Origin of the sequence: Pseudomonas sp. A-RE-22 (genome assembly GCF_019956035.1) — a bacterium.
GTDB lineage: Bacteria > Pseudomonadota > Gammaproteobacteria > Pseudomonadales > Pseudomonadaceae > Aquipseudomonas > Aquipseudomonas brassicacearum.
On record NZ_JAHBCZ010000019.1, the window covers coordinates 1 to 56836 of the forward strand.

Here is a 56836-nt window from a genome sequence, read left to right on the forward strand (position 1 = left end):
AGTGGAGAGGTGAGTGGCAGCATGGGCTCCCACACGTGCTTTAAGCACTTCGGGCGTTCAGCTTGCCGCCCACCGCTCTCACCTTCAGTCTAATCGCAGCGCAAGACACAAGCGGGCTTGCTCGCGAAGAGGCCAGCACATCCAACATATTCATTGACTGTGACACCGCTTTCGCGAGCAACCCCACCCCCAGATAAAAAACGGCACTCCTCCAAAAAACGAAAGGCGCCGTTTTCCTCAAGCCAACCTCAAATCCTATTCAGCCTTGAAGCAATACACCGCCAGCTTGTTCCCATCCAGATCCCGAGCATAAGCCGCATAGGCATTGTCCGCCCAGCCACGCGGGCCTGGCAGGCCTTCACATACGCCACCGTTCGCCAATGCAGCCGTATGGAACGCCAGAACCGCAGCACGGTTCGGTGCCTCGAAGCTCACCGTAACACCGTTACCAATGGTCGCCGGACTGCCATTGGCCGGGTTGAGTACAAAGAACGAAGGCTTATCGACGCCCCAGATGGAACCGGCCTCGTTGAGATCGGCAACACGCTTGAGGCCGATCTCTTTCAAGGTGGCATCATAAAACGCACGTGCTTTTGCCAGGTTGTTGGTGCCGACGGTGACATGGGTAAAAACAGACATCTTGGTTTCCTTTCTATGGGTAGTTGGACGATCGACCGGCGCTCAGAAATGAATGACGGTGCGAATGCTTTGCCCGCTGAGCATCAACTCGAAGGCGTCGTTGATCTTGTCCAGGGGCATGTTGTGGGTGATGAAGGTTTCCAGCGGGATTTCCCCGCGGCTGGCCTTCTCTACATAACTGGGGAGCTCGGTGCGGCCCTTCACGCCGCCGAAGGCGCTGCCGCGCCATACGCGACCGGTGACAAGCTGGAACGGGCGGGTGCTGATTTCCTGGCCGGCACCGGCCACACCGATGATGATCGACTCGCCCCAACCCTTGTGGCAGCACTCCAGCGCCGCGCGCATCAGTTGCACATTGCCGACGCATTCGAAGGAGTAATCCACGCCACCGTCGGTGAGTTCGACGATGACGTCCTGGATGGGGCGGTCATCGTCCTTGGGGTTGATGAAGTCCGTTGCGCCCAATGACAGGGCAACGTCGCGCTTGGCTGGGTTGATATCGATGGCCAGGATGCGTCCGGCATTGGCCATTTTTGCGCCGATGATCGCGGCCAGGCCGATACCGCCCAACCCGAAGATCGCCACGCTGGCACCCGCTTCGACATTTGCCGTGTTGAGTACCGCGCCAATCCCCGTGGTCACCCCGCAGCCGAGCAGGCAAACCTGATCCAGCGGCGCGTCTTTTGAAATCTTCGCCAGGGAAATTTCCGGCAGCACCGTGTATTCGGAAAAAGTCGAGCAGCCCATGTAATGGAACAGCGGTTGGCCTTCATAGGAAAAACGCGAGGTGCCATCGGGCATCAAGCCTTTGCCCTGGGTGGCCCTGACGGCCTGGCAGAGGTTGGTCTTGCCGGATAGGCAGAATTTGCACTGCCGACATTCAGCGGTGTAGAGCGGGATCACATGGTCGCCGACTTGCAGCGACGTCACGCCTTCGCCGATGGACTCGACGACACCACCACCTTCATGCCCCAGCACCGTGGGGAAAATGCCTTCGGGATCGCTGCCCGAAAGGGTGAAAGCGTCGGTATGGCAAACGCCAGTGGCGATGATGCGAACCCGGACTTCACCGGCCTTGGGCGGCGCTACATCAATGGTGACCAACCGCAACGGTTCATTGGGCGCGAATGCGACCGCAGCCCTTGATTTCAAGGTCTGTGCTGACATGGAAGAGCCTCGTGTCGAATAGGAAAAATGGCCCCTGATCCAGGATCAGGGGCATGACTTCAGATGTCCTTGACCAGCCGCAGCGCATCGTAGATGGCCGCGTGGGTATTGCGCGCCGACACCGCGTCGCCGATCCGGAACAACTGGAAACGGCCCTGCGGGTTGGTCACGATATTCTGGGTTTTACCGGCGATCAGATCGTGTTGTTCCACCGCGCCGTTATTGCTCGAATGTGAGCGCAGTTCGAAGTACAAATCGTCCAGGGGCAGGGTGCCGTGGTTGACCACCACCTGATCGACCACGCGCTGCTTGTGCACCTGGCCGTAATCGCTGCCGAAGTTGGCCACCAACTGACCGTCGCGCTTCTCCACGGAGTCGACCCGATAGGTGACCGTGAAGGTGACGTTCAGGTCTTGCAGGCTGCGCATGTAAGGCACCAGGTTCATCGCCATCACCTCCGGCGCAAACGACCGGTCCGGCGTGACGATCTCCAGTTTTGCACCGCTGTTGGCGATGACCTCGGCCGCCTGCAACGCCGCATGGTCGCCGGCGTCGTCGAAGATCAGCACGTTCTGGCCGGGCTTGACGTCGCCGGAAATGATGTCCCAGGTCGACACCACCAGTTCATTGCCGTGCTTGAGCACCTCGGTATGGGGCAAACCGCCGGTGGCGACGATCACCACGTCCGGCGCCTCGGCCATGACGGTCTCGGCTTCGGCCCAGGTGTTGAAATGGAACTTCACGCCCAGCCGTTCGCATTGCGCCATGCGCCAGTCGATGATGCTGATCATTTCGCGGCGACGCTCGCTCTGGGCAGTCAGGCGGATCTGCCCACCGGGCTGATCCGCCACTTCGAACACCGTGACGTCGTGGCCACGTTCGCCGGCCACCCGTGCCGCCTCCAGGCCCGCCGGGCCGGTGCCGATCACCACCACCTTGCGCTTGACAGCCGCCTTGGGGATTTCGTGGGGCATGGTGGTTTCGCGGCCAGTGGCGGCGTTGTGGATGCAATACGCAGCTCCGCCCTGATAGATGCGGTCCAGGCAATAGTTGGCGCCGACGCAGGGACGGATTTCTTCTTCACGCTTTTCGATGATCTTGCGCACGATGTGCGGGTCGGTCATGTGCGCGCGTGTCATGCCGATCATGTCCACCTTGCCGGAGGCGATGGCGTGTCGCGCCGTGGCGACGTCCGGGATCTTGGCAGCATGGAACGTCGGGAAACCGGTGGCCGAACGAATCTCGCCGGCGAAATCCAGGTGCGGCGAGTTGCGCATGCCCTGGATCGGAATCACGTCGGTGAGGCCGGCATCGGTATCGATGTGTCCGCGAACGACGTTGAGGAAGTCCACCAGCCCACTGTCCTTGAGCATGTGGGAGATCTGCAGGCCATCGCTGGCACCGAAGCCGCCGGGCAGGTCTTCATCGCCGGTGTAGCGCACCCCGAGCAGGAAATCCTCGCCACAACGCTGGCGAATGCCGCGTAACACATCAAAAGTGAAGCGCATCCGGTTTTCCAGCGAACCACCGTAGGGCCCGTCGAGATCGTTGGTCAGTGGCGACCAGAACTGATCCATGAGGTGCCCGTAGGCCTGCAATTCCAACCCATCGAGACCGGCGGCCTTCATGCGCTCGGCGGCGTCCACGTAATCCTTGATGATCCGGTCGATGTCCCATTCTTCCATCTTTTTCGGGAAGGCCCGGTGGGACGCTTCGCGACGATGGGAAGGCGAGACGACCGGGAGCCAGTCGGCCTTGTCCCAGCGTGTGCGCCGTCCCAGGTGGGTCAGCTGGATCATCACCGCCGCGCCGTGTTCGTGGCATTCGTCGGTCAGGTCCTTCATCCATTTGACCACTTCATCCTTGTACGCCAGCACGTTGTTGAACACCGGCGGGCTGTCCCGGGAAACGGCGGCGGAGCCCGCCGTCATGGTCAGCGCCACACCAGCCTTGGCACGTTCAACGTGGTAGGCGCGGTACAGATCCTTCGGCATGCCGTCGACAGGATAAGCGGGCTCATGGGAGGTGGTCATGATCCGGTTCTTGAGGGTCAGGTGTTTGATCTTATAGGGCTGCAGCAGAGGATCGCTGGACATGGTGTTGCGCTCCGGGAACAGAACATCAGGCTTGGTTTGACATAACGGTATGTCGAATGTTCATGTGTGTCAACGATTGAGACACAGGTGTACATTTTTCTTGCGTGGTGGAAAAACCAGGATTACCATCCAGTCGAAACAGGGGGGATCCGGCGTATCCGGTCGGTCATCCCGCATCGATCCAGAGTGCAAGGGGGCTATGCAAAGAACTATGAAAGTGCTCGTTGCGGTAAAACGCGCCATCGATCCGAATGTGAAAGTCCGGGTGAAAGCCGACGGTTCAGCCGTCGAGCTCAATGGCGTGAAGATGGCCTTGAATCCGTTCTGCGAAATCGCGGTGGAAGAGGCGATTCGCCTCAAGGAGAAGGGGCTGGTATCCGAAGTGGTGGTGGTCTCGGTGGGCACTTCGGCCGCCCAGGAGCAACTGCGCACGGCATTGGCACTCGGCGCGGACCGGGCGCTGCTGGTCGAGACGAGTGAGCTGCTCGAGCCGCTCAACGTCGCCAAGTACCTGAGCAAAGTGATCGATCAGGAAAAGCCGCAACTGATCCTGTTCGGCAAACAGGCGATCGACCAGGAGAACAACCAGGTCGGGCAAATGGTCGCGCAGCTGATTGGCAGCGGTCAGGCCACTTACGCCTCGGCAATCAATCACGACGACGGGCAATGGGTGGTCGAGCGTGAGGTCGACGGTGGCAGCCAGGTGCTCGCCCTCGCCATGCCGGCCGTGGTGACCTGTGATTTGCGCCTGAACCAACCGCGCTACGCCTCGTTGCCGAACATCATGAAAGCCAAGAAAAAACCGCTTGAAATCATTGCTGCTGACACCTTGGGCGCGAGCGTGAAGGAACACGCTCGATTGTTAGGGGTTGTCCCGCCTGCGGTGCGCAAAGCGGGCATCAACGTCGGTTCGGTGGCCGAGCTGGTGGATAAACTGAAAAACGTTGCGGGGGTGATTTGATGCGCACATTGGTGATCGCCGAGCACAGTGCAGGTGAGCTGACGGCGGGTACGTGGAGTGCCGTGACCGCCGCCATGGCGCTGGGTGCCGAGACGGATTTGCTGGTGATGGGCGGGACGGACGCGTCGGCAGTGGCGCAACAGGCAGCACTGACCCAGGGCCTGGGCCGGGTGCTGCTCGCACAAGGTGCGATGTTCGAAAACGCCCTGGCTGAAAATGCCCAACCGCTGATCACTTCACTGGTGGCCGAGGGGTATACGCACGTCGTTGCCGACGCCAGCAGCATGGGCCGCAATGTGTTGCCGCGGGTCGCGGCCAGCCTGGATGTCGGCATGCTCTCCGACGTCACCCACATCGTTTCGGCGGACACCTTCCAGCGTCCCATTTATGCCGGCAATGCCATCGCCACGGTGCAGTCCCTTGACCCGATCAAGTTGCTGACCGTTCGTGCCTCGGCGTTCACCCAGGCCTTGTCCCATGAACATCGTTGCGAAGTGGTGGCGGTGGAGGGCGGGCAAAGCGCAAGCAACGTGCGTTTCGTGAGCGAACAACTGACGGCCAGTGAAAGGCCCGATTTGTCGAGTGCCCGCGTCGTTGTTTCCGGTGGCCGCGGCATGCAATCCAAGGAACATTTCGCCTTGATCGAGCGTGTGGCCGACAAGCTCGGTGGTGCCGTAGGGGCCTCGCGTGCCGCGGTGGACTCGGGTTTTGCCCCCAATGATTTGCAGGTCGGGCAGACGGGGAAAATCGTCGCGCCAGAGCTATACATCGCTGCGGGTATCAGCGGCGCCATTCAACATTTGGCGGGCATGAGTGGCTCGAAGGTCATTGTTGCGATCAACCAGGACGCCGAGGCGCCGATTGCCCAGGTGGCGGATTACATGTGGGTGGCGGACTTGTTCGAGGCCTTGCCGGCGCTCGAAAAAGCATTGTGAGTGCTTACATTTATAAGTTCCGCCAAAGGGCGGAGGAGGGCCGAGCCACCGGAATACATGAAGGGTTTCCCCATAACTAGAATTTATCCATGCACAACATAAGATCCCTCGAGGGTGTAATGGCTCTGCTTTGATGAGGGAACGTTAATTCTTCTGCTGCCCTGCCAATAACTATTAATACAGTATGCGGAGATGCACCATGATTACGTTATCCAGTAAAACTTGTATCGGCTGGCTTGCTGGCCTGGCGATGGCCGCCGGTAGCCTGACGGTTCACGCCGAGGAACCCACGCCTATCCGTATTGGATGGGTGAATTGGTCGGATACGGAAATCGCTGTAAAGCTGGCAGATACGGCATTGCGTGACCACTTGAAGCAACCGGTCAAATTGGTACTCGCCGATATCGGCATTCAGTTCCAGGCCCTGGCTAACGGCAATATCGACCTGATTCCGATGGTCTGGCTGCCGAGCACTCACAAGGCGTTCTACGACAAATATCAGGACAAGCTCGAAGACCTCGGCGTGCTGTATGAAGGTCGGATCGGCATGGCCGTGCCAACGTCCATTCCGACCAGCGAGATCGCCAGTGTCGAAGACCTCAACAAGCCTGAAGTACGGGAAAAACTGGGCGGCAAGATCCTGACGTCGGAAGTGGGCAATGGTCAGTACAAGCTGACGGAAAAGGCCATCAAGGAATATAAGCTCGATGGTTACAAGATGGTCGCCTCTTCAGAGTCTGGAATGCTGAGCGAGCTGGATCGCAACATCAAGCGTGACAAATGGTCGTTGATCAACGCCTGGAGTCCCCACTGGATGTTCGCCAAGTGGCCGCTGCGCTACCTGGATGATCCGAAGCAGATTTTCGGTGGTGCTGAGCAAATCCATGCGGTTGCCCGCAAAGGCTTCAGCGCCGAGCATCCTGATGTCGCCCGGTTCTTCGCCAACTTCAAGATCCCCAAGGCTGACCTTGAGAAGTTGATGTCCACCGCCCGTGACAGTTCGGCAGACAAGGTCGTTGCAGAGTACTACGCCGCCAACAAGCCTCGCTTCGAGGCGATGTTCGGCAGTCAGACCGCCTCCGTCACACCGTCCCAGTGATGGCTGCTGCTATTCAATAGTTGAGTTGCAGTCCGATGTCCTGCGTGAAGGGCATCGGATGCATCGAACGAACATTCAGGCGATACCCTTGAAAACCACAGCCTATCGTCGCTTTACCCTGGATGAGGCGGTCGACTGGGTGAAGCATCTCTGTGAATCGAAGGGCTGCTCACCCGCGGTTGCCCTCTCATTGGCTCACGCCACCGTGGCTGCGCAAGCGCGCGGTAACCAGGCCGTGGGGTTTCGCCACCTCGCCGATTACTTGCCGGGCTTTTCTTCCGGACGAATCAATCCACGTGCCGAACCACGCATCTCCCGCGCTGGCGCGATTATCTTCAAGTCCGATGCCCAAGGCGGAATTGCCCAACTGGGTGTCGATCGCTGTTTCGATTCGCTGTGCCATGCCGCGCACGCCAATGGTATGGCAACGCTGAGCCAGTGCAACAGTTTCACCAGCGGTGAACTGGGTGACTACACGTTGCGGTTTGCCCAGGCCGGGCTGATTGCATTGGCGGTCGCAAACGGGCCGGCCCTGGTCGCCGTTCCTGGTGCCAAGGGCAAGACCTACTCGACCAATCCGCTTTCATTTTCCGCGCCCTCAGCCGACGGCATCCCGCTGATGTTCGACCAGGCGTGCAGTGCCGCGGCATTCGTGAATATCGCCCACGCCGCTTCGACGGGCAGCGACATCCCTGACGGTTGGGCGGTGGACCAACAGGGCAACGGCACACGTAATGCCTTGGCGGCGTTGAGCGGTGCGCTGCTGCCTTTTGGCGGACATCGTGGGGCCAATCTGATGCTCATGGTCGAGGTTTTATCGGCGGGGCTCACGGGGGCCAATTGGTCGTTGGATGCGCCGGATTTCAACCAGGGAAACCAGACGCCTGGCTGTGGCCTGTTGATCCTGCTCCTGGCGCCGGAATTCTTTTCAACGGGATTCGAGCAGCGGCTCTCAAGCCAACTGGCCCGCCTGACGCAGATGGGCGTCCACAGGCCGGGATGGGAACGGCAACACTCAACGCTCACCGCACAGAATGATGGGATCAGTGTTCCCGTAGACCTGTTGGAACAGCTGAGCCGTCTATAAGCCAATGGGATCGAAAACGATGATGAACAGCACTGAAGACCCATCGTGGGACCAGGACATTATCAGCAGCGGCGACGTGCTCAGGCGTTCGCTTCAGGACGTCCTGTCAGGCAATGCCAGCGATAAGGCGCAAGCACATATCGCATCTCTTGCTACGGCCCTATGGACGATCAGGAAGACGGCGGAAACTTCAAATGCGCTGCCGGGTTTCCTGGAGGGGCATTTATCCGAGGCGCTCGGCGCTGCGCCAAGCGCCAACGAGCACTTAGTGTCGATACGCGACGCATTAGGCGCGCTCCTGCCCCATGTCACCTGGATAAACCGCCAAGCCCGGGCCGACCAGGACGGCGCGTTCGTGGAGCGTCATCGCCACGGGATGATCGCCGGCCCGGGTGGATTATTTGAATGTACTACCTTGACCTTGGGGTTGGCGCTCATGATGCCCGAGACCTGCTACCCCTATCACCAACACCCGCCCGCCGAGTTCTATCTCGTTCTGTCGCCAGGGGAGTGGTATCGGGAGGATGTGGGATGGTGGAGTCCCGGGGCAGGGGGCCTTGTATTCAATCCGCCATCCTGTGTCCATGCAATGAAGTCGACGGATGTTCCACTTCTGGCACTGTGGGGCTTGATGCATGAGTGACTCGTTACAAGAATCAATGAGCTCGCCATTCGGAGGAGGCAAGATGAAGGTCACCACGCAAGGCGTAAAGTTGAACGAAGAAACGCGGGCGAGGCTGAAGTCGGCGTCAGCCAAATTGGACCGCACCTCCCACTGGTTCATGAAAAAGGCCATTCTGACGTTTATTGAGAAGGTTGAGGCCGGGGCGGGTATCGAAGAGTTTGTAGCGGTCGAACTGTTGGACAAAGACACGAAACGCCACAGTATCACGCGACGGCTTTGCAAAGATTGCGGTAGCAACGGTGTGTCTTGATAGGCGCGAGACAGGAGAAACGTTTCCAGGAAAATACCCGGCGCCTTGTCAGCAGACGCTATATTTCGTAACGACTTTCCTTTGAAGGCGGACAGCCGAAGAGGGTGCTGTAGCACTTGCTGAAGTGCGGGGTAGAAACGAAGCCGCAGGCGATGGCGACATCAGTGACGCTCAACCTGGAGTTCTGTAGCAGGCGTCGTGCCTCGGTCAGTCGTAGCTCCAGATAATACCGTTGGGGAGACATATTGATTTGTTTTCGAAACAGACGTTGGATCTGGCGCTTGGAAAGTTGAACGCATTGGGCGAGCAGATCCAGGCCTAATGGTTCTTCAAGATTGCACTCCATCAATGCAATGACTTCTCGCAAGGATGCACTGACTTTGCGGTCCAGCACCTTTGCCGAGGTACGGAATCGAGATTCATGATCCAACAGTTCAAACACGGCATCCGCGAGGTTCTGATCGAGCGCGGCGTAAAGCCACTTCATCATGATTTGAAACGCGCCGGCAGGGTTTGACGCGGTGAGCCGGTCCCTGTCGAACACCACCGTGTCCAACGTCACCGTTGTCTTGGGTGCACACTCTGACAATGCCATACGTTGTTCGGCATGAATGGCGCATCGATAACCATCCAGCAGTCCTGCCTTGCCCAGGTACCAGGCGCCGTTCCATAAACCACCGAGCGCAATGGGCATGTTCGCAAGCTTGGTCAGAAGCGTTATCAGCCCGTTGGGGAGTACCCTGGGCGTGCGTAGCCCGCCGCAGACAACCATCAAGTCCAGTGCCGCGATTCTGATATCGGTCAACGGTGTGTCTGGCCTGATAGGGATTGCCAAATCGCTGATCACTTCAGAGTCGTTTCGACTGAAAGTATGGACTTTTATCGATCCGGGCTGGATGAGGTTGGCGGTTACCAGCACGTCCAGGCATTGGGTGAAACAGGTCAGGGAAAAGTTATCGAGCAACAGGAATCCCACGCTCGATATTTTCTGGGGCTCAATCATCTGGTTCATGAGGTGTGCTTCGTATCCCGCAGGAAACTGTCATCGAAAGGGTAGCGGGTGAGTAATTCATAGCCGGTTTCAGTGACCAGTAATTGGTTCTCCAACTTGATGCCATCGCGGCCGCCCACTTCACCCACGTACGCTTCGACACACAGGACCATGCCTGCTTGCAGCTCGCCCTCGTATCCGTAGGATTCCAGGTCCTCGGGGTAGCGGATACTGGGGTACTCGTCGCACAGGCCGACACCATGGAACAGCACGCCGTACCGCTGGGCGCGGCAGGGCTCGGGTAGCCGATGCGCCTTGGCGGTCAGTTCCGTGAAGCGCACACCAGGTTTGATCAGTTCGGTGTTGTGGGTGATATGGTCATGGGCAATTCGATACAGGCGTTTCTGTTCGGCCGTGGGCTCCAGCCCTCCGCAAATCCAACTGCGGGACATGTCCACGCACATGCCGTAGGTGCCGATCAGATCCGTGTCGAACGACAGCAGGTCGCCGTCGCTCAACACTCGTGGGCCTGACTCCTGGAACCAGGGGTTGGTGCGAGGACCGGAACTGAGGATCCGGGTCTCGATCCATTCGCCACCACGGCGGATATTGCCGGCGTGCAGGGCGGCCCAGACATCGTTCTCGGTCACGCCAGCGCGCATTGCCTGGTGCATTTCAGCCACTGAAGCTTCGCACGAAGCCACCGCGCAGCGCATCGCCTTGATTTCCTCCGGTCCCTTGATCATGCGCGCGAACTCGGTCACTTCCTGGCCGCTGCAAATCTCGATCGCCAGGGCATCCAATGCGCGCACGCCGACGACTTCGATTCGATCGACCGCAAGCCGGCGGTTGGCTCCGGCGTGTTGGCGCAGTAACTCGTCAATCTGTGCGGCGAAATGCCTGGCGTGTCGATCCGTGTGCTCGCCGGTCTCGAAAAAGAAAAAAGATGCGCCGCTGCGCAATTCTGTAACTAGCGGCAAGTGGGCGGAAAGGTGATCGCAGCCATGGAAATCCCACAAAACAACATGCCCGCTGGCGGCGACGAAGCATGCCCGTGCGGGGTTATGGGTCGTCCATAACTGCATGTTGGTGGTATCGGTCGCGTAGCGGATATTCAGTGGATCGAATAACAGAATCCCCCCCAAGTCGCGGGCGACCAACTGATCCACGATCCGTTGCAATCGGTACGTACGCAGGGTGGGCAAATGGGGCGGCTCCAGGCCCAAACGCTCCCACTCCGCGAACGCCAGGGGAGTGGGGCCTATTTCGACGCGGTCGTTGTCATTGACCGAGCCATCTTTTTTTAATGCAGTTGCACGCTGCCTGGCCGGGTCGATGCGCCGAGCATTGGCTGGAATCGAAAAAGGTGAAGTTGTCATGATGGGATCCATACGCTTGAACACCTAATCCGATCACCGCTTGCGTGGAGCGGTGACCGGTGTGCTGAACGCTGTCAGTACAGCCCGTGCTCGATCAGGTTACGAAGCATCGATCCAGATGGTCTTCAGCTCGGTGTACTGATCATGAGCCCAGACGGATTTGTCGCGACCACCAAAGCCAGACTCCTTGTAGCCGCCGAACGGCGTGGAGGCGTCGCCTTCACCGAAACAGTTGACCGTGACCACGCCCGCACGAATCTCCCGCGACAGGCGCAAAGCGTTACGCAGGCTGCCGGTGTAGGCGGATGCCGCCAGGCCGTAGACCGTGTCGTTGGCAAGCTCGATGGCTTGGTCGAGGGTACTGAAACTGGTCACGCTCAATACCGGCCCGAAGATCTCCTCGATAAACAGGCGACTGTCACGTTCGACGCCGTCGATGATCGTCGGCTGCACGAACACACCGGACTCGGTCTCGCCCCCTTGCATCACATTGAGTTTGTGCTCGGCTGCGTATTCCAGATAAGAACGAACCTTGTCGAAATGGGTTTTGCTGATCATGGCGCCGAGGCGATTTTCAGGATCCAGTGGGTCACCCATTTTCCAGTCGCGCAGATGTTTGCTGATCAATTGCAACAATTGATCCTTGACGTCTTTATGGACAATCAGCCGTGAGGAGGCCGAGCAGTTCTCGCCCATGTTCCAGAAAGCCCCGGCCGTCACGTACTGGGCGACTTGATCGAGGTCTTCGCAGTCATTCATCACCACGGCGGGGTTTTTACCCCCCAGTTCCAGCACCACGCGCTTGAGGTTCGACTCGGACGCGTACTTGAGGAACAACCGGCCCGTGTCGGTCGAACCGGTGAAGCTGACCATCGCCACATCCATGTGCCGACCGATTGCCTCGCCAGCCTCCCGGCCACCGCCAGGGGTAATATTGAATACGCCTGCCGGAATGCCGGCCTGATGGGCCAGCTCGGCAACACGCAGCGCGGTCAGGGTGGTTTCCTTGGCCGGCTTGACCACGATGGAACAGCCGGCCGCCAAGGACGGGCCAATCTTCCAGGCCAGCATCAACAAGGGGAAGTTCCACGGCAGGACCAGACCAACGACACCGATCGCTTCGCGCACCACCATAGTTACCGCACCGTGGCCGGTCGGCGCGGTGCTGTCGTACACCTTGTCGATCAACTCCGCATGCCAGCGCAGGGTATGGATGGTGTCGGGCACATCGACGTTCTGGCATTCGCTGACTGGCTTGCCACTGTCCAGGCTTTCCAGCACGGCGAGCTCGTGGGCGTTGTCTTCCAGCAATTGGGCGAAACGCAGGAGCACCTGCTTACGTGCGCCGGGTGACAGCTTATGCCAGCGACCATCCTCGAACGCTTGTTTGGCGGCAGCCACGGCTACGTCGACGTCACGGGTATCGCACGCCGCTATCTCTGCAAGCTGTTCACCCGTGGCAGGGTTCGTCGTGATGAAGGTTTTTCCAGAGAGTGCGTCACGGAACTCGCCGTTGATGAATGCCTGGGTAGGGAATTTCAACTGGGCGGCGATGGCCGCGTACTGTTCCTTGGTCAGTAAATCAGCCATTTCAGGCACCTCCAGTGATCTGCGCGATGTTGCGCTTGAGTTCGGTGACGACGCCTTGCAGCGCCTGCTTTTCCTCAGGGTCCAGGCCGTGCAGAGGGGCGCGCAGGCCACCGGTGCTCAAACCGTTCAGTTCACAGCCGTACTTGATGGACTGGACAAATTTCCCGCCTTCCAGAAAGTCCATCAGCGGCATCATCGCTGCCATGATGCGACGGCCTTTGTCGAAGTCTTTCTCGACAACGCAGGCCTCGTATAGCGCGACATGCTCGCGGGGAATGAAGTTGGAACCGGCACACACCCAACTGCGGGCGCCCCAGGCGAAAAACTCCAGGGCTTGATCGTCCCAACCGCAAGACAGGGCAATGTGCGGGTATTTGCAGGCCAAACGGTGCATCTGGGCCATGTCACCGGAGCTTTCCTTGATGGCGACGATGTTTTTCACATCGCGGACCTCATCAAAGAACGCCTCGCCCATGCTCACACCCATGCGGCCTGGATAGTTGTAAAGCATGATGGGGAGACCGGCGGAGCGGTCCACCGCCTTGACATGCAGGGCGATCTCTTTTTGCGTAGGCAGTGCATAGGGTGGCGAGCCCACCAACAACGCATCGGCCTTGATGGCCTTCGCCGCTTCGGCGTAGGCGACCGAGTCTTCAGTGCGGATGGCGCCGGTACCCACGATCAGCGGCAGACGGCCGCGCAGCACGTCCTTGGCCTGGGCGGCCAGGTCGAAACGCTCCTGAGCGGTGTGGGCATAATATTCGCCGGTTGAGCCGCCGATAATGATGCCGTGTACCTTGGAGTCCACCAGATACTCCAGGACGTCGGCGAAGGCGGTCTTATCGATACTGCCGTCAGAGGTCAGGGGCGTAACGGCCGGTGTGTAAATGCCTTCAAATTTCATCAATCTCGCTCCAGTTAGTGTCACTGCCTATCAAGCGGCGCTAGCTCGATAGAGTCAGCGCAGCCAATCTTTAAACCAAGGGAGGCCGCTTGTTGAAAGTCAAATGAACGACTTCAACTTCTTCAAATTGTCGGACCGGATCAACTTTCTTTACCCGCTCGGTACTGTCCCCAGCGCAAACTTATATTGACGCCTGCTGAAACCAGCGGCGCGGGTGGGTTAGGGCAGGGGCCGGGTGATTTCAAGACGAAAGCAATGAGCTCGGATTGTTCACCGGCCAGCCAATCAGCCAAGAGTTTGCCGGTCGCCGTCCCGCGGGTAACACCTAATCCGTTGCAGCACAGTGCCCCGTAGACGTTAGGTGAAAGTTCGCCGAAATAACCCATATGGTTACGTGAAAGAGCCAGTGCGCCGCCCCAGGTATAGTCGAACTTCATCTCAGGCAACATGGGAAAGCGTTGTTCGAAAGAGGCCTGATGCCGGGCGACAAAGCGTTTCAAATACTTTGCATCGCTGCGGCCGTCCGGGTTAAAGCTGAAACTGTTACGGATCAAAAGACGGTTATCCGGTGTGCGACGTACCGTGGTACCGAATGGATCCGCAGGAATGACACCCCAATAAGGCCTGCCACCGAGACGAGCCTGTTCTTGCTCGGTCATGGGGCGGGTCAGACTGGCGTAGGTGAACACCGGCAGCATTCGGCCCTTAAGGAAGCCAAAACTCATGCCAAAGGCATTATTGGTCAGGATCAGCTTGTCGGCGGTGATTGAACCCGCGGCGTGCTTGAGCACGGTCTTGGTGCCGTACTCCACATGAGTGATCGCAGTGTTTTCATACAGCGTCACGTTACTGGGGAGGCTGTCAGCCAAGCCTTTTACAAGCGCTGAAGGCTGGAGCAAAGAAGTCCCCGGCGTAAATAATGCTTTGCGGTAGAAGTGCGTGCCGATGTGTTCGGGCAGTTCGCTGGCCTCGATCATCTGATAGGGCTGATCCAGTTTATCGAGTCCGCGACGATAGGCCTCCAGAACGGCGATGCCTCTTGGTTCAACGGCGGCCTGATATTTGCCGCAATGTTTCATTTGGCAATCGATGCCATGGCGTTCAACCAACTCTTTTAAATAGCCCAGGCCACTCAGGTTCAGCTTTAGCGTTGTTTTGGCCGTGGCGATGTCGCCTATGTAATCCTCGGCGGCGATGTCATGGGGCAAGTCGATCGCGAACCCGGCATTGCGACCGGAAGTACCAAAGCCCACTTCCTGGGCGTCAACCAACACGATCTGATCGTCGGGGAAATGAGTTGCGAGCTGACGGGCGGCGGCAAGCCCTGTGAAGCCGGCACCGACAATGACCCAACGGGCGCAGCTATGGCCTTGATGGACGGGCTTGATCTGGCGCCCCTTGCTCAAGTGATACCACCCGCAAGTTTGATCATCGGCAGGTAACGAAGAGACTTTCAACATTTCAAGATCCTGTTCATTCAACCGATCCGATGCCAGTCATGCAAAAAAGTGTTTGGTAACTTCACGTGAACTGAGTGTTTAGCGGTCGTCACGGTTAAGTTTTTTGCAGTTTTAATTGGCTGTAGGGCTGGGGCCAAATTTATTCTGGTGATTACTTAATATCCAACAACATTTAATGGAGAAAACAGATAACCCTCCGTTATAAGTAATCGAAACGGGTCTTTCGGTTGGTTTTCACTCGTTAAATTCTACGTGGAACGGAATGTCATTAAAGGGGCGGGCCAGTCATCGACTCGTCCCGCCTCTTATTCGTATTAATTTTCAGCTTGTGTCGCAGCAGCGCGAGCGGTTTGCAACCATGCATCAAATTGCTGGCGATGGGCGGCTACCCACTCCTTGGCGTGACGACGGATATCAGCCGGTTTTTTCTCGCCCTGTTGCATTTTCAAATTCTGGGCACTTTCGTCGGCCGTGGTAATTTGCATGATCGAAAGGAACTTCAAGGCCGCCGGATTTTTCTCGGCGAAGTCTTTGTTCAATACGGCCTGGACTTTGTCTACTGCAAAGCCGAGATTCTTGCCCTTGTACATCGTGTCGACATCATTGTTGCCATCAGGCAAGTCGGTTTTCGGTACTTCCAGCCATACCACGTCCTTGTCTTCGACCAAGACAGTGGCGATCCACTGGGGGACCCAGGTGAAGTAGAGAATCGGCTGCCCTTCCTTATAACGAGTGATGGTGTCCGCCATCAGTGCGAAATAAGAACCCTGGTTGACGGTGACCGTTTTTTCGAGGCCGTAGGCCTTCATGTGGTGCGCGATGACCAGCTCGCAGCCCCAGCCAGGATTGCATCCCGTCAGGTCTGCTTTCCCGTCGCCGTTGGTGTCGAACAGTTTGGCGATTTCCGGTTTTTTCAGGTCGGTGATGTATTTGATGCCATGGGCGTCAGCAGTCTTTTTGTCGATCAAATAACCTTGGAGTACGCCGGGCATGATGTCGCCCGCCTTGACCATGGTCTTATCGCCCCCGGCCTGCTGGTAGAACTTATCGTGCAATTTGTCCCACAAGTGCACCGTAAAGTCCGCATCACCACTCCCCAGGGCCATCATCATGACGCCGTACTCGGTCTCCTTGGGGTCCTCCACTTTGTAACCCAGCTCTCGAAGACCTTCCATGGCCACTTCGCCACGGAATCGTTCTTCAGCAATAGAGGGGAAGATGGGGGTGACCTTTACCCCGTCTCCCGGTTGGTTCGCCGAGGCGTTGGCGCACAGGGACATGGCTGCTATGGCAAGGGCTGTAGCGCAATTGAGAATGCTGCGGGAAAGCTTTAATTCAGACATTGTCGCGTACCTTTTTTGGGTTTTTATCTTCAAGAGCGGCAGATTCGAATAGGAAGGTTTAAGCGGTCTTGCTTCGCCCCGCAGGCTGTTTCGCGCCGAACAGGCGCAGCAGAAGACCTACGGGACCGGTGTGATACCAGCGCAGGCTCGGGTCGGCTCCGGTGCGCGCGCCCATGGCTTGGGTCAAACGGTCAAGGAAGATGGCGAGCAGCACCAAGCCTGTCCCGCCGACTGTGGCCAAGCCCATGTCCAGGCGGCCAATGCCGCGCAGGACCATTTGGCCAAGGCCGCCCACCGAGATCATCGAAGCGATCACCACCATCGACAGCGACAGCATCAGGGTCTGATTGAGTCCAGCCATAATGGTTGGCGTGGCGAGTGGTAACTGAACGCGGGTCAGCATCTGCCGCGGTGTGCAGCCAAAAGCCCGGGCCGCTTCTATTTTGTCCTCCGGTACCTGGCGGATGCCCAGGTTCGTCAGGCGCACCAGAGGGGGAAGGGCGAAGACAATGGTCACAAGGATGCCCGGCACGTTGCCTATGCCGAACAGCATGACGACAGGCACGAGATAAACGAACGCCGGCAATGTCTGCATGGCATCGAGTACGGGCCGCAGGACCTTTTCCAAATTGTCACTGCGGGCGCAGAGAATACCCAGGGGTATACCCAGCAGGGCGCAAAAGAACACCGACGTCAGTACGAGCGCCAGGGTGGTCATCGATTCGGACCAGACACCGATAAGGCCCAGCAGCGTGAGCGTCACAAAGCACAGCAACGCCATGCGTTTACCGGCTAGCTGCCATCCCAGCAATGAAGACAGGAGGATCCCGATGCTGGGTGGAATGCTTTGCAGAGTGTATTCGACGCCGTTCAGTACCTGGTCAATCGGCCAGCGGATGGCGCGGAACACATCGCGAAAGTTGTGCACCAGAAAATTGAGGCTGCTTTCCACCCAGTCACCCAATGGGATGGTGGCGACTTGAAACGGGTCGAGAAAACTGAAATCGGACATCAGGGCTTACCTCTTCATCATCACCGCAGCGGCGTTATGAAGGCCGCAGGTACTTCAGGTCAGGGACGCGCCAGCGTAGAGGGGCGCGCCTGTATTAATGGCGGCTCAGCGTTTGCAGTAACTCGCTCTTTGACAGGGTCCCGGTGAGTGCGCCCGAACGGTCGAGTACAGGGACCGGGTAGGGCAGGTTGGCTGCGATTTCCAGTACTTCGTGCAGGGGGGTATCGGTAAATACGGGATGCTGTTGGTGCTGGGTGTAATGCGTGCTGCTACCCGCGCCGCTGGTATCGATATCCACCACCCCGAGCAGTTGCCCGCCTTCATCGATCAAGTAACCAAACGGTAGGCCGGCCTTGAACTGTGGCGCTTGGCCGTTCAGCTTGCGAACCCATTCAGGATCGAGCCTGGCCACGTCGCCTGCCTTGAGAATCCGCGAGCTGTCGAAGCCTTTGAAGAAGGTGCGTACATAGTCGTTGGCCGGTTGACTGATCAGCTCTTGAGGCGTGCCGATCTGTACCACCTGGCCGCCCTCCATGATCGCGATGCGGTGACCGATACGAACAGCTTCCTCAATATCGTGGGAAATGAAGATGATGGTTCGCTTCTGCTCGGCCTGCAGGCGAATGAGCTCTCCCTGCATCTCGCTGCGGATAAGCGGATCCAGGGCGGAAAAGGCTTCGTCCATCAGGAGGATGGTCGGGTCGTTGGCAAGCGCACGGGCCAGGCCCACCCGTTGCTGCATGCCGCCGGAAAGTTGATGCGGATAACTGTGCTCCTGACCGGCCAGACCGACTTGGGCGAGGGCTTCCCTGGCGCGGCTATGTCGTTCCTTTTCACTGATGCCGGAAATCTCCAGGCCAAAGGCGGTGTTTTCCAGAACGCTCATGTGCGGCATCAAGGCAAAGGATTGGAACACCATGCCCATCTCTTTGCGGCGGACATCAAGAAGGGCTTTATCAGCCAGCCCGGTAATTTCGCGACCGTTCAGATAAATACTGCCTGACGTGGGCTCGATAAGGCGGTTGAACAATCGCACCATCGTCGACTTCCCAGAACCCGAGAGCCCCATGATCACAAAGATTTCGCCACGCTTGACCGCGAAGCTGGCGTCGAAAACACCAATGACCTGGCCTGTTTTCTCAAAGACTTCTTTTTTGCTTGCCCCGGCGGCGAGCATTCTCATCGCCGTTTCAGGCTCTGCGCCAAATATTTTAAAAACGTTCTTAACAGAAATGATTTCGTCTGGACTAGTCATCGCGTCCCTCCTTTGCGTGTAACGCTACAAGCGCGCGAAATCGAATCGAGCTCGAGCGTTGGTAATTTAGGCGGGCAGTAATAAAAGATAGATTTGCGCATGACGTGTACCTGTTTTTTATTGTTTGCCCTTGGGCTCGGGCTTTTTTTCAATCTATAAGTATCCCGATCTTAAATCCAACAACATTTACAGGGCTTTATGGATAACCTAACGTTATCGAGGCCCGCCGAAACGACCGTCTTGGCGCAATCACGACGCTTTTGTATGGCCTGGGCTAGGCTATTGGGTTACGCTCCGCCGCTTTCGCGGATGATAGGAGTATGAGGGCTTACCATGCTCAGCAGACACGTTGACCCCGATACATTACTGCTTAGAATGCCTTCCCTTCGGGCTGTCCGAGCATTCGTCGCCGCCGCTAAATATGAAAGCTTCACTCGGGCGGCGGAGGCACTGTGTGTATCGCAAGCAGCGATCAGTCGGCAGATTCGAGAGCTTGAGGAGTCGTTGGGCGCTCAGTTGTTTATGCGTGCCGGGCGCACGGTAGAACTAACCGCCGAAGGAAAAATCTTTTTTGAAGCTGCGCAACTATCGTTCGTTAATATTGCCCAGGCGGCCGAAAGGATTCGTACCGCTCCGACGCAGAAACATATCCTGACCGTTTGTTGTTCGCCCGCCTTCTCTGCATTATGGCTGTCCGAACATCTTCCAGAGTTTCGGGCGACTAACCCGGATATTGAGTTCAACCTGATCACCACTCAAAACTTTGTGAATATGGAGCCTGGCATAGAACCGGACATCATCATCTCAAAGATTAGCAAGGTGGGGGATGGGTATAAGAGTTATCAGTTGTGCCACGATATTATCTACCCGGTGTGCTCGCCAACGTTTTTGGATATGCATCCCGAATTGACCTCGCTTGAAGGGGTGCGCGATTCTTCGCTACTCAATCTAAGTCCCTATGGACGGTCGGGCGTGGCTGAGCATGTGGACTGGGGGGTGTGGCTGGCGTTTCTGAACGTTGATATCGATGAGCGTCCTGCCGACTGTCCGCCCATTTTTCATGCCAATGATTACAACCTGATCATGAACATGGTCTTGACCCATCAAGGCGTCGCACTGGGCTGGAACCAGCTTGTCGGTGCCATGGTCGAGAGAGGGCAGCTCGTTCGCCCCGTCGAACATCAGGTGACGCTTCGAAACAGTCTTCATTATGTGGCCTGTAATGAAAGGACTGAATACGAAGATGCCTGTCGGAGAGTGCGGGACTGGATTCTTTCAAAGTTTTCCAGGTGGAGCGTATGAGTATTTAAGTCTTCTCGGTCGGTGGTGATGGTAAGCAAAATATTGTCTGGATTCAGTCGGTCATAACGCTAAGTTATCAGTTGAGCGACGAAAATGTAGTTTTGTCGACTGGATAGGCTGTCGTACCCTTTGTGTTAAACATGGCTAAAACATGCGTATTCAGCGGTTGCGTTGGACGGTTTTCCGCGCAGGATTCGTTGGCCATGACACCGTTTTCTGGGCGTACTTGCCATTAACCGTCAGGTTGATGTGTAGAGGATAATAATGAATACCAAGGCATCCGTGATCGACCTGATTCAAAAGCGTAAGGCGCGCCACGCGCTTCCCCGTGAACTGTATATTGAACCTGAAGTTTTTCGTCAGGATCTTGAGCAGATCTGGCACAAGGACTGGGTTTTTGCCGGGCATACTTTTGAGCTTGAAAAGCCCGGGCAATACTTGACCTTGCAGATTGGTGATTATCCAGTCTTAATCATCAGGGATAAAAGTGGCCAAGTCCGGGCTTTTCACAATGCTTGTCGTCATCGTGGCTCTAAAGTTTGCGAGCACGCCCAAGGTAAAGTCGCTAAATTAGTTTGTCCTTATCATAAGTGGACGTTCGAACTGGACGGCAGTCTTTTGTTTGCCGGTAATATGGGGGCCGATTTCGACAGGTCTCAATACAACCTGAAACCTGTTCATTGTGAAATTGTTCATGCTTACATTTATGTCTGTGTCGCTGATGAGGCGCCTGAGTTCGAAAGTTTCAGGAATTCTGTAAGTCCTTTCATCGCCCCCCATTTCCTGGATAACTGCAAGGTGGCTTTCGAGTCCAACCTCGTGGAAAAAGGTAACTGGAAGCTCGTGTTTGAAAACAACCGCGAGTGTTTTCACTGTGACGGTACCCATCCGGAGTTGATGAACTCTTTTGTCGAGAACCTTTCGGTGGCAGGGGTCGGGGGCGAAGATGATCCGGAACTGACCGCCCACTGGAATCGCTGCGAAATCGCCGGTATGCCCAGCAAGCTTGTCATGGACCCGAATGGCCGTTTCCGTATGACACGCATTCCACTTTCCGCGGGTGCCGTGAGTTACACGATGGATGGTAAACCGGCTGTTGCAGGACGCCTGGATAAAAGCGGCGAGCCGGATATTGGCGCCTTGCTCTACTTTAATTACCCGTCCACCTGGAACCACTTTCTCGGTGACCACGCATTGAGCTTCCGGGTACTCCCGATCGGCCCCGGCGAAACGCTTGTGACCACCAAATGGCTGGTGCCCAATACCGCTGTTGAAGGCGTTGACTACGAGATTGACCGGTTGACGAAGGTTTGGCTTGCCACCAACGACCAAGACCGTCGTCTGGTGGAAGGGACGCAGGCCGGTGTGACCTCACCGACTTACGAGCCGGGACCTTTTTCGGACATCGCGGAAAATGGTGTATGCCAGTTTGACGATTGGTACTGCGAAACCCTGCTGACGCGCCTCCAGGCCCGGATTCCACTTAAATCGGTGGATTGATTTCCCTGTAACGATGGCCGGCGCTTTCTGCGTTGGCCATCGCGACTGCGTACAAACAGCCTGGGAAGGGCTGTTGGTGCGTCCGATCAAGAAGAATAAGAGGGGCTCGATCCAATGTCCGCATTCGCTTTTTCCGGCCTCAACCTGGCCGTTACCACACCGTTCGATGCCCAAGGCAAGATCGACTATCCACGCTTTGAGACCTTGCTCGAGCGCTATCTCGCTGCCGGCGTGCACGGCTTTGTCCTGAGTTCCGGGACGGGCATGCACGTCTACCTGGGCCGGGAAGAGTCCAGGCAACTGGTTGCCTTTGGCGCCAAGGTCATCAATGGGCGTGCTCGCGTCATCGTGCAAACGTCTGCCTTGTTGGCGGAGGAGGTGGTGCAGCGCACCCGCCATGCTGGTGAATGTGGCGCCGATGGCGTCATGGTGCTGCCACCGTTTTTCGAAGGCCCCACCGACGACCAGGGCATCGTCGATTTCTACTCGACGGTGTCTGAGGCGGGGTTGCCGATCATAGGCTACAACGTGCCTCAGGCAGTGGGCGTAGAAGTGACCCCGTCGCTGTTTCGCCAGTTGAGCGAGATTCCAAACTTCGTGTCGGTCAAGGACAGCAGTGGTGATCTTGCCGGCCAAGCCTCGCTGATCCGCACGGGCCTGCCGACGATGAATGGCGCCGACGCGCTGGTGCCCTACGCGCTCTTCGCCGGTGCCGCGGGCTTGATCTGGGGCGGGGCGAACATGGCCCCACGCGCTTGTGTTGCCGTGGTGGAGGCCGCCATGAAACAGGACTGGGTACGTGCCCGGGAGATTTGGCGGTCGATCGAGCCGGTAATGTCGTTGATCTGGCAGGGTGACTATGTGCAGTCGGTCTATGCCGGCGCCGAGATCAGCGGCTATGGCGCAGGGAATCCACGTCGGCCCTTGGCGCGTTTGTCCGCTGACAAAATCGAGGTACTCAAGGCTACCCTTGTGCCGTTGATCACGCTCGAGTCTGACCTCGCCTGACGATGGGCCCCAGACTTATGATGACGCGAATGGCGCGCCGGGTGTGAATGATGCTGTCGTCACGCAGCAGCAAGTCCCCTCCAAATGGAATGACCCATGAGCAATCAACTGGACACCGGCGCACCCGCCTACGAGGTTCCCAGGCCCCGGTTCGGCATTCTCCTGTGCCTGCTCTCCATGCTGGTGTTTGCCAGCCAGGACGGCATCACCAAGGTGCTGGTCAAAGACCTTCCGGTCGCACAGTTGGTGATGGTGCGCTATTGGGTATTCCTGGCTTTCGCTGTCGGTTATAGCGTCTACCAGGGCAGCCTGCGGACCGCGTGCCGAAGCCGTCATCCTTACCTGCAGGTCATCCGTGCATTGGTCGGGGTGGGTGAAATCGTGCTGTTTGGATGGGGGCTGCGCTATCTGGGGCTGGCGGAAATGCATGCCCTGTATGCGGTGTTCCCATTGATGACACTGGCGCTGGCCGGGATATTCCTGGGTGAGTTCATTGGCGTGCGTCGATGGGTTGCCGCCGCCGTAGGCTTCGCAGGGACGCTGGTTATCCTTCGGCCTGGCACCGGTGTCTTCGAACTTGTCGCCCTGATTCCGCTGGCGTCTGCCTTGGGGTTCGCGGTCTTCAGCGTGCTGACGCGTCGGATCAGCCAGCATGATTCGTTCGCCACGAACATGCTTTACATGGGCCTCTTCGGCGCGATCAGCGTCACGTTGTCGGGCCTTCCCGGATGGGTGGCGCCGAGCCCGATGCAATGGGGCCTGATTGCGGTGCTGTCCACGACAGGCGTGGTGGCCCAGCTGTTATTTCTCCAGGCACTGAAGTATGCAACGGCCGCCACGCTCCAGCCGTTCAACTACACGCTGCTGGTGTTTGCCACGCTGATTGGCCTGTTGGTCTTCGGCGAGCTACCAGACACATGGACGGTGGTGGGGGCGTGTCTGGTGATTGCCGGTGGCATGTATGCGATCAAGGCGAAAGGGTAGTGGTCTGGCAGCATCCGACGGCGAGCCGTCCTTGGCTCGAAAGAGTGTTTACTGGTGCCTGTCCAGCGTCCTCAAGGATTGCGGCAAGCCCCACATCAGCAAAGCCCCCGCCAGGATGCACGTGCCACCGATGACATACAGCGCCGGCGTGGTGCTGCCGGACATGTCCTTGATATAGCCGACCATCACCGGGCTGACGATGCCGCCGAACTGACCCAGGGTATTGATTAGCGCGATCCCTCCTGCAGCGCCGGCTCCTGCGCCTGCCAACAGCTTGGGCGGCAGTGCCCAGAAGGCCGGGATCGAGGCAATGATGCCGCTACCCAGCAGTGCCAACGAAATGGTCAGCAGCAGGGTGTGGTTGGCAAAGATGCCGGCGCTGAAGAATCCGATGGCGCCGACGATCACCAGGCCACAGACGAATTTGCGTCGCTCGCCGGTGGCATCGGACCAGCGCCCGATCACGATCATGCTGATGGCGCCGCAGACGTAAGGGACCGCGGTGAGCAGGCCGATGATGGTCGGGCTTTCGGTGCCGGCGCTGCGAATGAGTTGCGGTGCCCAGAAATTGAGCCCGTACGAGGCGACCTGGATGAGGAAGTAGATCAGGCCCAGCGTCAGGAAGCCCGGTAATTTCAGCGCGGTCATCAACGAGCCGCCATGCTTGTGGGATTCCTGGCTTGCGATACGACTGGCCAGGTAGGTCTTCTCGGCATCGGTCAGCCATTTGGCGTCCGTGACCCGGTCCTTGAGGGTGAACAGCACGATCAGTCCCAGGCCCACGCAGGGAATGCCACCCAGCAGGAACAGCCAATGCCAGCCGCGCATTTGCAGGACGCCGTCCATATGGCCCAGGACGAGGCCGGAAACCGGCGCGCCGATCAGCCCGGCGAAGGCTGACGCCAGGAACAGCGTGGAGGTGATGCGTCCCCGGTAGTTCTGTGGAAACCACAGGGTCAGGTAGTACAACACGCCCGGGGCGAAGCCCGCTTCCATGGCTCCGATGATGAAGCGCAGGACGTAGAACTGCCATTCGGCAGTCACGAACACCATCAGCGCCGTGGCGATCCCCCAGGACATCATGATGCGGGCGATCCAGCGACGTGCACCGACCTTGTACAGCATCATGTTGCTGGGCACCTCGAACAGGACGTAGCCGACCACGAACAGCCCGGCACCGAGTCCATAGGCGGTGTCACTCAGGCTCAGGTCGGCTTGCAGCTGGAACTTGGCAAAGCTGATGTTGATGCGGTCGAAGAACGCAAACAGGTAACAGACCATGATCAAGGGCATCAGGCGCCATGCCACTTTGGCGATCAGGGCTTTTTCATCATTGGCCGCGGCTGCGGCGCCGCCACCTTGAGAGGTTATCGATACGGAAGACATGAGTTTTCTCCAGGCGAGTTTCCCTAAGGGAACTCTTTTGTTTTTGTTGTCTGGCTGGCGACCAGGGTCGCCTCGTTACGTCTCAGCCGATACCGGGAGGTAGCGGATGAAGGTCACAATTTCGCCCGGCCTTCGCCACTTGCCCCGGCATTTCGTGTCCCAGAAGCGAGGGGAGGGTGCGGGACAGGTCCAGCAAGTGAGGCAGGTCGATTCCGGTGTCGATGCCGATTTCTTCGCAGAGATTCACCAGGTCTTCCGTGCAGATGTTGCCTGAGGCACCCGGTGCGAAAGGGCAGCCGCCCAGCCCGCCGAGCGAGGCATCGAAACGCCGGGCGCCGGCCTCGTAGGCTGCCAGCACATTGCTCAGCCCCAGCCCGCGGGTGTTATGGAAATGCAGGGTCAACGCAGCGGCAGGAAGCTGTTCAAGCACCCGGCGCACCAGCCGGTAGACCTGGCGTGGGTTGGCCATGCCCGTCGTATCGGCCAGGGTCACCCCGTGCATGCCGAGTGCCTGGTAGGTGTCGACCAGGCGCATCACCACGTCTTCATCGACCGGCCCTTCGAACGGGCAGCCAAAGGCAGTCGCCACCGAGCCGTTGAGGCTGACGCCGCGGTTGCCCACCAGCGAAACCACGTCGGCAAAGGCAGCCAAGGACTGCTCGCGAGTCATGCGCATGTTGGCTTGGTTGTGGCTCTGGCTGGCCGACACCACCAGGTTCAGTTCGTCTGCCTCGGCATCGAGGGCCCGTTGTGCGCCCTTGAGGTTCGGGATCAGCGCGACATAAATGACCCCGGGGCGCCGCGTGATGCCTTGGAACACTTGTTCTCCATCACGCAATGCGGGAATGGCCTTGGGCGACACAAAGGATCCCGCCTCGATCCGAGTGAAGCCGGCCAGCGAAAGCTGGTCGATGAGGTTGATCTTGTCGGCCGTTTCAACCCAGGCCGGTTCGATCTGCAGGCCATCACGGAGAGCGACCTCTTGGACAATAAGGCGTTGCGAGTAGTCGGTGATCATTGCACGACCCCTTCATTCTTCAGGCGTTGGATGGCGCTTTCGCTCAGGCCCAGCTCACCCAGCACCGCTTGGGTGTGCTGCCCCAGGCTCGGCCCTTGCCAGTTGACGGTGCCGGGGGTGGCCGATAGCTTGGGGACGATGCCGGGCATTTTTACCGCGGCTCCGCCCGGTAGCTGGGCATCCAAGATCATGCCTCGTGCCTGGTAGTGTGGGTCGGCGACGATGTCGGCCACGGAGTAAATTCGACCCGCTGGCACTTCGGCTTTTTCCAACGCTTGGAGTACCTCCTCGATCGGCAAGCTGGCGCTCCATTCGCGGATGGCTCGATCGAGCACGTCGCATTCGGCGACCCGGCCGTCGTTGTGGGCAAACGCCGGTTTTTCTCCCAGGTCGGGTCGGCCGATTGCAATCATCAAGCGCTTGAAAATGGGGTCGCTGTTGCCGGCGATGACGACGTAGCCACCGTCCGCCGTCGGGTAGGTATTGGACGGCGCAATGCCCGGCAGGGCGCCGCCACTGCGTTCGCGGACGTGGCCGAGCCTGTCGTATTCCGGCACGAGGCTTTCCATCACATTGAACACGCTTTCGACGAGGGAAACGTCGACGATCTGGCCGTCGCCCTGGCCGGTCTTGACCCGCAGCAGCGACATCAGCGCGCCCATGACCGCATGCATTGAAGCCAGCGAATCCCCGAGGCTGACGCCCATGCGCGCGGGAGGGGACTGCGGGTCACCGGTGGTGTAGCGAATCCCGCCCATGGCCTCGCCAATCGCACCGAACCCCGGACGGTCGCGGTAGGGGCCGGACTGGCCATAACCGGAAATTCGTACCAGGGTCAGCTTGGGGTTGAGTGCATGCAGCACGTCCCAACCTAGCCCCAGTTTTTCCAAGGCGCCGGGGCGAAGATTCTCGATCAGCACATCGGCGCTTTCGGCCAGTTGCTTGACGATCGCGATGCCTTCGGCGGATTTGAGATTGAGTGCCAGGGATTTTTTGTTGCGCGACTGCAGGTACCACCAGAGCGACGTGCCTTCGTGCAGTTTTCGCCACTTGCGAAGAGGATCGCCTTGTCCAAGGCTCTCGATCTTGATCACCTCGGCGCCGAATTCGGCCATCAACCGTGCGGCAAAAGGGGCGGCGATGAGCGTTCCGATCTCGATGACGCGGATTCCGCTAAGAGCAGTCATGGTGCAGCCTCATGTTTCTTGGAATTTGTGCCAAGACTAGAGGCTGTTCCGTGGGCGATTCCAACCTTGTGTTGGAAAGGGGCGTTCGCGTTTCGCGAACGAGTCGTCGGGTTATTCGCTGAGTTGAAGGTGATCGAACAACAACCGGCTCACAGGGGACAGGGCGTCGCGCTCGCGTACCACCAGCAACAGGGTTCGATGGGACCAGTCATCGGTGAGCGGAACGACAGTCAGCCCAAGGCCCCGTCCGAATAGTTCATAGGCCTTGTACGGCAAGACACCGATGCCCATGTTCGCTTGTACCATCCGGCAGACCGCGTCGAAACCCGGGACATGGATGCGCACGCGCAGGGATTCGCCGAGGGTATTGGCGGCGGCATGGACGCGACTGTTGATCGAACTCGCTGCGTGCAGCCCGATATGGTCGTACTGCAAGGTGTCTGCAAAAGCCACCTGGTCCCGGTCGGCCAATGGATGATCGGGACGCATGACCACGGCCAGGCGGTCATGGCGATAGGGGACGCTGAAAAGGTCCTTGGTATCGCTGTCCATCGAACAGATCCCCAGGTCGGCCACGCCGTCGATGATCCCTTCGATGACGCCTGTGCTCGGACGCTCTTCCAGGTCGACTTTTACCCGCAGATGAGTGGACACGAAGCTGTGCAGGTCCTCAGGCAGGAACTGGATGATCGCCGAGAGATTGGCCAGCATGCGCACATAGCCTCTGAGCCCTTGCAAATGCTCGCCGACTTCGATGCCGACTTTCTCCACCTCTGCCAGCATGCGCCGCGCGTGATGCAGCAGGGTTTCGCCGGCGGCGGTCAGGGACATGCCCTTGGCCGTACGGGAGAACAACGCAACACCCAGGACTTCTTCAAGCTCCATCAGGCGTTTGCTGGCCGCCGACACCGCGATAGCTTCCCTCGATGCGGCGCGGGTCAAGGTGCCCTCTTCGTGGACGGCAACGAACAGCTGAAGGGTGATGAGGTCCAGGCGTCTGATCAGTTGTTTATGGAGCATGGAGCCTGTCCGGTTGGTTGAGCTTGCCTCCCACATTGATAATCTTCAGCGGACGCAAAATGCACATGTAACACAAACCATTTGTGGGAGCGAGCTTGCTCGCGAAGAGGCCAGCACAGTCAACCTATCTGTCGACTGTGAGGCTGCCATCGCGAGCAAGCTCGCTCCCACCTGTGTACTTGCGCTGGCCTCGGTTTAGAACTTGAAGCGACCCACCAGTCCCTTGAGCTGTCCGGAAATATCCGTCAGACGCCCCGAGCCGGTCTGCGCCGAGTGGGCGAATTCCTCGACCAACTGGGCATCGGCATGGATCTGCGCGATGTGCCGGTTGATGTCTTCGGCCACCTGGTGCTGCTCCTCTGCCGCTGTGGCGATCTGCGTATTCTGGTCGCGAATCGAGTCCACCGAGTTGCGGATCTTGTCGAAGCTGTCGCGGGCCTGTTGGATGCGTTCCACGCTGGTTTGTGACACCTGCAGGCTGCTTTGCATCTGTTGGGTCACTTCCTGGGTGCGCCGTGCGAGGTTGCCCAGCAGGCTGTCGATCTCACCGGTGGAGTCGGCGGTACGCCGTGCCAGCGCCCGGACTTCGTCGGCCACCACGGCGAACCCGCGACCTTGATCGCCGGCCCGTGCGGCTTCGATGGCGGCGTTCAGGGCCAACAGGTTGGTCTGTTCGGCGATCGAGCGGATGGTGTCGAGGATGGTGTTGATGTTCTTGCTGTCCTGTTCCAGCGCCTGCATGGTCTGGGTCGACTTTTGCAGGTCGTCGCTCAGTTTCATCACGCTGCCGGTGGCTTCGCCGATGTGATGCTGGCCATCGTGTACATCGCGATAGCCTTCGTCCGCACTGGAGGCCGCCTGGCTGCAAGAGCGGGCCACTTCGTTGGCGGTGGCGACCATTTCGTTGAACGCGGTGCTCACCAGTTCCACGGCCTGGCGCTGGCGCCCGGCAGCGTCGTTCATGTTCTGGGCCACGTGGCTGGTATCGGCTGCGGCGGTTTGCAGGTCGGAAGAGGCGCTGCCGATACGCTGCATCAGTTGCGCGATCATGCCCAGGAACTGGTTGAACCAGCCCGCCAGGGTGGCCGTTTCGTCCTTGCCTTGCACCGAGAGCTTGCGGGTGAGGTCACCTTCACCTTCGGCGATTTCCTGCAGGCCGTTGGCAACACCGCGAATCGGCCGCACGATCACGCTGGCGAAACTGGCGCCTACCAAAGCGAACACCACAGCCAGTACGGCAGCAATGGCGGCGATCAGCCAAGTCAGGCTCGAAGCCTCGGCCATCACTTCATCGCGCTTGATCAGGCCGATGAAGCGCCAGCCCAACCCTTTGGAGCTGACCACGTTGGCCATGTAGGGCACGCCGTCGATCTCGATCTGGGTCACGCCATCGCTGCTTTTGGCCAGCTCGGCATAGTTGGGGCCCAAGTCGGCCAACGGCTTGAAGTTATGCTTGGCATCGGCAGCATCCACCAGGACGTTGCCGTTGGCTTCGACCAGCATCAGGTAGCCGCTTTCACCCAGCTTGATGTTCTTGACCAGTTCGGTGAGCTGTTTGAGCGACACGTCCAGGCAAACAACACCCACCAATTTACCGCTGGAGTCAGCGACAGTTTGTACGGTGCCGATCAGCGACACATCGTCCGGCGCCCAGTAATAGGCGTCTGTGCGCACAGTTGTGCCCGGTGCGGCCATGGCGGCCTTGTACCATGGACGCACGCGCGGATCGTACTTGGCCATTTTGGGATCGTCCGGCCAGCTCGCGTAGCCGCCGTCATCCATGCCCACGGAAAGATAGGCGGTAGTCGGATGGCTCTTGGCGAATCTTTCGAAGATCTCCAGAAGCTGTTGATTGATCTCAGGGAAGGGGGCTTGTGCGGCGTCGGCGCTGGAATAATTTTTCAAGCCTTTGGCAGCGATGACCCGCGGATCCCTGGCGAAGAGTTCGACGTTCTGGCTGATGCCATCGAAGAACTGCTTCATGCCGTTGTCGATCTGGCGGATTTCACGGCCACTGCTGTCTAGAAAGTTGGCTTTTGCGGCGTCGCGCAGGTTCAGCACGACCAGCACCGCCACCAGGATAACCGGAAGGCAGGCGATGGCCGCGAACGCCCATGTCAGCTTCTGTTTGATATTCATGACTTCTCCCGCGGGATATTTTAAGTGTTTGGATGGCGGAAACAGCAGTGGTTGGCGTTGCGAGTCACTTAAGGGAAAAGCACCCATGCCTACTGCCAGTGTATCGACCAAAGTCGTAGGCACTTGAGGCTTGCCATTTTGGCGCGGGATGATCGGTAGACGGCGCAGGCGCGATTGCAGCCGGCTTCACTAGTCTGGAAGATAACGTGGTTTGCCCTGCGCCTTCGCCCTGGGGTTCAAGGCACCCTCGTGCAGCAATCCTCATCGTCTTTAATGTATTAACGAGGCCCTATGCCAAGCGCATTCGAGAGCGTACTCAAAAACAAGAACATGGCTTATCGACCGCTCGGCGCGGCGCCCGCCAGCCAGGCGCCGATCCGCGTCGCGTTTGTATTGATGGACAACTTCTCGATGATGTCCTTCACCGGTGCGGTGGATGCGCTGGTGACCGCCAACCTGATGAGCGACATGCCCCTCTATGAAGTGCTGACGGTGGGGGTTTCAGGTGGGCAAGTCACGAGCGACCTGGGCATTGTCATCTCGACGGACGTCGAACTGGCGCAGATGCCGGAAAACCAGGACGTGCTGATCGTCGCCGGGGGCTTTCGCGTGAAGTTGCAAGGCCATCCCTTGCTGCGCCGCAAGCTGCGCGCCCATGCGGCGTCCGGGGCGATCCTCGGCGGGTTGTGGAACGGTGCCTTCTTCGTGGCCGATGCCAATCTGCTGGATGGTTTCGAATGCGCTGTCCATCCGGAAAGCCGCGCCATGATGGCGGAGGTGTTTCCCCACGTGAAGGTGTCCAGCCGGGCCTATGTGGTTGATCGGGAGCGAGTCAGTTGCGCGGGCGCCAACAGTTCGCTGCGCATGATGCTCCAATTGATTCGCCAGACGGGCGGGACGGCGCTTGTGGGCGCCATCGAGGAAATTCTTCGCTGTGATGAGTCCGGCGATGATGCGACGGACTTGCCGCCGGTTTTCGTCGAAACCGACCCGACACTGCCGGAAAGCCTCAAGCTGGCTCTGGAACTGATGTGGCAAAACGTAGAAGAGCCGTTGACCATCGATGAGCTGGCGGCGTGCGTCAAGATTTCCAAGCGGCAGTTGGAGCGGCGGTTCTGCAGTTTTCTCGGTGCGACTCCCACACGCTATTACCTGGAACTGCGCTTGACGCGTGCCCGCCAGCTCATCCAGCAGACCAATCGATCCGTGACCGAAATCGCCGTGGCGACAGGCTTCGTCAGCTCCCCGCACTTCCAGCGTCGTTTCCGGGATTTCTTTGGTGCCCCGCCTGGTAGCTATCGCTCGAAATCGGAGCGCAAACAGGCGTTGCGATAAAGCGGTTGCCCGTTCAGGGATGTTTTTCTGTCACGAAAGGGAAATCGAGCATCAACGCAAACAGAATCGCCCCGGCGGAGATCAGGAAAAGCAACGCGTGGTGTCCGCCACTGGCATTGAACAGGGCCGAGTAGGCAAACCCGGCCACCGCCTGGAAGGTGGCGAACGAAACAGTGGCCCGGCTCCAAGCCAGTTGTTGGCGATGGTGATTGGGGACCAGTTCATGCACCCGGGCCAGGGCCAAGGGCACGATGCCCGGTGGAAACGAACCGATGATCACGGCCAGCAGCGCCAGTGCTATGAAAGTGTGTGAAATCGCCAGTAAGCCGAGGGCAATCGCTTGCACGGCCAGGACCAGTCGAATGCTCTTGCGCGCGCCGAGGTGATCGGCGAGAAAACCATGGCCCACCGGCCCGATAATCGCCCCGAGGCCATACATCACCCAGACCATTGCCCCGACATGCGCTCCGGCACCGAGGCCGCGCGCCACGTAGTCGACCAAAAAGACCATCGCGGGCACGAGCCCGGCGGCCATGAACGCATACTGGGCGAACAGCTGGAAAACCGCAGGAGGCATGGGTTCGTCGGGCGCAGCGCTGGTTGTCACCTGCGCGGTGTCCCGGGGCCAGCCAAACCAGCTCAACCCGGTCAATGCCAGTGACAGGGCACCAAGCCCCAGCCAGGTGGCCGGCAGGCCCAGGCTCAACAGCGGCGGTACAATCGTTCCCGAACCGGCGATGCCAAGGCCGATGCCAAGGAAAATCGCGCCACTGGCCAAGCCTTTGCGTGCCGCCGGTACATGGGGCAAGACGGTCGCCGCCACCAGCACCATGATCGCGCCGCCGGCGATCCCCGACAGTAGCCGCCAGGCGAAATACCAAGTCACCGACACCGGGAAGGCACAGGCGAAAAATGCGCCGGTCACGACGAGCATCATCAGCCGCAATGCGTTCCTGTTGCTCAGTCGGTGGGCCATGGGACGGCCGAGCAGGGCGCCTATCAGGTAACCGACCAGGTTCGCCGCCCCGAGGTAGACCACGTCGTTGGCAGAAAACCAACGGGCCTCGATCAGTGCCGGGATCAGTGGCGTATAGGCGAAACGCGCCAGGCCGATGCTGACGAGGCTGGCGCAGAGGCCGGCGAAGATGGGCAGCCAGATGCTCGTGGGAGGTGATTCGAGCGCAGCGGATGAGGGGGTCATGACAGCGATCCTGTGGAAGGGTTTATTGCGTCCAGCATATCGACTATCGTTGCTGCGTTTGTGCAGCGATTTAGCTTCATTGTGATGCATATTTGCAGCTGAGGAGGGCGAATGAATTGGGATGATGCGCGGGTGTTTCTGGCCGTCTGCCGAGCGTCGACCTTGCGCGGTGCCGCGCGGGTATTGGGGGTGGATCAAGCGACGGTGGGACGGCGCGTCACGGCGTTGGAGAAATCCCTGGATGCTGCGCTGTTTCTGCGAACCTCCGACGGCTACGCACTGACGGCCGTCGGCGAGGCAGCGCTCAAGGCGGTGGAGAAGATGGAGCATTCGGCGCTGGAGCTGGAGCGCCGGATACAGGGCCTGGATGATCGCCTGATCGGCAATGTCCGGGTCGCCACCACCGACTCATTGGCCGTCGACTTCTTGATTCCGGCCATTGCCAGCCTGCATGGGCGCCATCCTGATGTGCGCGTGCAACTGGATGCCTCCACACAGATCCTCAGTCTGGTCAAGCGCGAAGCGGACATCGCCGTGCGCAACACCCGGCCCGACAATCCCGACCTGATCGCTCGGCGAATCGCCCGTTGGCCGGTAGGATTGTTTGCGTCCCAGGCCTATGTCGATGCCCGTGGGGTACCGTCGCCCGGCAGCGAGTTCGACGGGCATGACTTGGTGGTTTATCAGCCGTACTGGCAGGGCAGCAAGGATTTCACCTTGGTTTCCGAGCCGATCAATCGCGGACGGGTCGTGGCCAGCCTGAGTTCGAGCCTGTTGGTGCGTCGATCGATTGCCGCGGGCATCGGCGTGGGGGAAATCCCGCTGTACATGGGGGCGCGTGACGGGTTGCTGAGGATATGGCCGGAGCGCACGCGCCCGTTGCCTTACGAGGTCTGGCTGGTCACCCACGCGGACCTGCGCCATACCGCACGGGTGCGGGCGGTGATCGATGAGATTGTCGAGGTGTTTGCGCTGGAGAATGAATGAAGCGCCGGGGCGGCCACCCATTCAATCTGGAGGCTTCATTGTGAAAGACCCCATTGTGGGAGCGAGCTTGCTCGCGATGGCGTCAAATCAGCCCATACTCAGGTAGCTGACACTCCGCCATCGCGAGCAAGCTCGCTCCCACAGGGGTTACAGGTTGCTTCATCGCTAGGGTTTAAAGGGTGTTTCATGGCATCTGTGGCAGTTCCTGCGGGCGCAGATCGAACACCAGCACTTCGGCATCCTGGCCGTTACTGAAGGTCAGGACCTGCTCCTCGCGCACCCGCACGCCATCACCTTCCTGTAACGGGATGCCGTTGAGCTCGACAGCACCTCGTGCCACATGCACGTAGGCATAGCGATCCGGCGCCAGGGTCAGGGTGGTGTTTTGCTGGCTATCGAACAACCCGGCGTAGACCCGTGCATCCTGGCGCACCTGGAGCGAGCCGTCGGCCCCGTCGGGGGAGATGATCAATTGCAGGCGACCGCGTTTCTGCTCGCTGCTGAAATGCTCCTGTTGGTAGCGAGGCGTGGCACCGCTGACATTGGGCACGATCCAGATCTGCAGGAAGTGCACCAGCTCGTCCGCGCTATGGTTGAACTCGCTGTGGGCCACGCCGCTGCCGGCGCTCATCAACTGCACGTCACCTGGGCGAATGACCGAACCTGTGCCCAGGGTATCCTTGTGTTCCAGCGCCCCTTCGAGCACATAGGAAAAGATCTCCATGTCCCGGTGAGGATGCTGGCCGAAACCCTTGGCGGCGGCGACCCGGTCATCGTTGATGACCAGCAGGTCGGAGAAGCCCTGTTCGTTGAGGTCACGGTAGCTGGCGAACGAGAAGGTGTGGAACGAGGTCAGCCAGCCGTGGCGGGCAATGCCGCGATCCGAAGCTTTGCGAAGGGTCAGCATGATCAATTCTCCTGATGTCTGTGGGCGACGGCTGGGCCGTTCGCCGGGTTCAGGAAGAAGGTTAATGGTTATCCATATATTCAATAAGCAGGTAGAAAACGAAAGACTGTCCGCTTTGGGTGGACAATAGATAACCCTACCGGCAGATGCTTGGCTTCGACATAATGCTGAGGCTTTGAGGCTATAAAACCTGTGGGAGCGAGCCTGCTCGCGATAGCGTCGGTCCAGCTTGCACTTGTGTTGACTGATTGTCCGCTATCGCGAGCAGGCTCGCTCCCACATGGGACATCTACAAGTTCTGGATTTTTTGGCGTATCCCGATGAAAACCGTTGCAATGGTGCTGTTCCCGGATTTTTTGCTGCTCGACATGGCCGGGCCTATGGAGGTGTTTTCCATCGCCAATCGCTACCTCGCAGGGGACCTGCGTTATCAATTGCTGACCCTGGGAACCGAGCGCGGGGCATTGCGGGCGTCCAACGGCGTGATGGTGCAGGCCGATATCCATATCGACCAGGCATGGGCAGCTTATGACGTGTTGCTGGTGCCGGGCGGGCCGGGGGCCTATAACGACCGGCATCCGGGGCTGCACATCTGGTTGCGGGCCGCGGCACAACGGGCTACGCGCTACGGCTCCATCTGCACCGGGGCCTTTGTGCTCGGTGAGGCGGGTTTGCTCGACGGTTATCGCGTCACCACCCACTGGCATTACACCGACCGCCTGATACAACGTTTCCCAAAGGCGCTGGTGGAAACCGACAAGATCTTCCTGCAGGACCGGCGCCTGATCACCTCCGGCGGCGTCACCGCCGGGATCGACCTGGCCCTGTCCATCGTCGCTCAGGATCACGGTCGCAAGGTTGCGTTGGACGTGGCCAAGGTGTTGCTGGTGGTGATGAAACGCCAGGGTGGACAGGCGCAGTTCAGCCCCTCGGTGGCGGCGGTGTCGACGCAGGAATCGGCCATTACCCGCGTGCAGAATCATGTGATGGAACATCTGGATGAACCCTTCACCATCGAGCGCATGGCCGCGTTGGCCGCCATGAGCGCGCGGCATTTCGCCCGGGTCTTCGCCCGTGAGGTGAAGATGACACCCATGGAGTTCCTGCAGGGCGCGCGCATCGACCGGGCGCGTCAATTGCTGGAAACCACCGATCTGCCGCTCAAGACCGTGGCGTTTCGCAGTGGCTTCGGCAGCGTGCGGCACATGCGCTTTTTGTTCGGTGAAAAGCTCGGACTGACCCCGGTGCAGTATCGCCAGCAATTCAGTTGAGCCATTGGTGTCCGTCCAGGGCACCGTGATGTCCGTGGCGCTCCCTGTGCCAGCATTGTCCTGAGGCCTGCGCCTGCCAAGATAACGGCGAACCCTTTGGAAAGGATGCGCAGGAGCCAGGGCAGACGTGTTCGGTGATCCGCACGCTGACGCCCGCACCGGTTATCCGGCGCTGGATCGCCCATGAACAGTTACGTCAAACCCGATAGCGAGCCGGCGGTGGGCTTCGGTCCGTTCGCCTTCTACCGGCAGCAGCGGCTGGTGACCCGTGACGGCCAGCCCGTTGCGCTGGGCGGCCGTGCCTTGGACGTCCTGCAGGTGCTGGTGGAGCACGCCGGCCACTACGTCAGCAAGCAAACACTCATCGCTCACGTCTGGCCAGACAGCGTCGTGGAGGCCATCAACCTGCGGGTGCACATCGCGGCGCTGCGGCGGGCCTTCGGTGACGGGCGGGGCGGCGCTCGCTATATCCTCAATCATCCTCGACAAGGCTATTGCCTTGCGCTGCCCCTGGTGGCGCAAGAGCGCGTTGAGTCGCCTTTCAGCCCCCAAACCGAGCGGCACAATCTGCCCGCACGCTTGAGCCCGGTGGTGGGTCGCGACAAAGTCCTGGGACGAATGCTGGCGCAAGTGCCCCGTCAAGCCGTGACCACCGTGACCGGCCCCGGCGGGGTCGGCAAGACCACCGTGGTGTTGCGGGTGGCGGAGCTGCTGCTCGAACACTTTGAGGACGGTGCCTGGTTCGTTGACCTGGCGGCCGTCGGCGATCCTTCGCAAGTGGTGGCGCAAGTGGCCGGTGTGCTGGGCGTGGAGCAGGGTGCTTTGGCCCGTTGCCTCGAACCCTGTCGGATGTTGCTGGTGCTCGACGGTTGCGAGCACCTGCTCGACGCTTGTCGGGAGCTGGTCCAGGCAGTGGCTGCGGCGCCTGGGGTGTCGCTGCTGCTCAGCAGTCGCGAACCCTTGGACTTGCCGGATGAAAGGATTGTGTCGCTGCCGGGCCTGGCCGTGGCGTCGCCCCTGGAACTGGAGCACCAGATCGAGGCATGTCCGGCGGTGCAGTTGCTGATGGAGCGGGTTGGCGCCCGGCAGGAGGGTTTCAAACCGGGTGGCCGCGACTGGCCGACGCTTGCACAGATCTGCCAGCGCCTGGACGGATTGCCGTTGGCGTTGGAACTGGCGGCGGCCCAGGTTGATGCCTTGGGAGTGGCTGGCGTCCTGGAACAACTGGATCACGGTTTATCACTCTTGAGCCATGGGCGGCGTACGGCGGTGGCCCGGCACCGCAGCCTGGAGGCGGTGTTGGACTCGAGTTTCGAGCGTTTGAGCGCTGACGAACAAACCGCATTCCAGCGCCTGGCGGTGTTCGAGGGGCCGTTTACGCTCAAGGCGGCGCTGGCCGTGATCAGTTGCGCTGAACTGAGTGTCGGGACATTACCCTCGCTGCTGTCGCGGCTGGTGAGCGTGTCACTGCTGATGGTCGAACCGCTTGCCGAAGGGGGACGCTTCCATCTGCTCCACACCACTCGCGCCTATGCCATGGACAAACTGCGGCGCAGTGGTCAGTGGCCTGTGTTTCATCGGCGTTACGTGCTGCAAGGTGCCTGGGGAGTCCGGCGTTCAAGGCCCCAACCGTCAAGTCAGCGCCTGGAGCAGCACGCTGGCGTCCAATAGGTCGGGGGTCTCGAAACCTTCGGTGAAGCGTCGATAGACGGGGCCGAGCAGTGCCTGCGCGGCATGCGCCTGCCCTTGGCGCTGCCACAAACGGGCCAGGGACGTGGCGCTGCGCAGTTCCCAGGCCAGGGCCTGGTGACGACGTGCCACGGCCAGAGCGGCCAGCAGTTGCGCCTCGGCGGCTTCTTCCTGGGACGGTTCATTGCGTGCCAGCAAGGTCTCGGCACCGGCCCGCAGGATCTCTGCCGAACACCAGCCCGCGGCACCGCTGCGGGCCCGTTCGATTTGCGCCGGGCTGACGAAGTCGCTGCGCAGGGTGACGGCGATGTCCTGGATCAAGCCGTTTGTCGGGCGTGTTGCCAGGGGCTGATCGTCGAATGCGCGGTCGTAATGGCAAGCCCAGTCATGGAACAGCATCACCGAATGTTTCTTGGCCTGCTGCTTCAACAGGTCGAGCCTTTCCCGGGCAGTCGAATGATCGCCGGTGTAGTGGGCGATCACGCAACCGGCCAGCGCCAAGGTGTAGCAGATCGAAATGCCGTGGTTGATCTGCACGGCGATCTGCAGCGCCAGGTTGGCTGTGCGCCGGGCTTTCTCGGCAAAACCTTGCAGCCAGAGGATGCGGGCCAGAACAGTCAACGCGGCCACGCTCTGATCGTATTGCACGCCGAAGCCGTGGCTGAAGCGGCTGAGGTGACCGCTCTGGGCCAGGCGCTGGATCACCTGTTCGGCTTCGCGCCGCGCCGCGCGCTGGTCGCCGGTGAAATGCAACGCCAGCACCCGCAGGCGTTGGGTGCTCAAGGACAGGGTCGGGTCGCCCTGCAAGCCCAACCGGTCGAAATCCCGGCTGTGTGCCAAGGCCTGTTGGTAGTCACCGCAACTGAGGTCGACGGTCATTTGCCCGGACACGGCCCGCAGCTCGCTGGCCAGGTCCTGGCATTGCCGGGCCAGTTGCCGGGCCGTGGCGAAGGCTCGAACAGTGGCCGGCGTGCCGCCCTCGGTGTGGTAGTTGAAACTGGCATGGGCCAGCTCCAGGGCCAGGGTCAAGCGCGGGCATGGCGCGGGGCTGGCCCGCAACAATTGCAGTGCTTTGTTGACGTAGAGGCCGTGTTCCTTGAGCAGCGACAGTTCCTGCCAGAGGGGCAGGGTACGGGCGGTCAGGCGGATCGCTACGGCGTGTGAACCCTGCGGGCCCAAGCCTCGGTCGAGCGCCGCGCGGATGTCGTCGCGATAGTCGGCATAGCGGGCGATCCACAGTCGGGTGGGGGTGTTTTCCCAATCGTTTTCCGCTTGTCCCATGAGCGCCAGGCAGCGTTCGGCGTGGCGCTCCTGGCTGACCGCCAGCTCCCCGGCTTCGGCCAGTTGTTCCAAGGCATAGCGGCGGGTGGTGTCCAGCAGGCGATAGCGCACCTCTTCATCGCCGATCTCTACATTGAGCAACGATTTGGCGACCAACTGGCTGACCGACACCAGCACCTGTTCGGGCGCGACATGCTTGCCGACGATCACCGCGGCGGCCGAGGCCAGGTTGAAACTGCCCATGAACACCGCCAGCCGCCGCAGGCAGGTCTGTTCGCAGGCCGTGAGCAACGCGAAGCTCCAGTCCAGCGTGGCGCGCAGTGTTTGCTGGCGCGGTGCGGCGTCGGAGTCGTTGTGAAGCAGGGCGACGCTGTCTTGCAGTTGCCGGTGAAGCTCCTCCAGGGTGAAACGGCCGATTTGCGCGGCAGCCAGCTCGATGGCCAGGGGAATGCCGTCCAGCCGTTGGCAGATGTCGATCACCAACGGCACGTCGCGGTCGCTCAGTTCGAAGTCCTCACGGCTGGCCATCGCCCGTTCGGCAAACAGTTGCAGCGCCGGGTATTCCAGGGCGGGGTAGCCCTCGATGGGCATTTCCCGGGGCGGGAACGCCAGGGCGTCCAGGCGCTGCACGTGTTCGCCTTCGGCGCGCAGGCCTTCGCGGCTGGTGGCCAGGATGTGCAGGTGGGGTGCGCCGCGCAGCAGGGTTTCGCTGAGCAGGGCGATGGCGTCGATCAGGTGCTCGCAGTTGTCGATCACCAGCAGCAGATGCCGCTCCTTGAGCTGCCGGGCGATGGCGTCCAGCGGATCACCGTCCTGCAGTGGCAGGTCGAGCAAGGCGCACAGGTTGGGGGCGATCATGGCCGCGTCGTTGAGCGATGCCAGGTCCAGCAGATGCGTGCCGTCACGGTACTGGCCGATCAGCCGTTCGGCGACCCGCAGGGCAACGGTGGTCTTGCCGATGCCGCCGGTACCGACCAGGGTAATGAAGCGTTTTCTCGGTAGCTGGGCCACCAGGTTTTCCACCAGGGCCTGGCGCCCGATCATGCGCGTGCGTTGCAGAGGCAGGTTGCGCGTCAAGGACGGATGAGGGATGTGCGCCCATTGGTCGAACGGCTCGAATGACAGCGGCGCGACAAAACTGTAGCCGCGCTGCGCCACGGTGACGATGTAGCGCTGCCCGGCCTGGCCATCCCCGAGGGCCTTGCGCAGTGCCGCGACGTGCACGCGCAGGTTGGTGTCTTCCACCACGCTCCTGGGCCAGACCCGGGCGATCAGTTGCTGCTTGCTCACCACCTCGCCGGCGTGCTCGAGCAACACCAGCAGAATCTCCACGGCCCGCCGTCCCAGGCGCAACGGTTGCCCACCCTCGAGCACGAGGCGTTGGCGAGGATGGACTCGGTAAGGGCCGAAATGCACCGTCTGTTCGACGGGCAGGCTGAGGTATTGGCTCATGTTGCTCTCAATGTTCTGGTCCCGGTGCCTGGGCTTTACCCGAGCATATTCCTCAGGTTTTGCTTCAAGCGCAACGGCGCAGGCTCTACTCCCTGCCTTCCAGGCGCCGGACCCTGTGGCGAGGGAGCGGGCTTTTAACACGCCGGTTCCGAAAAAATTAACAACGTTTAACTCACGCAGGTGCCCCCCATGGCCGGACCATAAAGCGATCCACCCACCTCAAGGAGTCACGTCATGAGCACCTTCATCACCCGCGACGGCACCGAGATTTACTACAAGGACTGGGGCAGCGGTCAACCGGTGGTCTTCAGCCACGGCTGGCCGTTGAACTCGGACAGTTGGGAGGCGCAGATGATGTTCCTGGCGTCCAACGGCTACCGGGTAATCGCCCATGACCGCCGTGGGCACGGGCGCTCCAGCCAACCCTGGGACGGCAACGACATGGACACCTACGCCGATGACCTGGCCGAGCTGATCGAGCGGCTGGATTTGAAGGACGCGGTGTTGCTCGGCTTCTCCACTGGCGGTGGCGAAGTGGCGCGCTACATCGGCCGCCATGGTGCTGCCCGTGTCGCCAAGCTCGGCCTGATTTCGGCGGTGACGCCGCTGATGCTCAAGACCCCGGCCAACCCCGGCGGCCTGCCTGTGGAAGTGTTCGACGGTTTCCGCCAGGCCTCCCTGGCCGACCGTTCTCAGCTATACAAGGATGTGGCCAGCGCGTTTTTCGGTGCAAACCGTCCGGGCGCCAAAGTCTCCCAAGGCATGATCGACTGGTTCTGGATGCAGGGCATGCTCGCCGGCCACAAGAACACCTATGACTGCATCAAGGCGTTCTCGGAGACCGATCTTTCCGAAGACCTGCGCAACATCGACGTGCCGACCCTGGTGGTCCATGGCGATGACGATCAGGTGGTCCCCATCGAAACGGCTGGCATCGCCGCCGCCAAGTTGCTCAAGAACTCGCAGCTGCTGATCTACCCCGGCGCGCCCCACGGCCTGACCGACACTCACAAGGACCGCCTGAACGCGGACCTGCTGGCGTTCATCCAGGGTTGATCAAGCCATAAACCTGTGGGAGCGAGCTTGCTCCCACAGGATTGGCATTCAACAGGAACAACACCCATGAACCGCAATGATTTACGCCGTCTCGACATGAACCTGCTGGTGATCTTCGAGGCGCTGATGTTCGAGAAAAACCTGACCCGTGTCGCCGAAAAGCTGTTCATGGGCCAGCCGGCGGTGAGCGCGGCGCTGGGGCGGCTGCGGGATCTGTTCGATGATCCGTTGCTGATCCGCCACGGTCGCGGCATGGAGCCGACGCCGCGGGCCCTGGCGATCCTGCAAGAGCTGCAACCGGCCATGGACACTATCTCTGGTGCGGTCAGCCGGGCCAAGGCGTTCGATCCGTCCACCAGTTGCGACGTGTTTCGCATCGGTCTGTCCGACGATGCCGAATTCGGCCTGTTTCCACCGCTGCTGAGCCAGCTGCGCGAAGAAGCGCCGGGGATCATCGTGGTGGTGCGCCGGGCCAACTTCCTGCTGATGTCGTCGCTGCTGGCCAGCGGTGAAATCAGCGTCGGCGTCAGCTACACCACCGATCTGCCGGCCAATGCCAAGCGCAAGAAACTGCGGGACATTCCTTGCAAGGTCTTGCGTGGCGACAAGCGCCCGGGGCCGCTGACCCTGGACGAGTACTGCTCGCGGCCCCACGCCATGGTCTCGTTCTCGGGCGACCTGAGCGGCAACATCGACCTGGACCTGGCCCGCATCGGCCGGACCCGCAAAGTGGTGCTGGCGGTGCCGCAGTTCAGTGGGCTGCGGGCCTTGCTGGCCGGCACCGAGCTGATCGCCACCGTGCCCGACTATGCGGCCTGCGCGCTGGTGGAAGGCTGCGCACTGCGCGCCGAGGACCCGCCGTTCGAGATCAATGCCGCTGAACTGTCGATGGTCTGGAGCGGCGTGCATGACAACGACCCGGCCGAGCGCTGGCTGCGTTCGCGCATTGCCAGTCACATGTCCCAACCGCTGCCAGCGGCGGCCTCGATCACTGCGGACGGAGCCCACCGATGAACATGACTGATGAGCGCCCGCTGCAGGATCTGGGCTTGTTGTTCCTGCGCTTGAGCGGCGGATTGTTTCTGCTGTGGGTCCATGGGCTGCCGAAGCTGTTGCACTACAGCGTCGAGCTGACCCGTATCGAAGACCCGTTTCACCTTGGCGCGGCGCCGACCCTGATCCTGGCGATTTTCGCCGAGGTGCTGTGTCCGCTGCTGATCATGGCCGGTGTGCTGGTGCGCCTGGCGTGCCTGCCGATCCTGTTTCTGCTGGCGGTGGCGCTGCTGGTGGTGCACCCGCAATGGAGCCTGGAAGAAGGCCAGTTCGGCTGGTTGCTGCTGATCGTATTTACCAGTGTGTTTATCGCCGGGCCCGGACGCCTGGCAATCAATACGCGTTTTGTTGGAGTGCTTCGCCATGTCTGAGTCTCAAACCGTTGAATCCACCGCGAGCCCGGCCAGGCCCGGCTTCGATGAAATCGTGACCTTGGTGGTCAAGCACCGGATCAAGGTTGGCCAGGAGGCTGCCTACGAGGCCTGGTTGCGTCGCACGGTGCGCGTGGCCGGCCAGTGGCCGGGTCATTTGGGGGTGGATGTGGTGCGGGGCAAGCAGGGCGGGCTGGCGCTGTTCACCTGCGTGCTGCGTTTCTGCTCCACCGAGGCCATGCAGCGCTGGCTGGACTCGCCCGAGCGCCGCGAACTGGTGGAGGAGGCCATGCCGTTGCTGGCCGACGGTGACCAGACCGAAGTCGGGTCGCACAAGGAGTTCTGGTTCACCCCGCTGGCCGATGCGGCTACACCGCCGCCGCGCTGGAAGCAGGCCGTGGTGACGCTGCTGGTGATCCTGCCGCATACCTTGCTGGTACCGCTGATCTGGGGGCCGTTGCTGCAACTCAACAGTTTTCTTTCCAACTACGTGGTCGCCACGTTCCTGATCACCCTGACCATCGTGCTCTCTGTGGTGTACGTGTGCATGCCGCTGGCGACCCGTCTGTTCGCACCGTGGCTTGAGGCCTCGAAAGCCCACGTGCACCTGGAGCCCGGCCATGGCCAATAAGGACGACCCAACCGATCCGCTGCGCCGCCAATTGCTCGCCGCCGGGTCCTTGCTCAGCGCTGCGGCGGCTTTCTGGCCGCGGCTGTCCCTTGCCTCTACTCATCCAGAAGGAAATCCGATGAACGCCGATCTGATTCTGTTCAATGGCCAGTTCCATACCGTCGACCGTGAAAAGCCCCGCGCCAGTGCGGTTGCCATCAGCCAGGGGCGCTTTGTCGCGGTCGGCACCGACGCCGAGGCCATGGCCTTGCGTGGCAGCGGCACCCAGGTCATCGACCTCAAGGGCCGCACCGTCATTCCCGGGCTCAACGACTCGCACTTGCACCTGATCCGCGGCGGCCTGAACTACAACCTGGAGCTGCGCTGGGAGGGCGTGCCATCCCTGGCCGATGCCTTGCGCATGCTCAAGGACCAGGCCGACCGCACGCCGACGCCACAATGGGTGCGTGTGGTGGGCGGCTGGAACGAATTCCAGTTCGCCGAAAAACGCATGCCGACCCTGGAAGAGCTCAACCAGGCTGCTCCCGATACGCCAGTGTTCGTATTGCACCTGTATGACCGTGCCTTGCTCAACCGTGCCGCGCTGCGGGTGGCCGGCTACACCCGTGACACGCCGAACCCGCCGGGTGGCGAGATCGTGCGTGACAGCAAGGGCGAGCCCACCGGCATGCTGGTGGCGCGGCCTAACGCAATGATCCTTTATTCGACGCTGGCGAAAGGGCCGAAGCTGCCGTTGGAGTACCAGGTCAACTCCACTCGCCAGTTCATGCGTGAACTCAATCGTCTGGGCCTGACCAGTGCCATCGATGCTGGCGGCGGCTTCCAGAACTACCCGGACGACTATGCGGTGATCGAGCAGTTGGCCCGCGAGCAGCAGTTGACGGTGCGCATCGCCTACAACCTGTTCACCCAGAAGCCCAAGGAAGAACTCAGCGACTTCAAGAACTGGACCGGCAGCGTCAAGTTGCACCAGGGCGATGACTTCCTGCGGCACAACGGCGCCGGGGAAATGCTGGTGTTCTCGGCGGCGGATTTCGAGGACTTCCTCGAGCCGCGCCCGGACCTGCCGCCGGGCATGGAGCAGGACCTGGAGCCGGTGGTCCGGCACCTGGTGGAGCAGCGCTGGCCATTCCGCCTGCATGCCACCTACGACGAATCCATCAGCCGCATGCTCGATGTGTTCGAGAAGGTGAACCGCGACATTCCGTTCAACGGCCTGCCCTGGTTCTTCGACCATGCCGAGACCATCACGCCGAAGAACATCGAGCGCGTACGGGCGTTGGGCGGCGGGATTGCGATCCAGGATCGCATGGCCTTCCAGGGTGAATATTTCGTCGACCGCTACGGCGCCAAGGCCGCCGAAGCCACGCCGCCGATCAAGCGCATGCTCGCCGAAGGCGTGCCGGTGGGCGCTGGCACCGACGCCACCCGCGTCTCCAGCTACAACCCGTGGACCTCGTTGTACTGGATGGTCAGCGGGCGCACGGTCGGCGGCCTTTCGTTGCACGAAGAGGGCCTGCCGCGCCTGACCGCGTTGGAGCTGTTCACCCACGGCAGCGCCTGGTTCTCATCGGAGCAGGGCAAGAAAGGCCAGATCAAGGTCGGCCAATTGGCAGACCTGGCGGCCCTGAGCGCGGACTTCTTCAGCGTCGAGGAAGAAGCCATCAAGTGGATCGAGTCGGTGCTGACCGTGGTCGACGGCAAGGTGGTGTATGCCGCCGGCGACTTCGAAAAACTCGGGCCGGCCAGCGTCCCGGTGCTGCCGGACTGGTCGCCGGTGGTCAAGGTCCCAGGGCACTGGCGCCCGACGTCGCCGTTGCAGGCCCAGGTCCACCAGTGCAGCGGTCCGTGCACGGTGCATTCCCACAGCCATGAACGGGCGAGGTTGTCGAACGTCCCGGTCAGCGATTTCCAAGGCTTCTGGGGCGCGTTTGGCTGTTCCTGCTTTGCTTTTTGACTAACACACCGATTCTCCCCTGTGGGAGCGAGCCTGCTCGCGAAGGCGTCGGCACATCCGACATCGCCGCAAGCTGACACACCGTCATCGCGAGCAGGCTCGCTCCCACATTGTTTTTCAATACATCCATCCCAAAGGAGTCATCCCATGAGCAACGTTCCCGCCTACAACCGTCTGAACAAAGACGACGCGGTCGTCCTGCTGGTCGATCACCAGACCGGCCTGATTTCCCTGGTCCAGGACTTCTCGCCCAACGAGTTCAAGAACAACGTGCTGGCCTTGGCCGACCTGGCGAAGTTCTTCGAACTGCCGACCATCCTGACCACCAGCTTCGAAAAAGGCCCTAACGGTCCGATCGTGCCGGAGCTCAAGGAAATGTTCCCGGACGCGCCGTACATCCCGCGTCCAGGCCAGATCAATGCCTGGGACAACGAAGATTTCGTCAAGGCGATCAAGGCCACCGGCCGCAAGCAACTGATCATCGCTGGCGTGGTCACCGATGTCTGCGTGGCGTTCCCGACTCTGTCGGCGCTGGCTGAAGGTTTTGACGTGTTCGTGGTGACCGACGCCTCGGGTACGTTCAACGAAACCGTGCAACAGGCCGCCTGGGTACGCATGACCGCTGCCGGCGCGCAGATGATGAACTGGTTCTCGGTGGCCTGTGAGCTGCACCGCGACTGGCGCAACGACATCGAAGGCCTGGGCAACCTGCTGTCCCAGCGCATTCCGAACTACCGCAACCTGATGAACAGCTACTCGGCGCTGACGGCCAAGTAAGCAGTCCATGCTGAACGACGCCCGCCTTGTGCGGGCGTTTTTGTGTCTGGCATCAGCGCCTCGCAAGTTGTGCCACCGCTATCGCGAGCAAGCTTTGCTCCCACAATTGGATCTGTGGGAAAACCTGTGGGAGCAAAGCTTGCTCGCGATAGCGGTGGCACATTCAACAGCTAGGCAATCTGACTCACCAAGACCACAATGCCCAGCCAATCCCCCTGACTGTCCACCCCAGGAATGACAATGAATCCCTTCGAAGAAATGCGCATCTTTGCCCAGGTCATGGAGTCGGGCAGTTTCACCGCTGCGGCGGAAAAACTGGGGCTGTCCAAGCAGTTCGTCAGCCGCAAGCTGATGGAACTGGAACAACGCCTGGGCGTACGCCTGCTCAATCGCTCGACCCGGCGGCTGGACGTCACGCCCCTGGGCCAGCGCTATTACGAAGCGGCGCTGCGCCTGCTCAATGAAGTCGAACAGGTGGAGCAGGGCATCAGCGGCCAGACCAGCGAACCCCGCGGCACCATTCGCCTCAGCGCACCGCTGTCCTTCGCCGTGGCGCACCTGGGCAGCCTGCTGCCGCTGTTTCTGCAGCGCTATCCGGGTGTCAGCGTCGAGGTGGACCTGAGCGACCGCTCGGTGGATCTGCTGGGAGAGGGCTATGACCTGGCGCTGCGCATCGGCGTGCTGGAGGATTCGACGCTGATTGCCCGGCGCATCGCGACTATCGAGCGGGTGTACTGCGCCAGCCCGACCTACCTGGCGCAAAAAGGCACACCCGCGCGGCCTGAAGACCTGCGCAATCACGACTGCCTGCCCTATGGTCACAGTCGTCAGGTGCAGTGGCGTTTCGTGGGGGCCGGCAAACCGCTGACCCTGGAGGTCACGGGACGCATGCGCGCCAATAACGGGGATTTGCTCAGGGACGCGGCCATCGCCGGCATGGGCATCACCTATCTGCCCGCTTTCATCCTCGGCGACGCCTTGAAGGATGGGCGGCTGATCAAGGTCCTGGAAGGTTTCGAGACCGAACCGCTGGCGCTATCTGCGGTGTATCCCCAGCATCGGCAAAGTGCACGCCCGGTTCAGGCGTTGGTGGAATTCTTGCGTGAACAAATGCAATAAAGCGCCGCAGCGCATTCAGCCGTCACATGACGGCTGAAGCATCTACGGCGCTTTGATCAGGCGGCGAGGTTGGCGCTGCTCAGTTCTTTTTTGTACTGCGCTTTCATGGTTTCCATGTCTGCACCCAAGGCATCGAGTTTTGCCTTGCCCAGCAGTTTTTTCGCGTGCGGGAACATTTCCTTTTCTTCTTCCTCGATGTGGTGCTCAAGCAGTTCCTTGACCACTTTCACCCGACCGGCGAATTCCGGCTGGGTTGGATCGGTGGCTTTCAGGTCTGGCAGCACCAGGGAGTCGACGGTACGGTGTTCTTCCTTGGCCTCGTAATACATTTCGGCCTCGTCCTTGCCACCGGCCTGCTTGAAAGCCGGATAAAGAATTTCTTCTTCCAGGCGGGTATGGATGGAAATTTCCATTTCCAGTTTCGCCAACAGGTCGGTACGTTTTTTCACGGCGCGTTCAGTCGACTCGCTCAGTTGAGTCAGGATGGCTTTGACGCGTTCGTGGTCGGCTTTCAACAGATCGATGGCATTCATGGGTAGCTCCTCGGCAATACACGGAAGCGGGCAGGCTTGGAGACGCCTACGCCGCGTAAGAGCTGGATTGCATCAGCTGTGCCAGCCGAAGATCGATTTAAAACCCTTTAAAAACAATAAGTTGAAACGAAAAGAATTTCCGGCGTCGTGCAAGCTGCATGAGCGGGGGGCAAAACGCGTTGCACTTTGCGCTGGTGGCTAGACATTTTCGATCCGTTGTCGGACCCGGCTGGCGATTGCCAGGCAGGACGTCAGCCCGGGCGATTCGATCCCGAGCAGGTTGATCAACCCTGGCACCCGGTGTTCGGCCTCGCTGCTGATGACAAAGTCGCGGGCCGGTTCGCCGGGCGCGGAGATCTTCGGGCGAATGCCGCTGTAGGCCGGTTGCAGGCTCTGGTCCGGTAGGCCCGGCCAATAATTGCGGATCGCCGGGTAAAACGCTTCGGCCCGGGCCGGATCCACTCGGTAGTCCTCGCACTCGACCCATTCTGTGTCCGGGCCGAAACGCGCCTGGCCGGCCAGGTCCAGCGTCATGTGGATGCCCAGGCCGGCGGCTTCCGGGGCGGGATAGACCAAGTGCCGGAACGGTGCTCGCCCGGCGAGGCTGAAGTAGTTGCCCTTGCACAAAAAGTCCTCGGGCACCGATTGCACCTCCAGGCCTTCGATGCGGCGGGCGAGGGCAGGTGCCTGGAGGCCGGCGGCGTTGATCAGCAGGCGACAGGACAAGGTCATCTGCGCCGTGCCGCCCAATTCCAGCATGAACCCCCCAGTGATGACGCGAGCACCCAGTAAAGGCGTGTGGAAAGCAATGTTCGCCCCGGCCGCTTCGGCGTCACCCAGCAAGGCCAGCATCAGAGCGTGGGAATCGACGATACCGGTGGAAGGCGAATACAGCGCGGCGACACAGGCCAGGGCCGGTTCCAATGCCTGCGCCTGTTCTTGGTCGAGCAGGCGCAGGTCGTCCACGCCGTTCATCAAGCCACGCTCAAGCAATGTTTCGAGTCCGGCCACCTGCGCCTGATCCGTGGCAACGATCAACTTGCCGAGCCGGCGGGTGGCGACGCCGTGGCTTTCACAAAAGGTGTACAGCTGGTGTCGGCCTTCGACGCACAACTGCGCCTTGAGACTGCCCGGTGGGTAATAGATGCCCGCGTGGATGACTTCGGAGTTGCGCGAGCTGATGCCCATGCCGATGGCTTCGGCGGCTTCGATCAGCAGCACTTCATGCCCGGCTCGGGCCATCTCTCGCGCCACGGCAAGCCCGACGACCCCAGCGCCTACGACGACGCACTCGATATCGACACTCAACGTTGTTCCTCCTTCAGGGATCGCAGGTTGGCGGGTTGAGGATAGCCCTGCTTGGGAAGTGGATGTAGCGTGGGCCATACAGCGCTCCCAGCCTCAGGGGCAGGTAGCCAGAGGCCAACCGACGCGTGCTGCACGCAGGAGGCTGGCTTTGACAACCAAGCGGTGGAATGGGGCGATAACGAAGATGTAGGCCCGGCCTAGACGGTTGTGGCACTGGACCACGGTTGAAAGAACCAACTGGCGACTGTCTTCTGGCTCTGCCTCTCCAGAACACAGGATCGATATCCGGAAGTCGAGGTGCTTGTCGTCTTCTCCCAACACGATTTCAGTCTGATTCGTGCTGTAGACCTTGAAGACGCCTACCCGATCAGCAAGGGTTGCCAAATGTCTGGCTGTCTTGAGGCCAAAACAGGCAACGACAGTGTCCCGGACTTTCAGGAGCCATCCGATCCAGGATGGCTGGTGGGAAAAGATGAATCGAGCCAGCAAATCTGGATTGCCGGATGTGCCCGCAGGAAGCCGAATCGCAAAAGCGTCCGCCAGGTTCATCGACTTGTAAAGGTGGGTGATGCCGGACCCCGAGGGGACTGGCACGGACATAATGAGCTCAAATTCTCGGGGCATCGGGGATATCTCCTGAGTTCTAACTACCAATTCGACGACATGCCATGTCGCGTTTTTTGTTGGAAGGCGCCAACTTCTCCTTGTCGGATACTGAGCCCGATCAAGGCATCATAGAGCGCTTGCTGCCCAGCCGGCAGAACAGGGAGCAACGTCGCACGGCGCTTGTCGGCATCGAACCAGGATTCAACCAACCATCCCACCAGATAGAGCGCCGAAAGGCATCCACCAGCGGTTGCAACGTTCCCCTGGCATACAAGAGGCTGGTCCATGGGTTCAAGTCCCAGAGCTTGCAAGCTCGATCGCGCATCCGGGTGGGTAGTGGCTGGGCCGTTGAGCAGCCCAAGCCGTTCGAGAATGAAAGCTCCGGCGCATATGGAGCCGATTCGCTGGCGTCTGGAGTCAAGTTCGAACGACGGCAGGAAATCCGGGGCGGCAAGTGCAGCGGGTATTCCTTCCTTGCCGCTGACGAACAATACCGCGTCGGCACTGTTGGCCTCGCAAAGCGGACCGTGCACCGAAACAGGCAGGCCGTGCGCCGACCGCACGATAGCGCTGGAACCCAATATTCGGACGTGCCAGTCCTCAGTGTTGCGGCCTAAGATGTCCCACATCAGGAATAGGTCGATATCAGTGAATTGGTCGAAAGCAACCAGAACGATTTTCTTCAAGGCGAGCTCCATGAAAAGTGCTGGCGTGCAAAACGCAACGGCCATCTCAGCTGGTGTTCGCAGCGTACCGATCGGTTACGCGCCATACACAGTCTGTATGGCGCTAAATAGGGAGCGAAATGACCGGTGAGAAAACTGACTCGTAACCATTGGATCGCGGCTGGTTTTGAGGCCCTCGACCAAATAGGGCATACCGGTGTTTCGGCCGAGAGTCTATCGCGCCGATTGAATGTGACCCGCGGATCGTTCTATCACCATTTCCGCAATCGCGAGGATTTTGTCCGCACCTTGCTGGCCGCTTGGGAAGAAGACTACACGGAGCGCATGCTCGCTTATGCGGGGCAGGGCAGTAGCGCGGGCGAAATCCTGAAACGCTATTTGAGTATTGCCGCTGAGAAACAACCTGGGCGGGAAGTTTCCATCCGAGCCTGGTCGCTGCACGATCCGTTGGTAGGCGAGTTTCAGCAGCGTGTTGACACAAGACGACTGGATTTCGCGATACGGACGTGCCGCCGCCTGGTCCATATGCCAGGGCAAGCAGAAGTGATTGGTCAGGTGGCCCATCTGTGCCTGATTGGTGGTCAGCAGGCAGGGCTGCGGCGTGATGCCGCTCGCTTCAACCGTTTCCTGCATGGAGCCTTTTCACTTTTCGAAGGGGCGCTTGCACCGTGGCGGGCCTGAGTCATGAGCTATATCGGGTAACTGAATAAATAGTGTCCAAGGCTAACGTCCATGGCACTGGCCTAAAAAAAAACGGCACCCAAAGGTGCCGTTTCTGTTTTCTACGATCTACCGCTACACGATCAGCCCGTCAAGCCAGCCTGCTGAACCAGGGTCAGCAACGGCTGCGGGTACACACCGAGGAAGAACGCCAGTACGGCGATGGCCAGCAGCATCACGCCGCCTGCCTTCTGTTCCCAGTGCAACTCGGCGTCGTGGCGACGCAGGTTCGGTTCCATCAGGTACAAGGTGACCATGACGCGCAGGTAGTAGAACACGCCGATGGCACTGCCCAGCACCAGGGAGCCGACCAGCCACCATTGGTGAGCCTCGACGCCGGTGGCGATGATGTAGAACTTGCCGATGAAGCCGGCGGTCAGCGGGATGCCGGCCAGGGACAGCATCATCACGGTCAGCACGGCGGTCAGGTACGGACGGCGCCAGAACAGGCCGCGGTATTCGTACAGGGCGTCGGCGTCGCGGCCGTTGTACGGCGAGGACATCAGGGTGATCACACCGAAGGCGCCGAGGCTGGTGATCACGTAGGTGACCAGGTACACGCCGATGGCTTCCACGGCCAGGCCCTTGCTGGCGATCAGGGCGATCAGCAGGTAGCCGAAGTGGGCGATGGACGAGTAACCCAGCAGACGCTTGAGGTTGCTCTGGGTCAGTGCCAGCAGGTTACCGAACAGGATCGACGCGATGGCGATGATGGTCAGCACGTTGCTCAGCACACCGCTGCTGGCCACTGGCGAGATCTGGAACAGACGCACCATGACCGCGAACACCGCCACTTTCGAAGCGGTGGCCAGGAACGCCGCCACTGGCGCCGGGGCGCCTTCGTAGACGTCCGGGGTCCAGAGGTGGAACGGTACCAGCGACAGCTTGAACGCCAGGCCGATCAGCATCATGCCCAGGCCCAGTTGCGCGATCGGGCTAGGCAGGCCGGTGGCGGCCAGGGCCTGGCCGATGCCGACGAAGCTCAGGGTGCCGGCTTCGGCGTAGAGCAGGGCCATGCCGAACAACAGGAACGCGGAACCGGCCGCCGACAGCACCATGTACTTGATGCCGGCTTCCAGGGAGCGCTTGTTGAAGAAGGCGTAGGCCACCAGGCCATAGACCGGTACCGACAGCAGTTCCAGGCCGATGAACAGGCTGGCCAGGTGCTGCGCGCTGACCAGGACCAGGCCACCGGCGGCGGCCATCAGGATCAGCAGGTACAGCTCTTCGCGGTTGCCCGGGTAACCCGAACCGCCATCGCCGAGGTAGGCGTGGGCGAGGGTGACACAGGCCAGGGTGGCGACCAGGATCAACGCCATGTACAGGCAGGCGAAGCTGTCGATCTGAATCAGCGGGGTGACCGCCAAGGGTGCGACTTTCAGGGCCGGCAAGATCGACAGCAGGGCCAGGTTCAGCCCCGCCACCGACAGCAGGAAGGTCTGTGAGTGATTGCGGCGCCAGGCGATCGCCAGCATCACCACGATGATCGTGGCGCTGGTGATCAACAGCGGCGCAAGCGCGATAAAGTGTTGAATCGTGAATTCCATAGCGCTCTTACCGGGCCGAAGCGAGTTGAGAGAAGGCGGTGCCGAGCCACTGCTGCACGCCATGCATCGTGGCGGCAGATGTGTCGAGGAACGGTTGCGGGGAAACGCCGAGGTAAACCAGCAGCACCGCAAGGCCGAGCACCATGATCAGTTCGCGACCGTCCATGCCGCGCAGCACTTCGTCCGACTTGGTCGGGCCGAAGTAGGCACGGTGGATCATGATCAGCGAGTAGACCGAACCGAACACCAGGCCGGAGGTGGCGATGGCGGTGATCCACGGAGCGCTGGCGAACGTGCCGATCAGGATCAGGAACTCGCCGACGAAGTTGCCAGTGCCTGGCAGGCCCAGGGAAGCGGCTGCGAAGAACAGGCTGATGGCCGGCAGGTAGGCGATGCGCGACCAGATGCCGCCCATCTCACGCATGTCCCGGGTGTGCAGGCGCTCGTACAACTGGCCGCTGAGGATAAACAGCGCCGCCGCCGACAGGCCGTGAGCCAACATCTGGATCACCGCGCCTTGCAGGGCGAGCTGGCTGCCGGAGTAGATCCCGATCAGCACGAAGCCCATGTGCGAAACGCTGGAGAACGCGATCAGGCGCTTGATGTCGGTCTGGGCGAACGCCAGGAACGCACCGTAGAAAATCCCGATCAGGCCCAGGGTCATGGCGATCGGCGCGAACTCGGCCGACGCATTGGGGAACAGCGGCAGGGCAAAGCGCAGCAGGCCGTAGGCCGCCGTCTTGAGCAAGATACCCGCCAGGTCCACGGAACCTGCGGTCGGCGCCTGGGCGTGGGCGTCCGGCAGCCAGGAGTGGAACGGCACCACTGGCAGCTTCACCGCGAAGGCGATGAAGAAGCCGAGCATCAGCACGTACTCGGTGGTCTTGGACATCTGCACTTTCAACAGGTCGGCGTAGTTGAAGGTAATCACGCCGGTGTTGTTGAAGTTGACCAGCACCAGGCCAAGGATCGCCACCAACATGATCAGGCCGGAAGCCTGGGTGAAGATGAAGAACTTGGTTGCCGCGTAGATCCGGGTTTTCTTGCCGTCCGAAGAACTGTGACCCCAGAGCGCGATGAGGAAGTACATCGGCACCAGCATCATTTCCCAGAAGAAGAAGAACATGAACAGGTCCAGCGCCAGGAACACGCCGATGACGCCGCCCAGGATCCACATCAGGTTCAGGTGGAAGAAACCCACGTGACGCTGGATCTCTTTCCAGGAGCAGAGTACCGAGAGGATACCCAGCAGGCCGGTCAGCAGGATCATCAGCAGCGACAGGCCGTCGAGGGCCAGGTGCACGCTGATGCCGAAGCGCGCGATCCAGGCATGCTTGAATTCAAGCGCCCAGGTTGGATCGGCGCCAGGAGCCGGAGCAAATGAATAGTCGCCGGTCGCCCACAGCCAGAGGCCGAGCGCGAGTTCCAGGGACATGGTCAGCAGCGCAATCCAGCGCGGGAGCGTGGAGCTGGAGCGCTCCGCGATCCAGCACAGCAGGCCGCCGATGAAGGGGATCAGGATTAGCCAGGGCAGAATCATGACGGGCTCGTTTCCTTTCGCAAGTTCGCAAGGTTCATATCAGACCGCTACCAGCACGATGGCGCCGATAACCAGCACGGCGCCAGCCGCCATGGAAGCCGCATACCAACGCAGTTGACCGGTCTCGGTACGGCTCAGGGCAGTGTGGCCGCCCTTGGCCATGCGCGGGATCAGGCCAATGGTCTGGTCGAGCGGGTCTTTGCGCAGAATGTGGCTGATCGCAAGGTATGGCTTGACGAACAGTTTGTCGTAGATCCAGTCGAAGCCCCAGGCGGCGAACCACCAGGCCGAAAGGAATCGCCCGATACCGCTGTTGGCGATCGCCGTGACGAAACGACGCTTGCCCAGGAACAGCAGGGCGGCCAGCAGGATACCTGCCAGGGCGATGGCGCCCGAGGCGATTTCCAGGCTGTGCTTGGCTTCGCCGCCCGCATGGCCGACGCTTTGCGGCAGCACATCGGCCAGCGGTGGGGTGATCATGGCGCCAACGAAGGTCGACAGCACGATCAGCACCGACAGTGGCAGCCAGTGAGCAATGCCATGGCCGGCATGGGCTTGGGTCTTGGCTTCACCATGGAACGCGATGAAGATCAGGCGGAAGGTGTACAGGGAGGTCATGAACGCACCCACCAGGCCGGCATAGAGCAGTGCCTGGTTACCGCTGGCGAACGCTTCCCAGAGGATCTCGTCCTTGGAGTAGAAGCCGGCGGTGACCAGTGGCAGGGCCGCCAGGGCCGCGCCGCCAACGATGAAGCTGGCGTAGGCCAACGGCAGTTTCTTCCATAGGCCGCCCATCTTGAAGATGTTCTGCTCGTGGTGGCAGGCAACGATCACCGCACCGGAAGCAAGGAACAGCAGCGCCTTGAAGAAGGCGTGGGTCATCAGGTGGAAGATCGCGCCTTCCCAGGCACCAACGCCCAGGGCCAGGAACATGTAGCCGATCTGGCTCATGGTCGAGTAGGCGAGGATGCGCTTGATGTCGGTTTGTACCAGCGCGGCAAAACCGGCCAGCACCAGGGTCACGCCGCCGACGATGCCCACCAGGTGCAGGATGTCCGGCGCCAGGGCGAACAGGCCGTGGGTACGGGCGATCAGGTAGACGCCAGCGGTCACCATGGTCGCGGCGTGGATCAGTGCCGAGACCGGGGTAGGGCCGGCCATCGCGTCCGCCAACCAGGTTTGCAGCGGCAGTTGCGCGGATTTACCGACGGCGCCGCCCAGCAGCATCAGGGTCGCCAGGACGATCCAGAAGTCACCGACCTTGAAGTGCTCGGGCGCCTTGACCAGCAGTTCCTGGATATTCAGCGTGCCCAGTTGCTGGAACAGGATGAACAGGCCGATGGCCATGAACACGTCGCCGATCCGGGTGACGATGAACGCCTTGAGTGCGGCATTCCCGTTGTTGCGGTTGCTGTAGTAGAAACCGATCAACAGGTACGAGCACAGGCCCACGCCTTCCCAACCGAAGTACAGGAACAACAGGTTATCGCCGAGCACCAGGAACAGCATGCTGGCGATGAACAGGTTGGTGTAGGCGAAGAAGCGCGAGTAACCGGCTTCACCGCGCATGTACCAGGAGGCGAACAGGTGGATCAGGAAACCCACGCCGACCACCACGCCGAGCATGGTGATGGACAGGCCGTCCAGGTAGAGGGCGAAGTTCGGCGTGAAGCCTTCCACCGCCATCCAGCGCCACAGCACCTGCACATACACACCGCCTTCGGGCGGGGCGACGTTGAACTGCCAGATCACGTAGGCCGTGACGATGGCAGACAGGCCGATGGAACCCACGCCAACCAGCGCCGAAAGGTTTTCCGACCAGCGTCCACGGGAGAACGACAGCAGCAGGAAACCAATGAGGGGGAATACGAAAGTCAGAAAGATTAGGTTCATCCGCGCATCTCGCTGGCAGCGTCGATATCGAGAGTGTGGAAGCGGCGATACAGCTGCAACAGGATCGCCAGGCCGATACTGGCCTCGGCGGCTGCCAGGCTGATCACCAGGATGAACATGATCTGTCCATCCGGCTGCGCCCAGCGAGCGCCCGCGACGATGAAAGCCAGGGCGGAGGCATTCATCATGACCTCCAGGCTCATCAGCACGAACAGAATGTTGCGGCGGACCATCAGGCCAACCAGACCGAGGCAGAACAGGATGCCGGCAACCGCCAGACCATGCTCGAGAGGGATAGCAGGCATGTGATTACTCCTTCGCCTCGTTACGGCCCAAATGGAACGCCGTGACGGCTGCGGCAAGCAGCAGCATCGAGGCGAGTTCGACCACCAGCAGGTACGGACCGAACAGGCTGATGCCCACGGCCTTGGCGTCTACGGTGGTGTGGCCGATGGCCTGGCCGCTCTGGTGAGCGAACAGCACATACAGCAGTTCACCCAGCAGCAGGGCGGACAGGAT

Annotated in this window: 50 protein-coding genes and 1 pseudogene (1 of these 51 cut by a window edge); 22 read left to right on the forward strand and 29 right to left on the reverse strand. The window is 60.4% G+C overall.

Annotation, left to right across the window (positions count from 1 at the left end; genetic code table 11):
* Positions 1 to 255: 255 nt before the first annotated feature.
* From KGA89_RS11190 to KGA89_RS11200, 3 genes are read right to left on the reverse strand one after another with little or no spacing between them, the layout of a single operon-like run.
* Positions 256 to 639: a VOC family protein gene (locus KGA89_RS11190; RefSeq protein WP_003203443.1), complete on the reverse strand. Its 384-nt coding sequence runs from the start codon at positions 637 to 639 to the stop codon at positions 256 to 258.
* A 42-nt stretch (positions 640 to 681) separates the two neighbouring features.
* A complete protein-coding gene (locus tag KGA89_RS11195) occupies positions 682 to 1806 on the reverse strand; it encodes an S-(hydroxymethyl)glutathione dehydrogenase/class III alcohol dehydrogenase (protein WP_223471559.1) in 1125 nt (374 codons plus the stop codon).
* Positions 1807 to 1865: 59 nt separating this feature from the next.
* Positions 1866 to 3902, reverse strand: coding sequence for an NADH:flavin oxidoreductase (locus KGA89_RS11200; protein ID WP_060613982.1), 2037 nt, complete (start codon positions 3900 to 3902; stop codon positions 1866 to 1868).
* A 211-nt stretch (positions 3903 to 4113) separates the two neighbouring features.
* Here KGA89_RS11200 and KGA89_RS11205 point away from each other — a divergent pair, with 211 nt between their 5' ends.
* The 6 genes from KGA89_RS11205 to KGA89_RS11230 all read left to right on the forward strand — a co-directional run bounded on the left by KGA89_RS11205 (position 4114) and on the right by KGA89_RS11230 (position 8919).
* Positions 4114 to 4863, forward strand: a complete 750-nt coding sequence (locus KGA89_RS11205) for an electron transfer flavoprotein subunit beta/FixA family protein (RefSeq protein ID WP_027911974.1) — start codon at positions 4114 to 4116, stop codon at positions 4861 to 4863.
* Positions 4863 to 5798, forward strand: coding sequence for an electron transfer flavoprotein subunit alpha/FixB family protein (locus tag KGA89_RS11210; protein ID WP_223471560.1), 936 nt, complete (start codon positions 4863 to 4865; stop codon positions 5796 to 5798). Before KGA89_RS11205 ends, KGA89_RS11210 begins: the two co-directional genes overlap by 1 nt.
* A gap of 199 nt (positions 5799 to 5997) precedes the next feature.
* A complete protein-coding gene (locus KGA89_RS11215) occupies positions 5998 to 6897 on the forward strand; it encodes a glycine betaine ABC transporter substrate-binding protein (RefSeq protein WP_223471561.1) in 900 nt (299 codons plus the stop codon).
* A 58-nt stretch (positions 6898 to 6955) separates the two neighbouring features.
* Positions 6956 to 7984, forward strand: coding sequence for an Ldh family oxidoreductase (locus KGA89_RS11220; protein ID WP_223471591.1), 1029 nt, complete (start codon positions 6956 to 6958; stop codon positions 7982 to 7984).
* 22 nt (positions 7985 to 8006) lie between these two features.
* A complete protein-coding gene (locus tag KGA89_RS11225; protein WP_223471562.1) occupies positions 8007 to 8627 on the forward strand; it encodes a dimethylsulfonioproprionate lyase family protein in 621 nt (206 codons plus the stop codon).
* 43 nt (positions 8628 to 8670) lie between these two features.
* Complete coding sequence (locus KGA89_RS11230; RefSeq protein WP_223471563.1) at positions 8671 to 8919, forward strand: transcriptional regulator; 249 nt, start codon at positions 8671 to 8673, stop codon at positions 8917 to 8919.
* Between the two features lie 58 nt (positions 8920 to 8977).
* On the opposite strand, the gene KGA89_RS11235 is transcribed toward KGA89_RS11230, so the two are convergent.
* The 8 genes from KGA89_RS11235 to proV form a co-directional block, all read right to left on the reverse strand.
* Positions 8978 to 9931 carry a GlxA family transcriptional regulator gene (locus KGA89_RS11235; protein ID WP_223471564.1) on the reverse strand — a complete coding sequence of 318 codons (954 nt, stop codon included), beginning with the start codon at positions 9929 to 9931 and terminating at the stop codon, positions 8978 to 8980.
* A complete protein-coding gene (dddP, locus tag KGA89_RS11240) occupies positions 9928 to 11289 on the reverse strand; it encodes a dimethylsulfonioproprionate lyase DddP (protein WP_223471565.1) in 1362 nt (453 codons plus the stop codon). The genes KGA89_RS11235 and dddP overlap by 4 nt, the downstream gene beginning before the upstream one ends.
* A gap of 99 nt (positions 11290 to 11388) precedes the next feature.
* Positions 11389 to 12879, reverse strand: a complete 1491-nt coding sequence (locus KGA89_RS11245) for an aldehyde dehydrogenase (protein ID WP_223471566.1) — start codon at positions 12877 to 12879, stop codon at positions 11389 to 11391.
* Position 12880: 1 nt separating this feature from the next.
* Positions 12881 to 13783, reverse strand: coding sequence for a dihydrodipicolinate synthase family protein (locus KGA89_RS11250; protein WP_223471567.1), 903 nt, complete (start codon positions 13781 to 13783; stop codon positions 12881 to 12883).
* 140 nt (positions 13784 to 13923) lie between these two features.
* Positions 13924 to 15243, reverse strand: a complete 1320-nt coding sequence (locus KGA89_RS11255; RefSeq protein WP_223471568.1) for an NAD(P)/FAD-dependent oxidoreductase — start codon at positions 15241 to 15243, stop codon at positions 13924 to 13926.
* Between the two features lie 314 nt (positions 15244 to 15557).
* A complete protein-coding gene (gene proX / locus KGA89_RS11260) occupies positions 15558 to 16586 on the reverse strand; it encodes a glycine betaine/L-proline ABC transporter substrate-binding protein ProX (RefSeq protein WP_223471569.1) in 1029 nt (342 codons plus the stop codon).
* 58 nt (positions 16587 to 16644) lie between these two features.
* A complete protein-coding gene (gene proW / locus KGA89_RS11265; protein ID WP_223471570.1) occupies positions 16645 to 17598 on the reverse strand; it encodes a glycine betaine/L-proline ABC transporter permease ProW in 954 nt (317 codons plus the stop codon).
* A gap of 94 nt (positions 17599 to 17692) precedes the next feature.
* Positions 17693 to 18853 carry a glycine betaine/L-proline ABC transporter ATP-binding protein ProV gene (proV, locus tag KGA89_RS11270; protein WP_223471571.1) on the reverse strand — a complete coding sequence of 387 codons (1161 nt, stop codon included), beginning with the start codon at positions 18851 to 18853 and terminating at the stop codon, positions 17693 to 17695.
* Between the two features lie 333 nt (positions 18854 to 19186).
* On the opposite strand from proV, the gene KGA89_RS11275 reads away from it, so the two are divergent.
* The 4 genes from KGA89_RS11275 (at position 19187) to KGA89_RS11290 (ending at position 23647) form a co-directional block, all read left to right on the forward strand.
* Positions 19187 to 20155 carry a LysR family transcriptional regulator gene (locus KGA89_RS11275; protein ID WP_223471572.1) on the forward strand — a complete coding sequence of 323 codons (969 nt, stop codon included), beginning with the start codon at positions 19187 to 19189 and terminating at the stop codon, positions 20153 to 20155.
* Positions 20156 to 20419: 264 nt separating this feature from the next.
* Positions 20420 to 21655: an aromatic ring-hydroxylating oxygenase subunit alpha gene (locus KGA89_RS11280; RefSeq protein WP_223471573.1), complete on the forward strand. Its 1236-nt coding sequence runs from the start codon at positions 20420 to 20422 to the stop codon at positions 21653 to 21655.
* Positions 21656 to 21769: 114 nt separating this feature from the next.
* The gene (locus KGA89_RS11285; protein WP_223471574.1) at positions 21770 to 22663 is read left to right on the forward strand and encodes a dihydrodipicolinate synthase family protein; all 894 of its coding nucleotides are present in this window, start codon (positions 21770 to 21772) and stop codon (positions 22661 to 22663) included.
* Positions 22664 to 22759: 96 nt separating this feature from the next.
* A complete protein-coding gene (locus KGA89_RS11290) occupies positions 22760 to 23647 on the forward strand; it encodes a DMT family transporter (protein WP_223471575.1) in 888 nt (295 codons plus the stop codon).
* 48 nt (positions 23648 to 23695) lie between these two features.
* On the opposite strand, the gene KGA89_RS11295 is transcribed toward KGA89_RS11290, so the two are convergent.
* The 6 genes and pseudogenes from KGA89_RS11295 to KGA89_RS30770 form a co-directional block, all read right to left on the reverse strand.
* Positions 23696 to 25033: an MFS transporter gene (locus KGA89_RS11295; RefSeq protein ID WP_223471576.1), complete on the reverse strand. Its 1338-nt coding sequence runs from the start codon at positions 25031 to 25033 to the stop codon at positions 23696 to 23698.
* 82 nt (positions 25034 to 25115) lie between these two features.
* Entirely contained in the window at positions 25116 to 26051 is a 936-nt protein-coding gene (locus KGA89_RS11300; protein ID WP_223471577.1) for a hydroxymethylglutaryl-CoA lyase, read from the reverse strand.
* Complete coding sequence (locus tag KGA89_RS11305; RefSeq protein ID WP_223471578.1) at positions 26048 to 27238, reverse strand: CaiB/BaiF CoA transferase family protein; 1191 nt, start codon at positions 27236 to 27238, stop codon at positions 26048 to 26050. Before KGA89_RS11305 ends, KGA89_RS11300 begins: the two co-directional genes overlap by 4 nt.
* 111 nt (positions 27239 to 27349) lie before the next feature.
* Positions 27350 to 28258, reverse strand: coding sequence for a LysR family transcriptional regulator (locus KGA89_RS11310; protein ID WP_223471579.1), 909 nt, complete (start codon positions 28256 to 28258; stop codon positions 27350 to 27352).
* Positions 28259 to 28453: 195 nt separating this feature from the next.
* Entirely contained in the window at positions 28454 to 29308 is an 855-nt protein-coding gene (locus KGA89_RS30765; RefSeq protein WP_371103548.1) for a methyl-accepting chemotaxis protein, read from the reverse strand.
* A gap of 6 nt (positions 29309 to 29314) precedes the next feature.
* Positions 29315 to 30484, reverse strand: a pseudogene (locus KGA89_RS30770) (cache domain-containing protein); the annotation flags it as partial.
* 204 nt (positions 30485 to 30688) lie between these two features.
* On the opposite strand from KGA89_RS30770, the gene KGA89_RS11320 reads away from it, so the two are divergent.
* On the forward strand, positions 30689 to 31732 hold the full coding sequence (locus tag KGA89_RS11320; protein ID WP_223471580.1) for a GlxA family transcriptional regulator: 1044 nt from the start codon (positions 30689 to 30691) through the stop codon (positions 31730 to 31732).
* Between the two features lie 13 nt (positions 31733 to 31745).
* Here KGA89_RS11320 and KGA89_RS11325 read toward each other — a convergent pair whose 3' ends face one another.
* Positions 31746 to 32933 carry a YbfB/YjiJ family MFS transporter gene (locus tag KGA89_RS11325; protein WP_223471581.1) on the reverse strand — a complete coding sequence of 396 codons (1188 nt, stop codon included), beginning with the start codon at positions 32931 to 32933 and terminating at the stop codon, positions 31746 to 31748.
* Between the two features lie 111 nt (positions 32934 to 33044).
* Between KGA89_RS11325 and KGA89_RS11330 the strand changes: the two genes are divergently transcribed.
* The gene (locus KGA89_RS11330) at positions 33045 to 33920 is read left to right on the forward strand and encodes a LysR family transcriptional regulator (protein WP_223471582.1); all 876 of its coding nucleotides are present in this window, start codon (positions 33045 to 33047) and stop codon (positions 33918 to 33920) included.
* Positions 33921 to 34104: 184 nt separating this feature from the next.
* Here the strand turns inward: KGA89_RS11330 and KGA89_RS11335 are convergent, their stop codons facing one another.
* Positions 34105 to 34827: a pirin family protein gene (locus KGA89_RS11335; protein WP_223471583.1), complete on the reverse strand. Its 723-nt coding sequence runs from the start codon at positions 34825 to 34827 to the stop codon at positions 34105 to 34107.
* Positions 34828 to 35147: 320 nt separating this feature from the next.
* Between KGA89_RS11335 and KGA89_RS11340 the strand changes: the two genes are divergently transcribed.
* Both KGA89_RS11340 and KGA89_RS11345 read left to right on the forward strand, forming a co-directional pair.
* A complete protein-coding gene (locus KGA89_RS11340; protein WP_223471584.1) occupies positions 35148 to 36098 on the forward strand; it encodes a GlxA family transcriptional regulator in 951 nt (316 codons plus the stop codon).
* Between the two features lie 183 nt (positions 36099 to 36281).
* Positions 36282 to 37769: an ATP-binding protein gene (locus KGA89_RS11345; RefSeq protein WP_223471585.1), complete on the forward strand. Its 1488-nt coding sequence runs from the start codon at positions 36282 to 36284 to the stop codon at positions 37767 to 37769.
* Here the strand turns inward: KGA89_RS11345 and KGA89_RS11350 are convergent.
* Positions 37731 to 40520 carry an ATP-binding protein gene (locus KGA89_RS11350; protein WP_223471586.1) on the reverse strand — a complete coding sequence of 930 codons (2790 nt, stop codon included), beginning with the start codon at positions 40518 to 40520 and terminating at the stop codon, positions 37731 to 37733. The genes KGA89_RS11345 and KGA89_RS11350 overlap by 39 nt on opposite strands.
* Before the next feature lie 234 nt (positions 40521 to 40754).
* Between KGA89_RS11350 and KGA89_RS11355 the strand changes: the two genes are divergently transcribed.
* From KGA89_RS11355 to KGA89_RS11385, 7 genes are all read left to right on the forward strand, one after another.
* Positions 40755 to 41576: an alpha/beta fold hydrolase gene (locus KGA89_RS11355; protein ID WP_003203408.1), complete on the forward strand. Its 822-nt coding sequence runs from the start codon at positions 40755 to 40757 to the stop codon at positions 41574 to 41576.
* Positions 41577 to 41642: 66 nt separating this feature from the next.
* Positions 41643 to 42590: a LysR family transcriptional regulator gene (locus tag KGA89_RS11360; protein ID WP_013693718.1), complete on the forward strand. Its 948-nt coding sequence runs from the start codon at positions 41643 to 41645 to the stop codon at positions 42588 to 42590.
* Positions 42587 to 43000: a DoxX family protein gene (locus KGA89_RS11365; protein ID WP_003203404.1), complete on the forward strand. Its 414-nt coding sequence runs from the start codon at positions 42587 to 42589 to the stop codon at positions 42998 to 43000. Before KGA89_RS11360 ends, KGA89_RS11365 begins: the two co-directional genes overlap by 4 nt.
* Positions 42993 to 43631 (forward strand): antibiotic biosynthesis monooxygenase, encoded by a 639-nt coding sequence (locus tag KGA89_RS11370; protein WP_013693717.1) that lies wholly within the window; start codon positions 42993 to 42995, stop codon positions 43629 to 43631. Before KGA89_RS11365 ends, KGA89_RS11370 begins: the two co-directional genes overlap by 8 nt.
* A gap of 118 nt (positions 43632 to 43749) precedes the next feature.
* Entirely contained in the window at positions 43750 to 45588 is a 1839-nt protein-coding gene (locus KGA89_RS11375; RefSeq protein ID WP_003203401.1) for an amidohydrolase, read from the forward strand.
* 147 nt (positions 45589 to 45735) lie between these two features.
* A complete protein-coding gene (gene ycaC / locus KGA89_RS11380; RefSeq protein ID WP_003203400.1) occupies positions 45736 to 46365 on the forward strand; it encodes an isochorismate family cysteine hydrolase YcaC in 630 nt (209 codons plus the stop codon).
* Positions 46366 to 46605: 240 nt separating this feature from the next.
* Positions 46606 to 47484, forward strand: coding sequence for a LysR family transcriptional regulator (locus tag KGA89_RS11385; protein ID WP_013693714.1), 879 nt, complete (start codon positions 46606 to 46608; stop codon positions 47482 to 47484).
* A 56-nt stretch (positions 47485 to 47540) separates the two neighbouring features.
* Here the strand turns inward: KGA89_RS11385 and KGA89_RS11390 are convergent, their stop codons facing one another.
* The 4 genes from KGA89_RS11390 to KGA89_RS11405 form a co-directional block, all read right to left on the reverse strand.
* Positions 47541 to 48017, reverse strand: a complete 477-nt coding sequence (locus KGA89_RS11390) for a hemerythrin domain-containing protein (protein WP_003203396.1) — start codon at positions 48015 to 48017, stop codon at positions 47541 to 47543.
* A 198-nt stretch (positions 48018 to 48215) separates the two neighbouring features.
* Positions 48216 to 49325 carry an NAD(P)/FAD-dependent oxidoreductase gene (locus tag KGA89_RS11395; protein ID WP_223471587.1) on the reverse strand — a complete coding sequence of 370 codons (1110 nt, stop codon included), beginning with the start codon at positions 49323 to 49325 and terminating at the stop codon, positions 48216 to 48218.
* Between the two features lie 93 nt (positions 49326 to 49418).
* Positions 49419 to 49949, reverse strand: coding sequence for a DUF2867 domain-containing protein (locus tag KGA89_RS11400; RefSeq protein WP_013693712.1), 531 nt, complete (start codon positions 49947 to 49949; stop codon positions 49419 to 49421).
* Between the two features lie 23 nt (positions 49950 to 49972).
* A complete protein-coding gene (locus KGA89_RS11405) occupies positions 49973 to 50617 on the reverse strand; it encodes a DJ-1/PfpI family protein (RefSeq protein WP_003203392.1) in 645 nt (214 codons plus the stop codon).
* 126 nt (positions 50618 to 50743) lie between these two features.
* Between KGA89_RS11405 and KGA89_RS11410 the strand changes: the two genes are divergently transcribed.
* The gene (locus tag KGA89_RS11410; RefSeq protein WP_003203390.1) at positions 50744 to 51298 is read left to right on the forward strand and encodes a TetR/AcrR family transcriptional regulator; all 555 of its coding nucleotides are present in this window, start codon (positions 50744 to 50746) and stop codon (positions 51296 to 51298) included.
* A gap of 122 nt (positions 51299 to 51420) precedes the next feature.
* Here the strand turns inward: KGA89_RS11410 and nuoN are convergent, their stop codons facing one another.
* The 5 genes in view from nuoN to nuoJ are tightly spaced (at most 39 nt apart) and all read right to left on the reverse strand, a layout consistent with a single transcriptional unit that may run on beyond the window.
* Positions 51421 to 52884, reverse strand: a complete 1464-nt coding sequence (nuoN, locus tag KGA89_RS11415) for an NADH-quinone oxidoreductase subunit NuoN (RefSeq protein ID WP_003203388.1) — start codon at positions 52882 to 52884, stop codon at positions 51421 to 51423.
* 7 nt (positions 52885 to 52891) lie between these two features.
* Entirely contained in the window at positions 52892 to 54424 is a 1533-nt protein-coding gene (gene nuoM / locus KGA89_RS11420) for an NADH-quinone oxidoreductase subunit M (RefSeq protein WP_013693710.1), read from the reverse strand.
* 39 nt (positions 54425 to 54463) lie between these two features.
* The gene (gene nuoL / locus KGA89_RS11425; RefSeq protein WP_003203384.1) at positions 54464 to 56317 is read right to left on the reverse strand and encodes an NADH-quinone oxidoreductase subunit L; all 1854 of its coding nucleotides are present in this window, start codon (positions 56315 to 56317) and stop codon (positions 54464 to 54466) included.
* Complete coding sequence (gene nuoK, locus KGA89_RS11430; protein ID WP_003180046.1) at positions 56314 to 56622, reverse strand: NADH-quinone oxidoreductase subunit NuoK; 309 nt, start codon at positions 56620 to 56622, stop codon at positions 56314 to 56316. Before nuoK ends, nuoL begins: the two co-directional genes overlap by 4 nt.
* Positions 56623 to 56626: 4 nt before the next feature.
* Positions 56627 to 56836 carry the 3' portion of an NADH-quinone oxidoreductase subunit J gene (nuoJ, locus tag KGA89_RS11435; protein ID WP_003203382.1) on the reverse strand. 291 nt of this gene lie beyond the right edge of the window, so the window shows 210 of its 501 coding nt (coding positions 292-501); its start codon lies off the right edge, out of view; it ends in the stop codon at positions 56627 to 56629.

Coding starts and splice junctions, on each gene's coding strand:
- KGA89_RS11190 (WP_003203443.1), bottom strand. CDS start 639: ATGTCTGTTTTTACCCATGTCACCGTCGGCACCAACAACCTGGCAAAA.
- KGA89_RS11195 (WP_223471559.1), bottom strand. CDS start 1,806: ATGTCAGCACAGACCTTGAAATCAAGGGCTGCGGTCGCATTCGCGCCC.
- KGA89_RS11200 (WP_060613982.1), bottom strand. CDS start 3,902: ATGTCCAGCGATCCTCTGCTGCAGCCCTATAAGATCAAACACCTGACC.
- KGA89_RS11205 (WP_027911974.1), top strand. CDS start 4,114: ATGAAAGTGCTCGTTGCGGTAAAACGCGCCATCGATCCGAATGTGAAA.
- KGA89_RS11210 (WP_223471560.1), top strand. CDS start 4,863: ATGCGCACATTGGTGATCGCCGAGCACAGTGCAGGTGAGCTGACGGCG.
- KGA89_RS11215 (WP_223471561.1), top strand. CDS start 5,998: ATGATTACGTTATCCAGTAAAACTTGTATCGGCTGGCTTGCTGGCCTG.
- KGA89_RS11220 (WP_223471591.1), top strand. CDS start 6,956: ATGCATCGAACGAACATTCAGGCGATACCCTTGAAAACCACAGCCTAT.
- KGA89_RS11225 (WP_223471562.1), top strand. CDS start 8,007: ATGAACAGCACTGAAGACCCATCGTGGGACCAGGACATTATCAGCAGC.
- KGA89_RS11230 (WP_223471563.1), top strand. CDS start 8,671: ATGAAGGTCACCACGCAAGGCGTAAAGTTGAACGAAGAAACGCGGGCG.
- KGA89_RS11235 (WP_223471564.1), bottom strand. CDS start 9,931: ATGAACCAGATGATTGAGCCCCAGAAAATATCGAGCGTGGGATTCCTG.
- dddP (WP_223471565.1), bottom strand. CDS start 11,289: ATGACAACTTCACCTTTTTCGATTCCAGCCAATGCTCGGCGCATCGAC.
- KGA89_RS11245 (WP_223471566.1), bottom strand. CDS start 12,879: ATGGCTGATTTACTGACCAAGGAACAGTACGCGGCCATCGCCGCCCAG.
- KGA89_RS11250 (WP_223471567.1), bottom strand. CDS start 13,783: ATGAAATTTGAAGGCATTTACACACCGGCCGTTACGCCCCTGACCTCT.
- KGA89_RS11255 (WP_223471568.1), bottom strand. CDS start 15,243: ATGTTGAAAGTCTCTTCGTTACCTGCCGATGATCAAACTTGCGGGTGG.
- proX (WP_223471569.1), bottom strand. CDS start 16,586: ATGTCTGAATTAAAGCTTTCCCGCAGCATTCTCAATTGCGCTACAGCC.
- proW (WP_223471570.1), bottom strand. CDS start 17,598: ATGTCCGATTTCAGTTTTCTCGACCCGTTTCAAGTCGCCACCATCCCA.
- proV (WP_223471571.1), bottom strand. CDS start 18,853: ATGACTAGTCCAGACGAAATCATTTCTGTTAAGAACGTTTTTAAAATA.
- KGA89_RS11275 (WP_223471572.1), top strand. CDS start 19,187: ATGCTCAGCAGACACGTTGACCCCGATACATTACTGCTTAGAATGCCT.
- KGA89_RS11280 (WP_223471573.1), top strand. CDS start 20,420: ATGAATACCAAGGCATCCGTGATCGACCTGATTCAAAAGCGTAAGGCG.
- KGA89_RS11285 (WP_223471574.1), top strand. CDS start 21,770: ATGTCCGCATTCGCTTTTTCCGGCCTCAACCTGGCCGTTACCACACCG.
- KGA89_RS11290 (WP_223471575.1), top strand. CDS start 22,760: ATGAGCAATCAACTGGACACCGGCGCACCCGCCTACGAGGTTCCCAGG.
- KGA89_RS11295 (WP_223471576.1), bottom strand. CDS start 25,033: ATGTCTTCCGTATCGATAACCTCTCAAGGTGGCGGCGCCGCAGCCGCG.
- KGA89_RS11300 (WP_223471577.1), bottom strand. CDS start 26,051: ATGATCACCGACTACTCGCAACGCCTTATTGTCCAAGAGGTCGCTCTC.
- KGA89_RS11305 (WP_223471578.1), bottom strand. CDS start 27,238: ATGACTGCTCTTAGCGGAATCCGCGTCATCGAGATCGGAACGCTCATC.
- KGA89_RS11310 (WP_223471579.1), bottom strand. CDS start 28,258: ATGCTCCATAAACAACTGATCAGACGCCTGGACCTCATCACCCTTCAG.
- KGA89_RS30765 (WP_371103548.1), bottom strand. CDS start 29,308: ATGATCGCGCAACTGATGCAGCGTATCGGCAGCGCCTCTTCCGACCTG.
- KGA89_RS11320 (WP_223471580.1), top strand. CDS start 30,689: ATGCCAAGCGCATTCGAGAGCGTACTCAAAAACAAGAACATGGCTTAT.
- KGA89_RS11325 (WP_223471581.1), bottom strand. CDS start 32,933: ATGACCCCCTCATCCGCTGCGCTCGAATCACCTCCCACGAGCATCTGG.
- KGA89_RS11330 (WP_223471582.1), top strand. CDS start 33,045: ATGAATTGGGATGATGCGCGGGTGTTTCTGGCCGTCTGCCGAGCGTCG.
- KGA89_RS11335 (WP_223471583.1), bottom strand. CDS start 34,827: ATGCTGACCCTTCGCAAAGCTTCGGATCGCGGCATTGCCCGCCACGGC.
- KGA89_RS11340 (WP_223471584.1), top strand. CDS start 35,148: ATGAAAACCGTTGCAATGGTGCTGTTCCCGGATTTTTTGCTGCTCGAC.
- KGA89_RS11345 (WP_223471585.1), top strand. CDS start 36,282: ATGAACAGTTACGTCAAACCCGATAGCGAGCCGGCGGTGGGCTTCGGT.
- KGA89_RS11350 (WP_223471586.1), bottom strand. CDS start 40,520: ATGAGCCAATACCTCAGCCTGCCCGTCGAACAGACGGTGCATTTCGGC.
- KGA89_RS11355 (WP_003203408.1), top strand. CDS start 40,755: ATGAGCACCTTCATCACCCGCGACGGCACCGAGATTTACTACAAGGAC.
- KGA89_RS11360 (WP_013693718.1), top strand. CDS start 41,643: ATGAACCGCAATGATTTACGCCGTCTCGACATGAACCTGCTGGTGATC.
- KGA89_RS11365 (WP_003203404.1), top strand. CDS start 42,587: ATGAACATGACTGATGAGCGCCCGCTGCAGGATCTGGGCTTGTTGTTC.
- KGA89_RS11370 (WP_013693717.1), top strand. CDS start 42,993: ATGTCTGAGTCTCAAACCGTTGAATCCACCGCGAGCCCGGCCAGGCCC.
- KGA89_RS11375 (WP_003203401.1), top strand. CDS start 43,750: ATGAACGCCGATCTGATTCTGTTCAATGGCCAGTTCCATACCGTCGAC.
- ycaC (WP_003203400.1), top strand. CDS start 45,736: ATGAGCAACGTTCCCGCCTACAACCGTCTGAACAAAGACGACGCGGTC.
- KGA89_RS11385 (WP_013693714.1), top strand. CDS start 46,606: ATGAATCCCTTCGAAGAAATGCGCATCTTTGCCCAGGTCATGGAGTCG.
- KGA89_RS11390 (WP_003203396.1), bottom strand. CDS start 48,017: ATGAATGCCATCGATCTGTTGAAAGCCGACCACGAACGCGTCAAAGCC.
- KGA89_RS11400 (WP_013693712.1), bottom strand. CDS start 49,949: ATGCCCCGAGAATTTGAGCTCATTATGTCCGTGCCAGTCCCCTCGGGG.
- nuoN (WP_003203388.1), bottom strand. CDS start 52,884: ATGGAATTCACGATTCAACACTTTATCGCGCTTGCGCCGCTGTTGATC.
- nuoM (WP_013693710.1), bottom strand. CDS start 54,424: ATGATTCTGCCCTGGCTAATCCTGATCCCCTTCATCGGCGGCCTGCTG.
- nuoL (WP_003203384.1), bottom strand. CDS start 56,317: ATGAACCTAATCTTTCTGACTTTCGTATTCCCCCTCATTGGTTTCCTG.
- nuoK (WP_003180046.1), bottom strand. CDS start 56,622: ATGCCTGCTATCCCTCTCGAGCATGGTCTGGCGGTTGCCGGCATCCTG.